Source organism: Paenibacillus sp. SAFN-117 (genome assembly GCF_051966115.1).
Classification (GTDB): domain Bacteria; phylum Bacillota; class Bacilli; order Paenibacillales; family NBRC-103111; genus Paenibacillus_L; species Paenibacillus_L residui.
The window spans coordinates 1-57671 of record NZ_JBQCLK010000024.1; the positions used below are offsets into that span (position 1 = coordinate 1).

The 57671-nt window shown below is 49.8% G+C and carries 52 protein-coding genes (1 of these 52 running past the window's edge); 4 read left to right on the forward strand and 48 right to left on the reverse strand.

What is annotated here, in order from left to right; all coding sequences use genetic code 11:
- Positions 1-832: 832 nt before the first annotated feature.
- The 10 genes from ACTHRH_RS16020 to ACTHRH_RS16065 all read right to left on the reverse strand — a co-directional run bounded on the left by ACTHRH_RS16020 (position 833) and on the right by ACTHRH_RS16065 (position 11307).
- On the reverse strand, positions 833-1846 hold the full coding sequence (locus ACTHRH_RS16020; RefSeq protein WP_150959650.1) for a helix-turn-helix domain-containing protein: 1014 nt from the start codon (positions 1844-1846) through the stop codon (positions 833-835).
- Between the two features lie 31 nt (positions 1847-1877).
- A complete protein-coding gene (locus ACTHRH_RS16025) occupies positions 1878-2648 on the reverse strand; it encodes a DUF3388 domain-containing protein (protein WP_144933037.1) in 771 nt (256 codons plus the stop codon).
- A gap of 280 nt (positions 2649-2928) precedes the next feature.
- Entirely contained in the window at positions 2929-3183 is a 255-nt protein-coding gene (locus ACTHRH_RS16030; protein WP_144933039.1) for a DUF3243 domain-containing protein, read from the reverse strand.
- Positions 3184-3269: 86 nt separating this feature from the next.
- On the reverse strand, positions 3270-4022 hold the full coding sequence (gene ymfI, locus ACTHRH_RS16035) for an elongation factor P 5-aminopentanone reductase (RefSeq protein ID WP_379287323.1): 753 nt from the start codon (positions 4020-4022) through the stop codon (positions 3270-3272).
- Positions 4019-5305 (reverse strand): EF-P 5-aminopentanol modification-associated protein YfmH, encoded by a 1287-nt coding sequence (gene yfmH / locus ACTHRH_RS16040; protein ID WP_379287325.1) that lies wholly within the window; start codon positions 5303-5305, stop codon positions 4019-4021. Before yfmH ends, ymfI begins: the two co-directional genes overlap by 4 nt.
- A gap of 1 nt (position 5306) precedes the next feature.
- The gene (gene yfmF / locus ACTHRH_RS16045) at positions 5307-6590 is read right to left on the reverse strand and encodes an EF-P 5-aminopentanol modification-associated protein YfmF (protein ID WP_379287327.1); all 1284 of its coding nucleotides are present in this window, start codon (positions 6588-6590) and stop codon (positions 5307-5309) included.
- Positions 6591-6742: 152 nt separating this feature from the next.
- Positions 6743-7510, reverse strand: a complete 768-nt coding sequence (gene sleB, locus ACTHRH_RS16050) for a spore cortex-lytic enzyme (RefSeq protein ID WP_379287329.1) — start codon at positions 7508-7510, stop codon at positions 6743-6745.
- Between the two features lie 245 nt (positions 7511-7755).
- Positions 7756-10212 carry an FtsK/SpoIIIE family DNA translocase gene (locus tag ACTHRH_RS16055; protein ID WP_379287331.1) on the reverse strand — a complete coding sequence of 819 codons (2457 nt, stop codon included), beginning with the start codon at positions 10210-10212 and terminating at the stop codon, positions 7756-7758.
- 124 nt (positions 10213-10336) lie between these two features.
- Entirely contained in the window at positions 10337-10570 is a 234-nt protein-coding gene (locus tag ACTHRH_RS16060) for a YlzJ-like family protein (RefSeq protein WP_144933049.1), read from the reverse strand.
- The gene (locus tag ACTHRH_RS16065; RefSeq protein ID WP_144933052.1) at positions 10567-11307 is read right to left on the reverse strand and encodes a ClpP family protease; all 741 of its coding nucleotides are present in this window, start codon (positions 11305-11307) and stop codon (positions 10567-10569) included. Before ACTHRH_RS16065 ends, ACTHRH_RS16060 begins: the two co-directional genes overlap by 4 nt.
- Positions 11308-11735: 428 nt before the next feature.
- Between ACTHRH_RS16065 and ACTHRH_RS16070 the strand changes: the two genes are divergently transcribed.
- The 4 genes from ACTHRH_RS16070 (at position 11736) to ACTHRH_RS16085 (ending at position 16763) form a co-directional block, all read left to right on the forward strand.
- Complete coding sequence (locus ACTHRH_RS16070; RefSeq protein WP_440416522.1) at positions 11736-12422, forward strand: response regulator transcription factor; 687 nt, start codon at positions 11736-11738, stop codon at positions 12420-12422.
- A complete protein-coding gene (locus tag ACTHRH_RS16075) occupies positions 12419-13450 on the forward strand; it encodes a sensor histidine kinase (RefSeq protein WP_379287334.1) in 1032 nt (343 codons plus the stop codon). The genes ACTHRH_RS16070 and ACTHRH_RS16075 overlap by 4 nt, the downstream gene beginning before the upstream one ends.
- Before the next feature lie 106 nt (positions 13451-13556).
- Positions 13557-14243 carry an ABC transporter ATP-binding protein gene (locus tag ACTHRH_RS16080; RefSeq protein ID WP_150959646.1) on the forward strand — a complete coding sequence of 229 codons (687 nt, stop codon included), beginning with the start codon at positions 13557-13559 and terminating at the stop codon, positions 14241-14243.
- A gap of 6 nt (positions 14244-14249) precedes the next feature.
- Positions 14250-16763 (forward strand): ABC transporter permease, encoded by a 2514-nt coding sequence (locus tag ACTHRH_RS16085; protein ID WP_379287336.1) that lies wholly within the window; start codon positions 14250-14252, stop codon positions 16761-16763.
- A gap of 156 nt (positions 16764-16919) precedes the next feature.
- Here the strand turns inward: ACTHRH_RS16085 and ACTHRH_RS16090 are convergent, their stop codons facing one another.
- The 38 genes from ACTHRH_RS16090 to ACTHRH_RS16275 all read right to left on the reverse strand — a co-directional run.
- A complete protein-coding gene (locus ACTHRH_RS16090) occupies positions 16920-18596 on the reverse strand; it encodes a ribonuclease J (RefSeq protein WP_144933062.1) in 1677 nt (558 codons plus the stop codon).
- A gap of 301 nt (positions 18597-18897) precedes the next feature.
- On the reverse strand, positions 18898-19776 hold the full coding sequence (gene dapA / locus ACTHRH_RS16095) for a 4-hydroxy-tetrahydrodipicolinate synthase (protein WP_144933064.1): 879 nt from the start codon (positions 19774-19776) through the stop codon (positions 18898-18900).
- A gap of 21 nt (positions 19777-19797) precedes the next feature.
- The gene (dapG, locus tag ACTHRH_RS16100; RefSeq protein ID WP_440416526.1) at positions 19798-21021 is read right to left on the reverse strand and encodes an aspartate kinase; all 1224 of its coding nucleotides are present in this window, start codon (positions 21019-21021) and stop codon (positions 19798-19800) included.
- Between the two features lie 45 nt (positions 21022-21066).
- Complete coding sequence (locus ACTHRH_RS16105; protein ID WP_440416528.1) at positions 21067-22107, reverse strand: aspartate-semialdehyde dehydrogenase; 1041 nt, start codon at positions 22105-22107, stop codon at positions 21067-21069.
- Between the two features lie 49 nt (positions 22108-22156).
- Positions 22157-22753 carry a dipicolinate synthase subunit B gene (locus ACTHRH_RS16110; protein WP_144933070.1) on the reverse strand — a complete coding sequence of 199 codons (597 nt, stop codon included), beginning with the start codon at positions 22751-22753 and terminating at the stop codon, positions 22157-22159.
- 3 nt (positions 22754-22756) lie between these two features.
- The gene (gene dpsA / locus ACTHRH_RS16115; protein ID WP_144933072.1) at positions 22757-23650 is read right to left on the reverse strand and encodes a dipicolinate synthase subunit DpsA; all 894 of its coding nucleotides are present in this window, start codon (positions 23648-23650) and stop codon (positions 22757-22759) included.
- A 387-nt stretch (positions 23651-24037) separates the two neighbouring features.
- Entirely contained in the window at positions 24038-24484 is a 447-nt protein-coding gene (gene dut / locus ACTHRH_RS16120; protein ID WP_379287344.1) for a dUTP diphosphatase, read from the reverse strand.
- Positions 24462-25727: a M16 family metallopeptidase gene (locus ACTHRH_RS16125; protein ID WP_144933074.1), complete on the reverse strand. Its 1266-nt coding sequence runs from the start codon at positions 25725-25727 to the stop codon at positions 24462-24464. The genes dut and ACTHRH_RS16125 overlap by 23 nt, the downstream gene beginning before the upstream one ends.
- Positions 25728-25769: 42 nt before the next feature.
- Positions 25770-26780: a polysaccharide deacetylase family protein gene (locus tag ACTHRH_RS16130; protein ID WP_144933076.1), complete on the reverse strand. Its 1011-nt coding sequence runs from the start codon at positions 26778-26780 to the stop codon at positions 25770-25772.
- Positions 26781-26947: 167 nt separating this feature from the next.
- The gene (pnp, locus tag ACTHRH_RS16135; protein WP_440416532.1) at positions 26948-29032 is read right to left on the reverse strand and encodes a polyribonucleotide nucleotidyltransferase; all 2085 of its coding nucleotides are present in this window, start codon (positions 29030-29032) and stop codon (positions 26948-26950) included.
- Positions 29033-29364: 332 nt separating this feature from the next.
- Positions 29365-29634, reverse strand: a complete 270-nt coding sequence (gene rpsO / locus ACTHRH_RS16140; protein ID WP_144933080.1) for a 30S ribosomal protein S15 — start codon at positions 29632-29634, stop codon at positions 29365-29367.
- 389 nt (positions 29635-30023) lie between these two features.
- On the reverse strand, positions 30024-30986 hold the full coding sequence (locus ACTHRH_RS16145; RefSeq protein WP_440416535.1) for a bifunctional riboflavin kinase/FAD synthetase: 963 nt from the start codon (positions 30984-30986) through the stop codon (positions 30024-30026).
- 34 nt (positions 30987-31020) lie between these two features.
- Positions 31021-31935, reverse strand: coding sequence for a tRNA pseudouridine(55) synthase TruB (truB, locus tag ACTHRH_RS16150; protein ID WP_440416537.1), 915 nt, complete (start codon positions 31933-31935; stop codon positions 31021-31023).
- The gene (locus ACTHRH_RS16155; RefSeq protein WP_440416539.1) at positions 31932-32924 is read right to left on the reverse strand and encodes a DHH family phosphoesterase; all 993 of its coding nucleotides are present in this window, start codon (positions 32922-32924) and stop codon (positions 31932-31934) included. The genes truB and ACTHRH_RS16155 overlap by 4 nt, the downstream gene beginning before the upstream one ends.
- A complete protein-coding gene (rbfA, locus tag ACTHRH_RS16160; protein ID WP_144933086.1) occupies positions 32921-33277 on the reverse strand; it encodes a 30S ribosome-binding factor RbfA in 357 nt (118 codons plus the stop codon). Before rbfA ends, ACTHRH_RS16155 begins: the two co-directional genes overlap by 4 nt.
- Positions 33278-33282: 5 nt before the next feature.
- Positions 33283-35751: a translation initiation factor IF-2 gene (gene infB, locus ACTHRH_RS16165; RefSeq protein ID WP_379287460.1), complete on the reverse strand. Its 2469-nt coding sequence runs from the start codon at positions 35749-35751 to the stop codon at positions 33283-33285.
- Between the two features lie 61 nt (positions 35752-35812).
- Positions 35813-36133, reverse strand: a complete 321-nt coding sequence (locus ACTHRH_RS16170) for a L7Ae/L30e/S12e/Gadd45 family ribosomal protein (protein ID WP_144933089.1) — start codon at positions 36131-36133, stop codon at positions 35813-35815.
- On the reverse strand, positions 36126-36434 hold the full coding sequence (gene rnpM / locus ACTHRH_RS16175; protein WP_144933256.1) for an RNase P modulator RnpM: 309 nt from the start codon (positions 36432-36434) through the stop codon (positions 36126-36128). The genes ACTHRH_RS16170 and rnpM overlap by 8 nt, the downstream gene beginning before the upstream one ends.
- Before the next feature lie 73 nt (positions 36435-36507).
- Entirely contained in the window at positions 36508-37605 is a 1098-nt protein-coding gene (gene nusA / locus ACTHRH_RS16180) for a transcription termination factor NusA (protein WP_144933090.1), read from the reverse strand.
- Positions 37606-37745: 140 nt separating this feature from the next.
- Entirely contained in the window at positions 37746-38204 is a 459-nt protein-coding gene (gene rimP / locus ACTHRH_RS16185; RefSeq protein ID WP_379287360.1) for a ribosome maturation factor RimP, read from the reverse strand.
- A 280-nt stretch (positions 38205-38484) separates the two neighbouring features.
- A complete protein-coding gene (locus tag ACTHRH_RS16190; RefSeq protein ID WP_440416542.1) occupies positions 38485-42813 on the reverse strand; it encodes a PolC-type DNA polymerase III in 4329 nt (1442 codons plus the stop codon).
- 165 nt (positions 42814-42978) lie between these two features.
- The gene (proS, locus tag ACTHRH_RS16195; RefSeq protein ID WP_379287364.1) at positions 42979-44427 is read right to left on the reverse strand and encodes a proline--tRNA ligase; all 1449 of its coding nucleotides are present in this window, start codon (positions 44425-44427) and stop codon (positions 42979-42981) included.
- A gap of 30 nt (positions 44428-44457) precedes the next feature.
- Positions 44458-45717: an RIP metalloprotease RseP gene (gene rseP, locus ACTHRH_RS16200; RefSeq protein WP_440416545.1), complete on the reverse strand. Its 1260-nt coding sequence runs from the start codon at positions 45715-45717 to the stop codon at positions 44458-44460.
- Between the two features lie 959 nt (positions 45718-46676).
- Complete coding sequence (locus ACTHRH_RS16205) at positions 46677-47822, reverse strand: 1-deoxy-D-xylulose-5-phosphate reductoisomerase (RefSeq protein WP_379287368.1); 1146 nt, start codon at positions 47820-47822, stop codon at positions 46677-46679.
- 15 nt (positions 47823-47837) lie between these two features.
- Positions 47838-48635 (reverse strand): phosphatidate cytidylyltransferase, encoded by a 798-nt coding sequence (locus ACTHRH_RS16210; RefSeq protein WP_379287370.1) that lies wholly within the window; start codon positions 48633-48635, stop codon positions 47838-47840.
- Positions 48636-48656: 21 nt separating this feature from the next.
- On the reverse strand, positions 48657-49421 hold the full coding sequence (locus ACTHRH_RS16215; RefSeq protein ID WP_379287372.1) for an isoprenyl transferase: 765 nt from the start codon (positions 49419-49421) through the stop codon (positions 48657-48659).
- Positions 49422-49596: 175 nt separating this feature from the next.
- Positions 49597-50151 carry a ribosome recycling factor gene (gene frr / locus ACTHRH_RS16220; protein ID WP_144933098.1) on the reverse strand — a complete coding sequence of 185 codons (555 nt, stop codon included), beginning with the start codon at positions 50149-50151 and terminating at the stop codon, positions 49597-49599.
- Complete coding sequence (gene pyrH / locus ACTHRH_RS16225) at positions 50151-50879, reverse strand: UMP kinase (RefSeq protein WP_440416548.1); 729 nt, start codon at positions 50877-50879, stop codon at positions 50151-50153. The genes frr and pyrH overlap by 1 nt, the downstream gene beginning before the upstream one ends.
- Positions 50880-50993: 114 nt before the next feature.
- On the reverse strand, positions 50994-51644 hold the full coding sequence (gene tsf, locus ACTHRH_RS16230) for a translation elongation factor Ts (protein ID WP_379287375.1): 651 nt from the start codon (positions 51642-51644) through the stop codon (positions 50994-50996).
- Positions 51645-51760: 116 nt separating this feature from the next.
- Positions 51761-52459 carry a 30S ribosomal protein S2 gene (gene rpsB / locus ACTHRH_RS16235; RefSeq protein WP_379287377.1) on the reverse strand — a complete coding sequence of 233 codons (699 nt, stop codon included), beginning with the start codon at positions 52457-52459 and terminating at the stop codon, positions 51761-51763.
- 280 nt (positions 52460-52739) lie between these two features.
- Positions 52740-53270: a hypothetical protein gene (locus ACTHRH_RS16240; RefSeq protein ID WP_379287379.1), complete on the reverse strand. Its 531-nt coding sequence runs from the start codon at positions 53268-53270 to the stop codon at positions 52740-52742.
- Positions 53251-53820 carry a DUF6115 domain-containing protein gene (locus ACTHRH_RS16245; protein WP_379287381.1) on the reverse strand — a complete coding sequence of 190 codons (570 nt, stop codon included), beginning with the start codon at positions 53818-53820 and terminating at the stop codon, positions 53251-53253. Before ACTHRH_RS16245 ends, ACTHRH_RS16240 begins: the two co-directional genes overlap by 20 nt.
- A 60-nt stretch (positions 53821-53880) precedes the next feature.
- Positions 53881-54204 (reverse strand): hypothetical protein, encoded by a 324-nt coding sequence (locus tag ACTHRH_RS16250; protein WP_440416551.1) that lies wholly within the window; start codon positions 54202-54204, stop codon positions 53881-53883.
- A 45-nt stretch (positions 54205-54249) separates the two neighbouring features.
- A complete protein-coding gene (locus ACTHRH_RS16255; RefSeq protein WP_440416553.1) occupies positions 54250-55662 on the reverse strand; it encodes a DUF342 domain-containing protein in 1413 nt (470 codons plus the stop codon).
- A gap of 14 nt (positions 55663-55676) precedes the next feature.
- A complete protein-coding gene (locus ACTHRH_RS16260) occupies positions 55677-56462 on the reverse strand; it encodes a FliA/WhiG family RNA polymerase sigma factor (RefSeq protein WP_144933112.1) in 786 nt (261 codons plus the stop codon).
- 15 nt (positions 56463-56477) lie between these two features.
- The gene (locus tag ACTHRH_RS16265) at positions 56478-56900 is read right to left on the reverse strand and encodes a hypothetical protein (RefSeq protein ID WP_144933114.1); all 423 of its coding nucleotides are present in this window, start codon (positions 56898-56900) and stop codon (positions 56478-56480) included.
- A complete protein-coding gene (locus tag ACTHRH_RS16270) occupies positions 56901-57395 on the reverse strand; it encodes a chemotaxis protein CheD (protein WP_150959640.1) in 495 nt (164 codons plus the stop codon).
- Positions 57392-57671: the end of a chemotaxis protein CheC gene (locus ACTHRH_RS16275; protein ID WP_440416556.1), read on the reverse strand. It continues 341 nt past the right edge of the window; only the last 280 of its 621 coding nucleotides appear in the window; its start codon lies off the right edge, out of view — the gene reads right to left on this strand; the stop codon is at positions 57392-57394. Before ACTHRH_RS16275 ends, ACTHRH_RS16270 begins: the two co-directional genes overlap by 4 nt.

Sequence of the window (57671 nt, forward strand, 5' to 3'; positions counted from 1 at the left end):
GAATGGGCGAAAATGATCAAACTAACTGGATAAACTACAGTTAAAATGGGCAACTTTGGGCGAAACGGCTGTTTTGGTGCAAACTAGCTGTAGGTTTTCCAGTTAGTTTCCATATTTCTTCCGAGCATAGAAATCTAACTGTATGAAATCCATTTAGTTTTCAATTTTCACACTATTGAAGCAATTCAACTCTATTCTGCCTTAAAAATCCATCCATTTTCATCATCTGATGGTGCCGCGGTCAGAGGCATGGGGGTCTAAATGGAACAACTACAGCTAGTTTGTAAAAATAGGCGTTATCAACAAAAAACCTTGATTCTAAATGTAATTCTTCCATTTACTTTGATCACTTTCCACCATTCCCTTCAATTTGCCCAAACCCATTAGAACCAACGGGTTTCTATTTGTGCAACATTTATATCCAAACTTATATTCCACCAGGCATATTAAACCTTTAAATCGATGGTTTCGCTCTGCGGAAGTTGAGTTAAAAAATTTCATGGCGGCAGGAAACTTAATTGAAGTGCAGCGCTTTGAAACATAGATTTCGAAAGAAAAATCCCTGCCTCCGCAGGGACATATTGTTCCTTTGCTAAAAAATATCTTCTTCCTATCGGCTTTAAATGGGTGGCGTACGAAATCCAAACATCCAAACACAAGATGGGCGATCCCGTATTCGATCGGGCGCAATCCCATGCCTCCGGCCGCATAAGGCTTGATCCCGTCCCCAACCTGATGAAAACCTAGCCGGTGTACACCCGCAATTCTCCCAACTCGTTCTATTGGGTTGAACTAACCGGCCTATCCTTTGGGAGAAGAAGAAATCCGTCAGCTAACGGGCATCATTCTTGTCAGTATTCTTGGCATCAGTCTTGGTACCATTCTTGTCAGTATTCTTGGCATCAGTCTTGGTACCATCTTTGTCGGCATTCTTGGTATCATTCTTGACTTCATCTTTGCCAGCATTCTTTGAATCGCCCTGGGCAGCTCCGCTTTCACTCTTCTCGGCGAATTCGAATTGAAATCGTTTAGGGTTCGGCTGGTCTCCAACATTAATGGACACTCCATTCACCTTAAGCTCTACGGCATTAGGCGCCCCTAAATTTAGATACACAGGCTCGGTAAGCTCCCAGGTTTTGCTGGCGCCGTTCTCCAAAATTCCCGAGTCTATCGATTTCTTCTCAGGCAAAGCATCGAGTCCGATCCAGCATCTCTTTCCGGTTACCGTCAATTCCAGGTTTATTTTGTCCGTTCCGTTTATTTGATAATAATCCACTCCGCCCTCACTCTTGACAAGCTCGACCACGGGCTGCGGTGTGGGGGTCGGTGATGGAGCGACCGATGGCTGCACAGAAGAACCGGGCGAAGGGGTGGCTGTTGCGTCCGGGTTATTGATTTCGGAGGTATGCCTATCGGTAATTTTATGCTTGTCAGGCTCCTCCAGATCATTTCCGGCAACGTGGTACTTGTTAACGAAGAACCATATCAGGAAAAGAATCAGAATCAGAAATGCCCACAGCATAATCCCGGTAACCCATTTCCCCCAACCGTCTCCCGTTTTGGCGCTGGCCCTGCTGCGGGTGACCGTCTCGATCGCCGTTTCCGGTTCCGTCGGCGGAAGGACATTGCTGTACAGCTTGAGCAATTCGTTAGGATCCAGTCCGACCGCTTCCGCATAGTTTTTGATAAAGGCGCGGACATAAAAATTACCGGGAAGCACCTTGTAATTCCCTTCCTCGATCGCTTCCAGATAACGCTTACGGATTTTCGTCGTTTCCTGCAAGTCTTCCAGTGATATTCCTTGTTCCAGTCTTTGCTTCTTCAGAATTTGGCCCAGCTCTTGCACACATTCACCTCCTGACTATTTCAGCCTTTAGTCAAAAATCCCCGTATCCGGAGTTAACTACGTCATAATTGATTTCTTCGCCGGGTTCATGTCTCAGTTCAATAATCACGTCAAAAAGATCATAGTCGAACGGAGAGTGCTTTATAAAAATGTCGGGATGCTCAATGACCTTCGTGGAGGGCATCGCCATAATTTCCTGCACGAGCATCCGATGCTCGTCCGAGGCCCGCATCGTAGACACAATTCCGTCCATAATATAAATATGATCGGGATTCAGCTCACCGGCCGACAAATGGCTGCGCATCGTCTGCTTGAGCAGCGTCGAAGACACGATAGTCCATCTCTTGTTTGAACAGACACTGCCGGCAATGATCGACTCCGTCTTGCCGACTCTGGGCATGCCTCTTAAACCGATGACCTGATTGCCGTCCCTCTTAAAAAGCTCTCCCAGAAAATCAACCAGAAGCCCCAGCTCGTCGCGGGTGAATCGGAAGGTCTTCTTATCATCCGAATCTCTCTCCGGGTACCGACCGTGTCTGACAGCCAGCAGGTCAACAAGCCTCGGAGTGCGAAGGGCATTGATCGTAATATTGTCCACCTTTTTTAACATTTTACCCATAACTTCTATTTTATCATCATCATCGTCATTCGTTTGCAGAAGCATTCCCCGGGTCCGGTCCTCGACCCCGTTGATTGTCAAAATATTGATATCAAGCATTCCCATTAAGGAAGCGATGTCCCCCAGCAAACCGGGGCGGTTTTTATGTATTTTGTATTCCATATACCACTGCTTCACTGCCAAACCGCGCCTCCCCCAATTTAGAAGTAAGGTGTTTTACCGGTTGCTTATATAAATTCTGGGATTGCCCCAATAGAAATTGACGAATATTCAATTGCCAATCCTCCAAAAGCAGCAAAAAAATAAGGCTTATTTCCTGCTTCGATATCCTAATTCTACAAATTTCGTCATTTTCCTTCTCTATCCCCTAATTTACTTTGTCAAAATTTAAAAACTTTACTATAAGTATACCATGGTTGCAAAAGAAAAACCTCCAAAAAAGGAGGCATTTTTTTTGCTTTTGTCAGGACTCTTTTACCCACTTGATCATCAGCTTTGCGATCATTTGCTGCTCGTTAGTGTCGGCCACATCCCACAGCTCCTTGAGCATGCGTTCTTCATTGTTCTTGGGGTCGATCTTATCCGCAAGAAATCCGCCAATCTGATAAGCAAGCTTGGAGATGGTTTCCTCGCTCATCCCTGCTTTTTCTGCTTCGCTGACACGATTCGACAGAAACTCTTTCCACTTTTCTATAGATTTCAATACAGTTGTTTCCACCTGGAATTCCTCCTTGGGGTAATGAAATGACAGTCCTAATATTTGCAGATTAAGCGACAAATATTCATTCCCCAATAGCGGTGTAATCAGGTGAACCAGCCTCCGTTAGGGCTGATGATCTGTCCGGTAATATAGCCTGACTCCGGAAGGGCCAGAAAATAGACCAGGGCGGCGATTTCATCCGGTTGGGCAAAGCGGCCGGCCGGAATTTCATTCTCTATTGCCGCCTTCTCCTCTTCATTGAACTGGTCCATCATCTCCGTTTGAACTACTCCTGGAGCTACCGCATTGACAGTTATCCCGGAAGGGCCCAATTCTTTGGCAAGCGCCTTGGTCATTGCATTGACCCCCCCTTTGGCCGTTGAGTAGACGACTTCGCAGGAAGCCCCGGTAATCCCCCAGACTGAAGAAACATTGATGATCCGCCCGTATTTGCGGCGAACCATCTCCTCCATAAACATCTGAGTGCAGAGAAAGGTCCCTTTCAAATTCACGCTCATGATATGGTCCCAATCGTCCTCAGAAACCTCGGAGAACAAACCGTAATGGGCTATTCCCGCATTATTGACCAATATTTCCGGCATCATCCCATGCTTCTCCAGCTTATCCCTCATTCTCATGAGCTGCTCCTTGGACCTGAGATCGGCCGTCGCGGTGACGACATTGGCCCCGAGTTCCAAACACCGTCTGGCCACCTCATTAGCCTCTTCATGGGAGTTTCGGTAATGAACGACAATGTTCATGCCTTCTCTTGCAAATCGCTCGGCGATGGCGGCGCCGATTCCCCTGCTGGCCCCGGTTACGAGAACCGTTTGTTGTGGAAAGGGCTTCATGCTCATCCTTGTGCATTCCTTACGACGGAAACAGCCATCCGCTCCCATTGGAAATGATCGCGCAGACGTTCATTAACCTCTTGCAATGTCATAGCCTCATATTTAGGCAGAATGGTGAAGAAGTCGCTTCCTTTGAACAGATAGCTGGTAAATTCGTTGGCCATCGCTTCCGGCGAATTAAGCATGCGCAAATATCCGCCCATTTTCTTTCTGCGGCATCTTTCAAAATCTTCTTCCGCTATTCCTTTCTCCAGAACGGGCGTCAAGAGCTGCTTCACTCTCGACAGAAGCTCCTCCGGATCGCGGGTATCCCCTCCGATCATGGAGAAGGAATATCCGGGAGTACAGTTATAACTGAATCCGAAGTTGTCGGAGATCAGGTTCTCCTCGTACAACGTTTGGTAAATTGCCGAGCTTTGGCTGAACAGGCAGTCCATCATGACGGCTGTGACCAGTTCCTTACGCAGCAAAGCATCCCCTTCGAGCTTACCGGATACTTCCTTGAAGCCAAACAAGCACTTCGGCTCGGAGACGGGAAGCACCGTCGTCTTCATCTCCTGCTTCACTTCGGCAGGCTCCGCCGGAAATAGCCGGTTAATGCTTCCCTGGGGAGAGAAAGTCTTGGCTTGCTGGTTGCCGCGAACCCATTGCATAACCTCTTCCGGGTCTACTCCGCCCACGACAAACAAGCACATATTGCTCGGATGATAGAAGGTGTGATAACACTCATACAGCGTTTCCTTCGTAATTTCCGCAATGGATTCGACTGTTCCCGCAATATCGATCCGCACCGGATGATTATGGTACATCGCCTCGATCAGGCCGAAATAAACTCTCCAGTCCGGCTGATCCTGATACATTTTGATTTCCTGGCCGATAATTCCTTTCTCCTTCTCTACGTTCTCATCCGTAAAATAAGGATGCTGCACGAAATCCAGAAGTGTGGTCAGGTTTTCCTTAATATGACCCGTAGCGGAGAAAAGATAGACGGTCCGGTCAAAGCTGGTAAAAGCATTAGCGGAAGCCCCGTGCGATGCAAAGGTAGCGAAGATATCTCCGGTTGGCTCTTCGAACATCTTATGCTCCAGGAAGTGGGCGATCCCGTCGGGCACCTTCACTTCTTCCTTCCCTTCGACGCGAAAATGATTATCGACCGAGCCATATTTTGTAGAAAACGTGGCGTAAGTTTTTTGAAAACCCTTTTTGGGCAGAACATACACGGTCAATCCATTGTCCAGACGGTCAACGTATAAGGTTTCATTCAAAGATTCGTAGCGGATGGTCTCCATCTTACTCACCCTCCTTATCGCGCAAGAAGTAAATCGTATCGAGGCAAACATCGTCGGCCACTTCACGGATTTGCTGAGGGGTTACGGCTTCCACCGCCGCAATCAATTCGGGAATGGACCTTTCCTTGCCCGACAGCACGCTGTTGAAATCAAAGCCGATCATCTCGTATGCGGAGTCCTGGATCTCTTTAAGCTGATTGACGATCATGGCTTTCGTTTGGGACAGTTCCAGATCGCTGATCTCCCCTCTGACCATCGCGTCGAGCTGTTCCCGGATAATCGATACCGCTTTCTCATAATTATTGATTTCAATCCCCGATTGAATCGTAATAATTCCCTTATGTCCATCCAAGCGGGAGGAGGCGTAATAAGCAAGGCTTTCTTTCTCTCGTACGTTCATAAAGAGTTTGGAATGAGGATATCCTCCCAACACCCCGTTATACATCAAGGCGGCGGCATAGCGTTCGTCCCCATAAGTAATGCTGCTTCTCAGCCCCATGTTCAGCTTGCCCTGCCCGACCTCCAGCCTCTCGATTACCGTATTGACATCCCGCTTGTCCCCGCAAGCCGCCGGCTTGGTAACATATGCAGGATTTTCCGAACGTTCGGAAGCCAGCAATTCCCTTAAGATAGATTGAACTTCCTCGCTCGTCGTATTTCCGACCACATACAGATCGATCGGAGAGCTTTGCAGCCACTGCCGGTAAGCCGAGTACAGAGATTGTTTATCCAGCTTCTCCAACTTGTCCAGTTGCCCGAGAGGATGAAGGCGGTAAGGCTCGTTCTTACACATTTCCTCCAGGCATCTTTCCGCGGCATAACGGATTTTATCATTGATTATGGATTGTATTCTTTTGCGAAGGGTCTGTTTTTCCGATTCTACATACTTGCTGACGAAATGATCGTTCTCCAGTGCCGGACGAGTAATGGCTTCGGTCAAAAATTTAAGTGCCTGTTTTAATAAAGGCTCTGTCCCGGAAACGTATTGATCCTCGATCATGTCCATTCGAAACTGAACGATTTGGTAATCTCCCCGTTTATAAATATCAAAGCCGAACCCGGCCCCATACAATTCATCCAGCCGCTCACGAAAGCGTTTGGTCTCAGGCAAGGCTTGCGTCCCCCGCCGCAGCACAAACGGCGTAAGTGCCGTCGGGGTTACGGTCTCCTCTGCAAGCGGTGTTCCGATATATGCGCTGATCGCATAGGTTTTAAAGCGGTCGGTCGGCAGGACGTGCAGGCGGATCGAATGAATTTCGCTTCGTTCAAACTTGGATGGTCTCATGCCAACATTGCTCCCTTCTGCTCCGTAGTCGTAACCATATTCTTAGGTATACTGAGTCTATTCCATTATATTCCTACAGAATGAGAAGAAGCAACCGAAGCCGGCTGCTTCCAACCATTCCGTTATGCTGATCAGGTGAGGTTCCGATATAGTTACTTACAGAAAATATGCTTGCCTATAGTTTTCACCTGCGGTCTTGTCCAAATCCAGGCAGAGGTCGCCGTCTCCGGGTTGAAATAATATTCGCAGCCCCCGGAAGGGTCCCAGCCGTTAATGGCATCCAATACGGCTTTCTTGGCCGTTTCGTTAGGCTGCAGCCATATTTGTCCGTCTGCTACCGCCGTGAAGGCCCCGGGCTGGAAAATAACTCCGGAAATCGTATTCGGGAAGCTCGCCGATTTCAGGCGGTTAAGAATAACCGCAGCTACAGCAACCTGCCCAACATACGGCTCGCCGCGGGCCTCTCCATATACGGCATTGGCCATCAGCTTCAAATCATTGTCGGATAGCCCGCCATGAGACGAAGCCGGCAGGTTGGCATTGGCCGGCGGTGCCGCGCCTCCACCACCTCCACCTCCGCCTGTCGGTGCCTGAGGAGCTGTCGGCCTCCAGCTTTTGGTCGCTTTCCAAAGCGCCAGTTTCGTCTTCGGTCCCACCAGCCCGTCAACTTTTAATCCGAAATCGCCTTGGAACCACTTGACCGCTTTGAGAGTCAGATACCCGTAATCCCCATCGATGTTGCCGTGATAAAAACCTAGAAATTTCAATCTTCCCTGCAGCTCATAAACGTCGTCTCCGGTACTGCCGTAACGGATCAGGTTCTCGCTGAACACTTCAGTGGACTTGTTCTCTTTGAATTGCATCGTTAAGAAAAAGGCCACAAGAATACAGCAAGTAATAACGATAAGCCGTTTATTCATTCGCATACTCAACCTTTCTTCATGATGTTGAAGTCCAAGTTGAAGTTATTATTTGAAAGGTTTCCCGCTTCTATACAGACGCCCTAGAACCTGTCGGGCCCGAAAACAACGAGTAGGGAACAGCAGCGAATACGGACGAAAGTGCGGATTCCTTGTTTTTAAAAAAATAAGCTGCCGGTCATCCGGCAGCTTCAGTTAACTTATTTTATTATGCAAGGAATGGCATAGTTAAAGGGACGCACGGTTTACGAACTGATCCGGGTCTGCTGGAATTGCTCCAAGGTAAGCAGAACTTCTCTCGGTTTGCTGCCCTCGTAAGGGCCCACAATCCCCTTGGCTTCCATCGTATCGATTAACCTTGCGGCACGGGTATATCCGATGCGCATTCTGCGTTGGAGCAATGAAACGGAAGCCTGCTTGGCCTCAACAATAATTTGTACAGCCTGATCGAACAGCTCGTCCTCGAACACTTCCTCCTGTTCCGTCTGCTCCTCCACCTCCGGCACCATCTCCTCCTGATAGTTGGCCTGCTCTTGGCTGCGGCAGAATGTGACGACGGCTTCGACTTCCTGGTCGGACAGGAACGCGCCTTGTACACGCAGAGGCTTGCTTGCTCCGACCGGCATGAACAGCATGTCGCCCCGGCCGAGCAGCTTCTCGGCACCGGCCATATCTAGAATGGTCCTGGAATCAACCTGCGAGGAGACTCCGAAAGCGATCCGGGACGGAATATTGGCTTTAATCAACCCGGTAATAACGTCTACCGATGGTCTCTGGGTCGCGATGATCAGGTGAATTCCGGCCGCTCTGGCCATCTGCGCCAGCCGGCAGATGGAGTCCTCTACATCGTTGGCGGCTACCATCATCAAATCGGCAAGCTCGTCAACAATGACCACGATCAGCGGCAGCGGTTCTCCGGGATTCGGATTATCCTTATTGGTAATCAAGGCATTATAACCCTCGATATTGCGGGTTCCGGTCTTGGAGAACAGCTCATAGCGCTTCTCCATCTCCACGACAACCTTCTTCAGAGCCAGGGAGGCTCTTCGGGGATCGGTGACGACGGGTGCCAGCAAATGGGGAATTCCGTTGTATACATTCAATTCCACCATTTTAGGGTCGATCATCAGAAACTTCACTTCATCCGGCTTCGCTTTAAATAGAATGCTTGTAATAATACCGTTAATACATACGGATTTACCCGACCCTGTGGCCCCCGCTACGAGCAAGTGCGGCATCTTGGCGAGATTGGCTACAATCGGCTGGCCGGTAATATCTCTTCCCAGAGATATAGATAGCTTGGCGTCCGCTTCATAGAAGGCGGTGCTCTCCATGACTTCACGCAGGGTAACCATAGAAACTTCCGTATTCGGGACTTCAATCCCTATAGCCGACTTCCCGGGAATCGGCGCTTCCATGCGGATATCCTTGGCGGCCAGAGCCAAAGCGATATCATCGGTCAACCCGACAATCCGGCTGACCTTGACCCCCACGTCCGGCTGAATCTCATATCTTGTTACCGATGGCCCCCGGACAACGTCCAGCACTTTGGCCCGAACTCCGAAGCTTTCCAGAGTCGCTTCCAATTTGCGGGCGTTTGCTTTATAGTCCATATGATCGGAGCCTTTGCCGATTCCGACAGGCTTCGAGAGAAGGCCGAAGTCCGGAAGCTGATACGGCTTGCCCGGTGTTTTATCGGGATCATTGCCGAACGCCAGCTCTTCATCCGCTTGCTCTTCTTCGTTCTTCCCGGCCTCCACGGGCTTGCGGGATTCGCTCTTCTCAATTTCATCGCGGAAATCCCGGATGATCGGAATGGCCGGTTCATCCTTCTGGCTTTCCTCGAGCAAATGCTCGGTCATTTTCACCGGTTTCTGCTCTTCCTTCTTATCCTTCTTGGAAGTCAGCAGTTGTACGAAAACCGGCTTCTTCTTCTCTTCCTGCTCGTAATCCGGGTCCGGCAAAGTTTCCTCATCGGGTTCGTCCTCGTCCGGATCATAAATCTCAGCAGCAGGCTGCTTCTTGAGCTTCTTGGAGGTCGGTACTTGCTTATGTACCAGCTTTCGCTTCGTGAATAAGGAGGCAATGCTCTTCAACATTCGCTCTCCAATGTTTCTAAACCGCTTGTTGAAGCTCTTGAACAGATCGACCATGGAGATACCGGTCACCAATAGAATCCCCGCCGCAAACAACGCATAGACGATAAGCTTGGAGCCCCAGAGTCCGAACAGCAAATAGAGGGCGGCATACAAGAAAGCCCCGATCATCCCTCCGCCGACTTCCCTGTGGAGAATGTTGGGCGAATCCTCGGCCCCTCTGAGCCCGTCCGCCATGCGCTCCCAGGTTTCGCTTATGATATAGGAGGATTTTAACGTATCCCCCAACGGATCGATGATAGTCATCATGGACATGTGGTTAAGGATAATCAGTCCAGCCAGAATGAGGCTAAGCCCCGTCTTCTTGGAGGACCACTTTCTCGGCCATGCCCGATTGATCATGACGTATACGGCAATATAAATAAAGATCAGGGGGATAACGAAATCAAGCACCCCGATCAGAAACCTGAATAAATAGGTTAGTGCACGCGCTACCGATCCTTGACGAGAAAGGGCGATGACGGACAGAATAAGGATCGCTATTCCGTACAGCTCGTACTTGATGGCTAACTTCGTGCCGGCATTTTTCTTTCTTTTTTTTGCCAATTAAGCCACCTCCGTTCCCTATTATATCATAATGGGCAAGAATGACATATAGTTGTCCGGTCGCAAGAATGCAAAGAAAACAACACCCGGGACAGGTCGCCGGGTGCGGTTAAAACAGACTGTTTCAGTTCTGTTCATACGCGGAAGGGGTGAAGGTAATGATTGTCCCCGGAGCATAAGCCGGGTTCAGATAATCGTTCACATTGGGGCTCAATAGACGGATAATCTTGGCCTGATTCGCACTCAGGCGCTGCACCTGCATTTCCACACCTTGAACTTGAATTTGCTCGAATGAATAATCCGCCTCTTCACTGCCTTCCATAACCAGATCCAGAGGAACAATGGAATGGATGGTCATTGGAACGTCACCTCTTGTCTGGGCGCTTTGCGCTCGGCAATCATTTGGTTAAGGCGCTGCAGCGCCTCTCCGATACCGCCGATAGAATCAATCAGCCCGTACCGAACTGCATCCTGACCGATGACCGTTGTCCCGATGTCGCGGGTAAGCTCCCCTGTTTTGAACATTAATTCCTTGATTTTCTCTTCACTGATTCGCGAATGCCTTGTGATGAATTGAATGATCCGCTCCTGCATCTTGTCCAAATACTCGAAGGTTTGAGGAACTCCGATCACCATTCCTGTCAAGCGGATCGGATGGATCGTCATCGTCGCGGTTTCCGCTATGACGCTGTAATCCGAGGAGACGGCAATCGGTACCCCGATACTGTGCCCCCCTCCGAGAACGAGAGTGACAGTCGGCTTAGATATTGTGGCTATCATCTCGGCGATCGCCAATCCCGCTTCTACGTCGCCTCCGACTGTGTTAAGGATAACAAGAATACCTTCAATTTTAGCATTCTGTTCGGCGGCCACCAGTTGAGGTATGAGATGCTCATACTTCGTCGTTTTGTTTTGCGGCGGGAGGATCATATGACCTTCTACTTGACCTATGATCGTTAAACAATAAATGTTGCTCTCGACCGTTGGAGTTGTTGTTTGACCAAGCTGTTGTATATTTTCCAGTGCCGCGTTCTTCTTCGGATCCTCAGTCACGGGTGCAGCCGGTGTCGGTTCCTGATTTACGAATGGTTCCACTGTATATTTCCCTCCAGATGTTTAGTCCTTCATACTTCCAGTAATGGCGGCGGTATTGAACGATTCCAAGAAAGGCCTCCCTTCTGCTTGCCCACTGCAAAAAAGGACCGGCCATAGCTCTTTACTTAGTATGAGTGTATAACGTCGCAATCATGCATCTTGGGACAGCTTGCAGACGAGAGCTTGTTGTAATTCAGTAGCTGACGGCCCGTGCTTCTTCACATACAGCCTGCTATTTAAAGACCGCGGCATTTCAGGCCATAATGACTGATTTTTCCATTGGGAAGGTTGATTCTTCATCACGGTTTGCTCTATCATTTGAAGGAAACCTCTTCAGAGTGGTGGTGCAGCCAAGCTTTCTGACCTTACTGTATGAAGCGGTGTTTTTCTTTCTTTGCAACCTATCTAAGAAGGAGGTTGACTTCCCTATGAAAACAATCCTAATCGTAGAAGACGATATCAGTTTAAATAAAGGAATCATGCTTACGCTCGCCCGGGACGGAATTGCGATCCGCCAAGCTTATGATCTGGCGGCAGCGAACAAATTGCTGTTGGAGGAACCTATCGATTTAATTATTCTCGACGTAAATCTCCCGGACGGCAGCGGCCTGGATTTCTGTGAACAAGTACGCCGGAGATCACGGGTTCCGATTATCTTTCTGACCGCAAACGATCTCGAGGCGGATATCGTAACCGGCTTTGAACTCGGCGGGGACGACTATATTACGAAACCGTTCAGTTTGATGGTGCTGCGCGCAAGGGTTATGGCGGTGCTCAGAAGAATGGAGCCGCAGAATGAGGATCAATGGACGATAGATCATCTTTCGTTCGATTTCGGGAAAATGGATTTCCGGAAACACGGGCAGCCCTTACTATTGAGCCGTACCGAACAGAAGCTGTTAAAAGTGCTTGTGGCGAATCGGGGAATTATTCTGACCAGGGAGCAGATCATGGACAAAGTATGGACTCATGAGGCGGAATTTGTGGATGAGAACGCATTAACGGTCACGGTTAAAAGATTGCTCGCGAAAATTGAAGAAGAACCTTCATCGCCAAAATACATTAAGACGGTGTATGGGTTAGGATACATATGGTCTGAGGGGAACCGGACATGAACCATTATCGGGAACTCAAGTTTAAACGAATTTATATCTTTTTCTTGTCTTCTTTTCTCATCTTGACTATCGGATATTCGCTCGGGATGCTGTATATGACCGAATTTGAAGGAATGACGGGATGGCTGACCATCGGCTTCGGCGCTGCTCTGCTCTTAATGGCAGGTGCCCTCGTTTGGGTTCTTCGATCACAGGTGAAGGCCGTGATCCGGACGGTTGATGATATCGTGGACGGGGCCATAAGCGGCCGGAGGCGGATAACGGGCTATGCGGAGACGAATCTGTCATCGCTGGAAAACAAATTGACCCGCTATATTGATATGTCCAGGGCCCATGAGCAGAATAAAGAAGCTGAGAAAAATAAAATCCAGGGACTGATTTCGGACATTTCCCATCAAACGAAAACCCCCCTCTCCAACATCCATTTGTATACCCAATTACTGGAGGAACAACCATTGCCCGATGAGAGCAGCCGTTACTTGGTAGCCCAAATCAAGACGCAGTCGGAAAAGCTGAATTGGCTGATCCAGTCTCTGATCAAAATGTCGCGGCTGGAGACAGGCGTTATTGCCATCCGGGCAGGAGCTCATCCGGTGCTGCCAACGGTCATGGCTGCCGTATCACAGGTTTATGCCGAGGCGGAGGCCAGGAAGATAAGGATCGGGGTATCCTGCGATCCGACAACGGCGGCCAGCCATGATCCGAAGTGGACTGGTGAAGCCCTGTTTAACATTCTGGATAACGCAGTCAAGTACAGCAACAATGGGGAACAAATTTTAATCTCGGTCAAAGCCGGTGAAATGTTCACCCGTATTAATATCGCCGACCACGGGATCGGAATCGCGGAAAGCGAGCTGAACCTGGTTTTTCAACGATTTTATAGATGCGCAAAGACGCCTGTAAATGAAGGCGTAGGAATCGGCTTATACTTGGCCAGGGAAATCGTCACATCCCAGGGCGGATATATCAAAGCCTCCTCCAAGCCGGGAGAGGGATCGGTTTTTTCCGTGTTTTTACCCGTAAATTAAGAGATTGTGTCTAATGTGTTATTTTTCAGACACCGGAATGTCAGATTGATCTGTTATAAATAGTCTGTACTCTTCGTACAGACTATTTTTGGGGGAGATGAAAGCTTTGTCGGTCCTGCGAGTTGATCATTTGAAAAAATATTACGGTAAAGGACATCCGGTCGTAAAGGCTCTCGACGGCGTTTCCCTGACCGTTGAGAAGGGGGAATTTGTCGCCATCGTCGGTACCAGCGGCAGCGGCAAGAGTACTCTGCTTCATTTGCTGGGCGGGCTGGATCGGGCCACGGAAGGCAAGGTTTACGTGGACGGGAACGATATTTTCAGCATGAACGACGAGAATCTGACCATTTTCCGGCGAAGATCGGTCGGGTTTGTTTTTCAGAGCTATAATTTGATTCCCATTCTGAATGTATACGAAAACATTGTGCTTCCTATTGAACTGGACGGCGCCAGAGTGGATGAACCGTATATCGATCATATCATTGGAGCGCTCGGGCTTAGGGAGAAGATCCACAGCCTCCCTTCCAGCCTGTCCGGCGGGCAGCAGCAAAGAGTGGCTATCGCGCGAGCATTGGCAACGAAACCGTCCATTCTGTTGGCCGATGAACCTACCGGGAATTTGGACAGCAAAACAAGCCAGGAAGTTCTTATCCTCATGAAACAGATGAGCGACAAGTTTAATCAGACGATGGTGATGATTACCCACAATGAAGAGATCGCACAAACGGCGGACAGGGTAATCCGGATCGAGGACGGCAGAATCGTTAGCCGATCCGACACCAGCGGGGGGTGAGCCGGTATGCTTCGAACCAATAATGGGAGAACGGTATTCCATATCGCCAAGCAAAGCTTGCGGGCGAACCGGCTGCGAAACCTCGTCGTCATATGTGCGATAGTGCTGACGACGCTGCTGATTACGTCAGTTTTTACAATGGGCTTCAGCATTAATAAATCGATGGAACGCGCGCTTATGAAAACGGTGGGAAGCGATTTCCATGGGGTATTTAAATATCTTACGCCGGATGAAGCAGAGAAGCTGATTCGGCATCCTTCCATCAAGCAATACGGCAGATCCGTCGTCGTTGGTCATGCCATAGACGATCAGCTCAAAGGAGCAAATGTGGAAATTCATCATATCGATGAAAGTACGGCCAAACATAGCTTTATAGAATTTTTGGAAGGCGGCCTTCCATCGGGTGAAAATGAAATTGCCCTGAATACTTGGACCTTGGATTTGCTTGGGGTCCCTCCTCAGGTAGGGGTAAACATCCGGCTCGATCTCGACATCCACGGTCAGAAAATGTCCAAGGACTTCGTATTATCCGGTTACTACGAGGCGGAACAGTATGTGGCGATGGCGGGACTGGCCCTCGTATCGGAGCTCTTCGTGCAGAAGAATCTCTCCCATATCGACCCCGAAGAATCCAGACGAACGGGAACTTATAGTCATACGATCAGCCTTAATGTCATGTTTAACAACGCTTGGGACATAGAGAAGAAGATCAAGGAAGTGTTGTCCGATTCCAAAGTGAACGCGTCTTATGGCGTAAACTGGGCCTATTCCAGCGTTTCTCTATCTGAAAATATTATGAATGGGCTGCCGTTGGCCGGCCTGGTTCTGATTATTATGCTGAGCGGTTATTTGCTGATCTATAATATATTCCACATCTCGGTTGTCCGCGACATAAAGTTTTACGGTCTCTTGAAAACGATTGGAACTACTCCCCGGCAGCTAAAAAGAATAATCTCGCTCCAAGCAAACCTGTTGTATGCGGCGGGCCTGCCTATTGGACTTGCCATTGGCTACGGAATTGGGCTCTGGTTGACGCCGATGATGACCTCCTTCTCATCTGTGGAAGCTTCTTATTCGGTTAGCCCGTTTATTTTCCTGGGCGCAGCATTGTTTTCCTATATAACGGTCCGGATGGCGGCCGGCAAGCCCGGCAGAACCGCGGCGAGAATATCGCCTGTGGAGGCTGTCAAGTTCTCCGGTATGAACGAGGGAATCCGCCGAAAGCGAAGCAAGCGCTCCCGGAACGGGGTGAAGCTGTCCAAAATGTCGATGAGCAATCTGCTGCGGCATAAGAAAAAGCTATTCCTTATGCTGTCCTCCCTGTCGCTCGGTATCATACTTTTCAGCATAATCTACACCGTAGTTTCATCGCTGAACGTCAACAAATACTTGAATACGTTCATAACGGGGGATTTCGTGGTAAAAGAAGCTTCTCCGGGCGACAGAAGGCTCCCACTGGCTAACTTAACGCTTACGGAGGATGTCAGCAATGCGCTAAGGGCAATCCATGGAGTGGAAAGATTAGATAAAGTTTATTACAAAGATGATGCTTTAAAGCTAAATGAATCGATTCTGTCGGTATTGAAGCCTTTAGCGGCTTCGGAGGATCCGGACATCCCTGTCTTTACCTCAATTTTGAATCAGGGTGCTGTAGGTCTGCAAGTTCACGGAATCGACAGCGGATGGTATGAAGTTGTTCAGCATGGGGATATCGTGTCCGGTACGTTCGACCGGGATAAGTTCGAATCCGGAGACTATGTTCTGATCTCGGAAGCACTGCTTGGGGAGGATCAGTATATCAGCTACTTCAATCCGGGTGACCTGATCAAGCTGGATAGTATGGAAAAAAGCTATCAGGTGATGGCCGTTCTGAAGACGGATGCGCTTTACGCAGCGGGTACCCAAATTTTCAGAAGCGGAGGCTTCAACGTATATTTACCGGCAGAAGAGTTTGCCAAATCCGTAGCCGATCCTCAAATACTTTCCGTTACTCTTCACGCGGATCCCGCCGTTCTGGAGCAAGTGGAACACGCTGTACAGACCATTACGGACCCGTTGGATTTGATTATGAAATCCAGGGAGGATTATAGGGAAGAAATGGAGGGGTTCATCCGCATCTTTCAGACCGTCGGTTACGGCTTGAGTATCATTATCGCATTGATTGGCCTGCTTAACTTTGTCAATACGGTTATAACCGGAGTATTCTCCCGCAGGAATGAATTTGCCGTGCTGGAAAGCATCGGCATGTCCAAGAAACAGCTAAAGAAAATGCTGGCTTATGAAGGACTTTACATCGTTTTGTTTACAAGCGCGATAGTGGGAACCGCAGGAATGTATTTAACCTACCGGATTGCCAAGGAGATATCGGAAAACATGGCTTATACGGAATTTCAAATGAATATCATGCCCATCGCCGCCGTACTTCCTCTGTTTGCCGTAATCTCATTGATCGTTACTTTGGCTGCTTACCAATGGCTGTCGAGGTCTACAATCGTGGAAAGATTGCGGGAGGCGGAGTAAAAAATATTCAGGTCGCACGGCCTCTCCCCATTCTCGTCCCCTATATACGAATGTCCGCACCACGTGGAAAACGCTGCGGCATAATCAATAAAAGCCTTTCGGCGCATTGTCCGAAAGGCTTATTATAGCTTGGGTTAAGTGACTTAATGCTTAGCCTCACACTTCCATAATGATTGGAAGGATCATAGGTCTTCTTCTTGTTTGTTCATATAAAAATCGTCCTAGTGCGTCTTTGACATGTGTTTTTAATGAGGCCCACTCATTAACATTCTCATTCATCAGCTTGTTTAAGGTGCCGGTTACAATCCGGTTTGCTTCGTCCAACAAGCCCTCCGATTCCCTGACGTATACGAAGCCGCGGGAAATAATGTCCGGGCCGGACAAGATGTTGCCCTCTTGCTTGCTAAGCGTGACGACAACCACCAATATTCCATCCTGGGACAGCAGTTTCCGGTCGCGCAGGACGATATTTCCGACATCGCCTACTCCCAATCCGTCAATGAGAACATTGCCGGATTGTACCTTGGCCCCTCTGCGGGCCACACCGTTCTGAACTTCCACCGTATCACCGATATCCACGATAAAGATGTCTTCCTTATCAACGCCTACCGATTCGGCCAGCAAACCGTGCTGACGCAGCATACGATATTCTCCGTGAATTGGCATGAAATATTTAGGCTTCATCAGATTCAGCATGAGCTTGAGCTCTTCCTGACTTCCGTGTCCCGATACGTGAACACCCGAAACCGAGCCGGGACCATAAATTACGTTGGCTCCCAGTCGGAACAGTTCATCGACAGTGCGTCCTACGAACTTCTCGTTACCTGGAATCGGGGTCGCTGCAATAATTACCGTATCACCGGGAAGAATATCGACCTTCCGGTGGGTAGAACGCGCCATCCTTGTTAAAGCGGACATAGGCTCGCCTTGACTTCCCGTAGACAGAATGACCACCCGGTCGGCAGCCATCCGATTGACTTCCTCGGGCTCGATCAGCATTCCTTCCGGAATATTCAAGTAGCCCAGCTCCGAAGCAATCGTCACTACATTAACCATGCTGCGTCCAATAACGGTAACTTTGCGGTGGGTTGATTCCGCAGCATCTATTACCTGCTGAATCCGGTGAATGTTGGAGGCGAAGGTAGCCACAACGACTCTTTGCCGCGCTTTGCGGAACACTTCCTCCAACTCGGCTCCTACGCTTCTCTCCGAACCTGTGAAGCCGGGACGTTCAGCGTTGGTGCTGTCGGAAAGCAGCATGAGTACTCCTTTTCTCCCAATCTCCGCCATTCGATGCAAGTCCGCATACTGTCCGTTAACCGGTGTTTGGTCAAATTTGAAATCCCCAGTATGCACAACTGTTCCTTCGGGGGTATCCAGACATACTCCTACAGAATCAGGAATGCTGTGATTGGTCTTGAAGAAGCTGGCTTTAATCGTTCCCAATTGCAGCTCAGAATCAGCATTAATCAGAATGCGCTTCGTTTCCCCCAACATATTGGCTTCCTTCAGCTTGGCCTCGACCAACCCGAGGGTTAACTTTGTTCCATATACTGGGACTTTCAACTGCTTAAGTATATAGGGCAATCCTCCGATATGGTCTTCATGTCCGTGAGTGAGAAGAATTCCTCTTACCTTATCCTGATTCTCCACCAGGTAAGATATATCCGGAATGACAATATCGATTCCTAACATGTCCTCCTCCGGAAACTTCAGCCCCGCATCCACCACAACGATATCGTTGGCATATTGCACCACATACATATTCTTACCGATTTCGCCCACGCCGCCAAGAGCGAAAACCGATAGCTTCTCGTTATTCTTTTTTGACAAGTTTATTCCTCCTTGATATATTGACGACGATTTTATAACTCACAATCAAAAAGAAACCGCACAAGTCACTTGCCATCATTATACATGAAAGAAAACACTAATTACAAGCTAAATCATTTACGACCTATTGTCTCCAAAAATAAAAAACCGATGCCTGCCGGCATCGATTTTTTTACCACATGAGAATCTTCAAATTTTTTACCGTGTTAATACGGCGTAATAAGATTCTTATTGAATAAAAAGCTTCCTTCTAATACGGCATTATTCTTCTTCGAAAACAGTATGGAGAGCTATTTGTATACTAGGACAGCAGTCCTTCGATATACTTGCCTTCTTCTTCAGTTACGGGAACAAGCGGCAAACGAACTCCTCCGACATTGAGGCCTTTCAGATTCAGAGCATGCTTGACGGGGGCCGGGTTCGGCACTTTATGCGGGCATTCGAACATGCCTCTGAAGATCGGGAACAATTCAGCATGTTTGGAAACCGCCTTATGCACCTCTCCCTGGTTGTACCATTCGATCATTTCCTTCATGTCTCTTCCGACAATATGGCTGGACACCGAAACGATACCGTAGGCACCGACTGAAAGGAACGGAAGTGTATACGAATCGTCCCCGCTGTATATTCTGAATGATTCGGGGGCGGAACGAACTAATTTGGATACATGGTCCATATCGGAATGAGCTTCTTTAGAGGCTACAATGTTAGGAATCTGAGCGAGCCGGAGCATCGTGTCCGGTTCAATATTAACCCCGGTTCTTCCAGGTATGTTATAGAGCATGATAGGAAGTTGGGTTGATTCCGCAATCGTTTTGAAATGCTGATACAGCCCTTCCTGCGATGGCTTGCTGTAGTACGGCGCAACGAGCAGAATCCCGTCAACACCCGCATCGGCTGCCAATTGGGTCATACGAATGCTGTCCGCCGTATCGTAGCTTCCGGTACCTGCAATAATTTTGCAGCGGCCATTGGCATGACGCACCGCAGCCTCAAAGAGTTTCACTTTCTCTTCATCCGTTAATGTAGGCGACTCTCCGGTCGTTCCGCAGACTACTAGGCTGTCGCTTTTTTGCTCCTCGATCAAATAATCGATTAATTTCTCGAGCTGCGTCCAGTTGACCTGTAACTGATCATCGAATGGTGTCACCATCGCCGTAATTAATGTCCCGAATTCCACTGCTATTCCCCCTACACCTTTTCATTCGCCATTCATTTTATGAAGATCAAACTTGTTGTGAAGCATGCGAATCGCTCTCTGCAATTCATCCCCTGGAACGAGCACCCAAATCGTCGTATTGGAATCTGCAGACTGCAATATCGTAACGTCCGCCTCCGTTAAAGCCTCTACGATCCGGGCCATAACCCCGGGAACTCCATTCATCCCTCCTCCAATGACGGCCACCTTGGCGCAATTGGAGCGGATTTTCGGCTCATAGCCGAGCTCCCTGACTATTTGAACAGCCAGTTCTGCAACATCGTCAAAAACGGTGTACACGACACCGGATGGATTGACATTGATAAAATCAACGCTTATTTGATTATGGGCCATTGCTTGAAAAACGGACCTGTGAAAATCATAGCGCCCTTCTTGAAATGCGATTTGAATCTGCGTGACATTGGGCACATGTGTAATTCCAGTAACATAACGATCCACTACATGCTGGCGGACCGCTTCCGGACGCGTAACGAGCGTTCCTGCCTCATCACTGAAGGTGGAACGGACGCGAATCGGTAAATTTGCCTGCATGGCGACCTCAACCGCGCGGGGGTGGATCACCTTGGCTCCGTGATGAGCCAGATTGCATATTTCCGCGAACGTAACGACCGGAAGAAGCTTGGCTTCTTCAACAATTCTAGGATCTGCGGTCAGAATGCCGGTTACATCGGTGAAGATATCGACCCTTTCGGCATTCAGCGCAACTCCCAGCGCAGTGGCCGATGTATCACTGCCGCCACGCCCGAGTGTAGCCACCTCGTCCTGAACAGCCGCTCTGCCTTGAAAACCGGTCACAATGACCACTTTCCCCTGCTTCAGCTCCTCAACAATTCTTGCCGGACGGATGGTTACAATTCTTGCGTCTCCGTAATTCCCGTCCGTCTCGATTCCGGCCTGCACCCCGTTAAGTACAGTGGCCGGAACCGATTCGGCGTTAAGCAAGCTGCAAAGAGTAACTGCGGATATCACCTCACCGCAGCTAAGAAGCATATCCTTCTCACGCCGGGAAACGCGGTTGCCGTGCTCAAAAATTAAATTCAACAACGTATCGGTGGCGTAAGGTTCGCCTTTCCTCCCCATCGCTGAGACGACGACGACTACTTGATATTGTTGGGCAAGTGCTTGTTTAATGTGCTTTATGACGTGCTTTCTGGCTTCCGCGGTGGAGAGGGAAGTTCCTCCGAATTTCTGCACAAGGATGGACACATCTTCACCCCCAACCAAATGGGACCTCAAGCCGCAATAAGCTGATCAGTTCTTCTCGGCAATCAGATATTCACCGATTTGTACTGAATTCCATGCCGCCCCTTTAAGCAGATTATCGGACACAATCCACATATTCAGAGCCCTTGGATTCGATAAATCTCTGCGCAGTCGCCCTACGTAAGTATCCAGCTTTCCTGTCGCCTCCGTCGCCAACGGATATTGCTGGGCTTCCGGATTGTCGACCAGAAAGAGTCCCGGTGCATCCGCCAGCAATTTCCTGACTTCCTCCATTTCAAAGTCGGAGTTCAGTTCGATATAAACCGACTCGGAATGTCCGAATGCGACCGGAATTCTGACACAGGTCGCAGTCACTTCAATCGACTCGTCACCCATAATTTTTTTCGTTTCCAAAATCATTTTCATTTCTTCATTGGTAAAGCCATTCTCCCAGAACTTGTCAATTTGCGGAATGGCGTTAAAAGCAATCTGATGCTTGACAGGCAGGGAGCCTACCGGAAGAATATCAGGTTGAACGGATTTGCCCTCCAGCACCTCTCTTGACTGCTTATACATTTCATCGATCGCCCGATTTCCTGCCCCGGACACAGCCTGGTAAGTAGACACAATCACGCGGGAGATTCCGTAACGATCATGAAGCGGCTTCAGAGCCACGACCATCTGGGTCGTAGAACAGTTCGGATTCGCGATCACGCCTTTATGTTCTTGAATCTTGTGCGCATTGACTTCCGGAACGACCAGAGGGGTTCCCGGGTCCATCCGGTATGCGCTGGTGTTATCGATGCACACGGCTCCGCTCTTGACAGCATGAGGCACGAGTTCTTTACTTACATCGCCTCCGGCGCTGAAAAAAGCAATGTCCACTCCTTCGAAGCTGTTCGGAGTGGCTTCTTCAATGGTCACTTCCCGATCTTTAAACTGGACCTTGGTACCCGCCGACCTCTTGGAAGCCAGCAGCTTTAATTCTTTTACGGGAAAGTTCCTTTCATCCAATAGACGAATAATTTGTTGACCTACCGCTCCGGTAGTTCCCACGATAGCTACATTGTACAGTTTTTGATTCGACATGTCCTGACTCTCCCTTATCTATCATTCTATGAAAATTGCTAAATGCAGTTTAGGTATAATTAAAACGTTCGATCAATAGAGGCTGTAGCTGCCTGCCTTGCAAAGCTTGTTCACAGGTTTCCATAATGAGATCCATTCTAGATACGAGAGAATTTGCTTTGACATTGGGGGCATCCTGCCCGAAGGGAACGAAGTAAATGTTCTTTGCTACAAGCAGTTTGGCTATGTTGGCTGCGTTCAAGCCGAGGCCGTCATTCGTGGAAATGGCGAGAACTACCGGTCTCTGATTTCTCATCTGAGCCTTCGCGGCCATCAGCACCGGACTTTCCGTCAAGGCGTTGGCCAGCTTGCTCGTCGTGTTCCCGGTACAGGGGGCGATAACCAGCACATCCAACAGCTTGGATGGTCCAAGCGGTTCAGCATCTACAATTGTAGAAATAATATCATTCCCCGTAATTTCTTTCAACTGTTTTTGCCAATCTTCTGACGTCCCAAAGCGGGTGTCCGTAGTCATTAGCGTATAAGACGCAATAGGAATGACTCTTGCACCCGCCTTCACGAATCTTTCTATTTGCGGCATCACTTCGGCATAAGTGCAGTGCGAACCGGTGAGCGCAAATCCAACCGTTTTACCATGCCAATTCATTCCTCAATTCCTCCCTTTTCCTGCATCTTCCATCAACAAACTGCTGAGGGCACGGGCAATGATTCGGCCAGCGGTCTTCGGCGCGACAATTCCCGGAAGGCCAGGAGCAAGCAGCGCTTTGATCCCTCTCTTCTCCGCGAAGCGAAAATCGGTTCCGCCAGGCTTCGAAGCAAGGTCAATAATCAAGGCGCGGTGAGGAATTTTGGCAATGATCTGTGCTGTGATAATCATAGTCGGTATCGTATTAAAAATCAAGTCGATCTCCTTGACATGTTCGGCTAAATCACGGATATAGAAAGGCTCGAAGCCCATTTCCCATGCCCGGGCATAATGCTCCGGCTTCCTTATTCCTACTTTTACCTTAGCCCCCAATCCCTGCAGCGTCCTGGCCATCGTCAGCCCAGTTCTTCCCATTCCCAGAACCATGCTTCTGGAGCCGTGAATAGTTATGTCCGTATTTTGGATAGCCATCATAAGCGCGCCTTCGGCCGTAGGTATGGAATTGAAAATAGCTACATCATCACGTTCAAACAGCTCAACAAGCCCGACGGAATTTTTGCCGCACAGCATTTTCAGATTAGGCTTGGCTATCCCCGTATAGATCTTGCAGTGGCCGGGGAGTGCTTTCATATGGGCATCGTCAAGAATGAGCTCCTCTGAAGAGAAGATCGACATCACTTGACCATCGTCTTCCATCCCCGAAGCAGGCAGAACGACTGCATCGCTCTTGCTCAAGGACTCGGGCAGAAGCTTCGCCCGGGTAACTCCGTTATATGAGGATTGAAGATTGTCAAAGCCGATCAATTGCACCGAAGCGTCCAATTCCGATAATTGCTCTATGACTTCCAACTGCCGGGCATCTCCGCCTATGAATGTAACTTGGATTCCGGTAAGCAATGTCAACACCCTTTTCTCAAATGCCGTTCTCGATAAAATAGTTTATGCCGAGGCCCAGTAAGGGGTGACAGCGTCAATGGCCCGCGTTTTGTTGCCGGACCGTCATCTCCCCGGCAACAACCAGTCTTCCCAAAAGTGACGAATAGCTTTCGAAGCCTATGCGGGATTCACGGTTCTTGAAAAGCCTGCCAGGAATTTCTGCGCTTTAACGGCGGCTAAACTCTTCCGCTGTTCCCGATCGCCTTCCTGCCTGCTTCAATTAAGATTTATACAGTACTTTTCACATAAAAATAAAAAAGACCGCCGAATTCCAAATCGGCAGTCTTCATTGAAAATATGGTTACGGCGGCATCATCAACGATCTCCGCTCGTATTAGGAACGTGAGTTTATTTGCCGGTATGTCCGAATCCCCCGGCGCCCCTCCCGGTCTCTGACAATTCCTCCACTTCTTCCAAGCGAACAGTGGGAACGTACTGAAACACCATCTGCGCAATTCGCTCATTTCGGGATATCACGAACGGTTCCTGACCATGATTGATCAGCAGAACCTTGACCTCCCCCCGATAATCGGCATCCACTGTTCCGGGGGAATTAAGAGCCGTAATCCCGTGCTTAAGGGCCAATCCGCTTCGCGGCCGGATTTGGGCCTCCAGCTCACCCGGCATGGCCAGACTAAATCCGGTCGGGATCAGGCCCCTTTCTCCCGGCTGAAGCGTGACCGGCTCCGATACAGCGGCATATAGGTCGAATCCGCTGGCCAGCTCGGACATTTTCTGCGGAAGCTGAATATCTTCATTTCCCGGAAGCCTCTTAATTTGAACCAAATGCTGCAAGTTGATCCCTCCTGAATCCTTGTATGACTTTATCTGATTGTCCAACCATAGCTAAAGCGAAAGGCCGGGAAAACAATTCCTTCGTCACCTGCCGAATTTCTTCCTGCGTAACCGCCTCAATCCTGCCGATAATATCATCGATGGTCAAATGGCGACCGAGCATAAGCTCGTTCTTGCCCATCCGGTTCATCCGGCTGCTCGTGCTCTCCAAGCTCAGGAGGAGACTGCCCTTCAACTGCTCCTTCCCCTTCTTCAATTCCGCGTCTGTCAGCCCCTGGACGATCATTTCTTCAATGATCTCCATTGAAACCTTGAGAACCTCTTCCGTCTGTTTGGGAGCCGTGCCCGTATAAATTACGAACATTCCGTTATCGACGTGCGAAGAGTGATAGGAATAGACAGAGTAAGCCAGCCCTCTCTTCTCCCTGATCTCCTGGAACAGCCTGGAGCTCATTCCGCCGCCTATCGTATTGTTTAGAAGAATCATTGCGTAGTAGCGAGGATCCGTCAGCGATAGCCCCGGCAAAGCCAAACAAATATGATTTTGCTCGGTTTTCTTCTCGTGATAGATCAGGTCTCCGACAAATCCGGGAGCTTCGTAAACGACCGGGGAGCCCGAACGGTGAGCCCCGCCAAAGTGTTTCTCCAGCAGCTTAACCGCATTCTCATCTATATTCCCGGCTACACTGATCACCGTATTATCGACTGTATAATGTTGGTTCATATATTCGCGCAGAGTATCCGAATTCATCCGGTTCAGATTGTCTTCGACGCCCAGAATAGTATAGCCTAAGGAATGATCGCCGTAAACGGCTTTGGCCAGCAGATCATGGACCAGATCATCCGGAGTGTCCTCATACATGGAGATTTCCTCCAGAATGACATTCCGTTCTTTCTCCAGTTCGCTCTCATCCAAACGGGAATGAAAGTACATATCCGCCAGTACATCCACCGCAATAGGCAAATGTTCATCCAATACTTTAGCATAGTAACAAGTATATTCCTTCGTCGTAAACGCATTGACGTTGCCCCCGATACCGTCGAACACCTCAGCGATATCCCGCGCAGAATAGCGGTCCGTTCCTTTAAAGAGCATGTGCTCTATAAAATGCGAAATGCCATTCTGCTCCGGTGTTTCGTTCCTCGACCCGGTCTTCACCCATATTCCGATCGCCACGGATCGGATGGACGGGATCGGCTCGAGAACAACCCTTAAGCCATTCGATAATTGATGTTTGATCACTATTTTCCTCCTATACAGGTTTCGCAAGGCTCCCCTGCTAACTCATTCTCCCGGATCGGGTACCCGATCGGAAGATAACAATTCGCTAACCGTGCCGAGAACAAGTCCTCTTCCTTTAATTTCCTTGATCATCCCTTCCAGCGACAGCGAAGCAGATTCCGTCGGGTGCATTAGAATCATCGCCCCCGGCTCGAGGCGATTGGCTATTCTGGTAAGAATGGTCTGCGGGGAAGGCTTCCTCCAATCCACCGTATCAATAGTCCATAGCACCGTCTTCAAGTTTAATTCAGCGGCAATTTTTACTGTTTGCTGGTTAAAATCCCCCGAGGGCGGCGCAAACAGCTTATTCTCTACCCCGAGATGCTCCTTGAGCAGCTTTTCCGTCTTGCTGATTTCCTGAACGGCCTGCTCTCGGCCAAGCTGGCTCATATTTTTATGAGAATAGGCGTGGTTGGACATTTCATGCCCCTTGGAAGCAATTTGCTTGGCGATTTCCACATTTTTGCTTAACCAAGACCCGTCCAGGAAAAAGGTTGCCTTGACATTTTCTTGCTCTAACGTCTCCAGCATGCCGGGTATAAACTCATTCCCCCAAGCGACATTGATCATAAGAGCAACCATCGGCTTATTCGGATTTCCCTTGTAGATAGGCTGCGCGCCTAAATCGTCCAATGAAACCTTGGGCGGAATTTCGCGAAAGACCAGCGGCAGCTTCTGACCGGGAATCCAGTCCTTGGACAGCTGCAGGGTTCTTTCCATATCCACTTCCCGCCCGTTATAACCGGGAATCGCTTTCCACACCCGGTCGAGCTTAGCATCAATCGGAGGGATATAAAGCCTCGCCGCCTCTCTTCGAATCGCTTCGAGCCTCTCCTCGGGCGTTGCCCTGTCCTTGGGCTTGGCATTGAGCTGGCCAAAGACAGGTATCGCCTCCGGCCCCGCCTTGCCCTTGACATGGTCAAAGTAGTCCTGCATGAACGGCATCTGGAACAAAGCAAAGATGACAGCCCCTATTCCGGCTATGACCGAAGCCAAACGTTTATTAGCGCTCATCTTCTATTCTCCCCGGATCAATATTGGGTACCCGGCTGAAAATACGGCCGAGTTCCTTGTTTGTCCCATCTTATGCTGGGCAGGGAAGGATTAGAATGAGGTTCAAATAAAAAAGAGACAGACTGATCTGACTCTTTATCTTATCGTATTTATTGTAAAGGAACAAATTATTGGGTCAAAGTAGCCTTCCGCGAAAGATTGATTCTTCCTTGGGAGTCGATCTCGGTCACTTTGACGGTAATCGAATCGCCGACAGAAACTACATCCTCAACCTTGGCCACCCGTTCGGTTGACAATTGCGAGATATGAACAAGCCCTTCCTTATTGGGAAGAATCTCGACGAAAGCACCGAATTTCTCAACCCGTTTGACCGTACCGAGGTAGGTTTCACCTACTACAACCTCCCGGACAATGCCTTCGATGATGTTCTTGGCCTTCTCGTTCATTTCAGCATCGGAGGAGGCAATATAGACGGTTCCATCCTGCTCGATATCGATTTTAACACCTGTCTCATCAATGATCTTATTGATGATCTTGCCGCCGGAACCGATGACGTCTCTAATTTTATCCGGGTTAATATGCAGGGTAATAATCTTGGGTGCATATGGCGAGAGCTCTTTCCTCGGCTCTTTGATCGTCTGGAGCATTTTATCCAGAATGAACATCCGTCCCTCTCTCGCTTGGCTTAACGCTTCTGACAAAATCTTGCGGTCGATCCCGTCGATTTTGATATCCATTTGGATGGCCGTCACCCCTGCGGACGTTCCCGCCACTTTAAAGTCCATATCTCCAAGGTGATCTTCCATTCCTTGAATATCCGTCAGGATAGATACATTCTCCCCATCCTTAATCAAACCCATCGCAATTCCGGCTACCGGAGCTTTAATCGGCACTCCAGCATCCATTAAAGCCATTGTGCTTGCGCATATACTTGCTTGCGAAGTCGAGCCGTTGGATTCCAGCACTTCGGAAACAAGACGAATGGTATAGGGGAACTCGCTCTCGGACGGAATAACCATCTCCAAGGCTCTTTCTCCCAAAGCTCCGTGTCCGATTTCCCGTCTACCCGGCGCACGCAGCGGTCTGGCTTCCCCTACGCTGAACGGCGGGAAATTGTAATGGTGCATGAACCGCTTGGTCTCTTCCAGATCCAGTCCGTCCAAGATTTGAACATCGCCCAAGGCGCCCAGCGTACAAATACTGAGGGCTTGAGTTTGTCCGCGCGTGAACAGGGCGGAGCCGTGAGTCCTCGGCAGCAGGCCGGTATCGCATTCAATCGGACGGATTTCGTCCAAAGCCCTGCCATCGGGTCGAACCTTATCATGGGTTATCAGACGGCGGACTTCTTCTTTCACAATGTTGTAAAGCACCTCGTTGACGTCGCTCATCCGTTCGGGAGTCTCTTCATAAACGGCGGTAAAATGCTCGACAGCTTCCGCATTGATGGCGTCAATCGCATCCTGGCGGGCTTGCTTCTCCGGAATGCGTACCGCTTCCACCAGACGTTCATGGGCATAAGCGCGTACTGCAGCATCTACTTCTTCATCGATTTGATGCAGCTTTACTTCCATTTTGGGCTTGCCGTTTTCCGCGGTAAACTGCTCGATTTTCTCCACGATTTTCTTAATTTCATCATGCCCGAACATGATCGCTTCCAGCATAATTTCCTCGGGAACCTCGTGAGCCTCAGCTTCCACCATCATGATGGCATCCTTCGTACCGGCAACAACGAGGTAAAGCTCGCTTACCTTGCTCTGCTCCACGGTCGGATTAATGACAAACTGGCCGTCGACCCGTCCGACAATGACTCCACCGATCGGTCCGTTGAACGGGACATCAGAGATGCTGAGTGCAGCCGATGTACCGATCATGGCAACTATATCCGGTGAGCAATCCTGCTCAACGCTCATTACTATATTGACGATTTGCACATCGTTGCGGAAGCCTTCAGGAAACAACGGACGGATCGGCCGGTCTGTGAGACGGCTGGCCAGAATAGCTTTCTGCGTCGGTCTTCCTTCTCTCTTAGGATAGCCCCCGGGAATCTTGCCAACGGAATACAATCTTTCTTCATAGTTGACCGTCAATGGGAAAAAATCGAGATCCTTAGGATCTGACGATGCGGTTACGGTACATAGAACAGCCGTATCCCCGTAACGGACCATAACCGCTCCGTTGGCCTGCTTGGCCAATCTTCCCGTTTCGAGAGTGAGCGGTCTGCCGCCTAGTTCCATATGTATTTTCTTCTCCATACTTACCTCCTGCTATGTGGGACTTGGTTCTAAATTATTCTGCATCAGTACTAGCATTTCCTTCTTGACAGCAAATCATAATCGACTTGCTTCCTAACAGGAACTATAAAAGACCCACGGAAACCATTTCCGTATCTTAATGGGGAAGACGCATGTGCATTGCCGGGAAAGATCAGGGAAGCAGAATAAAAGTCTGATGTTCCAAGGACAATCCTTCGTCTTTCTTCCATAAGAGGGGGTGTCTTGCAAAAAGAAAGTATGCGAAAAAGCAACCTTGCCGTCTATGCAGAAGTACTGCATGATTAAACAAAGTTGCTTTTCTACAATTGAACCTATCTGCGAAGACCCAATTTCTCGATTAACGCGCTGTAACGTTTAACATCGTTATTCTTCAAATAGGCCAACAGCTTACGGCGTTGTCCGACCATCTTCAAAAGACCGCGGCGAGAATGGTGGTCTTTCTTGTGCGTACGCAAATGATTGGTCAAGTTTACGATGTTTTCCGTAAGGATAGCAATTTGTACTTCAGGAGAACCGGTATCCGTCTCGTGAACCTTATGCTCCTGAATCAGTTGTTGCTTACGTTCTTGGGTAAGTGCCATCCTGTTCACCTCCTCATAATCTAAAGAATCGCCTGCAGCCCAGAAACCGCCGGAGCAGCGGATGTCCGCGCTGAGGTTCAGTCTTCGTCCCGGAGAGATTACCCTCCATAAGACGAACACAATTCAGTATAACATAATAAGGTAAGCCAAGTAAATGGCCCTTATGATAAAAAAAGCTCTTAACGGAGCCTCTTCGAAGACGAATAACCCGGTTTTAAAGGTAGCTTTTTATGCCAATTAGAAAGTTGTTCCATTTTAATGCTTTAATGAACTTAAGCTTTCTAATGTGGTAAAAAAGCTCGTAGCGCAGACACTGCTCAACCCGGATTTAGAAGGCAGCTTTTATGCCGATTTGAATCTTTCTCACACCGTCTTAAACGCTGTAAAAACTACAGATTCTTATGCGGCAATATAGACAGCTTGGTCCTGATGTCTTTCACATCGGTCCCGATTTGCATTATCAGTTCATCGACAGAGGAAAACTTCCGCTCACTCCGGATGAAATATAAAAACTCCACTTCCAGGCTTCTCCCGTAAAGATCTCCTTCATAGTCCAGCAAATGGACCTCGAGCACAGGAAGTTTCCGGTCACCTGAAAAGGTCGGTTTTACCCCGATATTAGCCGCCCCGTAATACACATTGCCTTCCCAGATTACTCTGACCGCATAGACTCCGTTCGCCGGCATGACATAAGCTTCGGATTCGGCAGGATCTATGTTCGCTGTAGGGAAGCCGATGGTCCGCCCCCTCTTGTCCCCCTCTACCACAAGCCCGCGTACCGTATATCGGCGCCCTAGCAGAGTCCTTGCTTCCTCCATTTGCCCAGCCTTGAGATGTTCCCGGATCCTTGTGCTGCTTACCTTCTCGCCGTCCATAAGAAACGGCCGGACCACTTCGACAGCAAACCGGCCCCGGCTTAATTCACACAGTGTGTCGGGAGTGCCCGAGCCCCGGTGCCCAAATCTGAAGTCAAACCCGACAATGACCGAACTGACACCGAGCGGCATTAAAAATTGCTCCACAAATTCAGCCGGTGTCAGCTTCGCAAACTCGGGATGAAATTCTACGATATAAGTGCAATGGACTCCCATTTGTTCAAATAGTTCTAATTTTTTGGCTAACGGTGTCAAGCTCTGAGTATAATTATCATGTCCAAGCACCGCTCGCGGATGAGGATCGAAAGTCATGACGGAAGCGGGCAGATCGAGCGATGCCCCCGTCTGCACAGCCCTCGATATCACTTCCCGGTGACCTAGATGAACTCCGTCGAATTCTCCAATCGCCATCACCTGGGAAGAAGGCATTCCTTCAAGAGGCAATCGGGTCGGATATTGAATATGGAAAACCTGCACTTGGATTCACCTGCAATTCTTACGAGATGTCAGCTTAATTGAAAATCTTCTCCGGAATCAGAAGAGCGCGCTCTGCGTCCCATCGGAAAATTCCAAGAAATGGATGATTTGCGGCTGCCGAATAAACCCGCATGACTCGTCCGTTCCATTCTTCGGCTAGAGGTTCCTCCGGGCGGACCATTCGGCCTTGCAGAGCTCTGACAGCATGCGCTTCCGACACGTATGCCTTGGGAATATGGGGGATTGCTTGATCAGTCGGTATCAGCCGTTCGGAAAGCCTGCCTTCCTTCATCAGCTCTTCGATTTCCGGAATGGACAGGCATCGATCAAGCGTAATTGCCCCGGTCGATGAGCGGACCAGGTCAGACATAACCGCAGGATATCCTAATTGCCTCCCCATATCCGTGCACAAGGTTCGAATATAGGTTCCTTTGGAGCAGCGCACCCTAAACTTTATTTCAGGATGAGGACGGTCCAGCTTCATTTCCAGAAGGTCGATTCCATAGATGGTTACCTGTCTTTTCTTCCTTTCGACTTCCTGCCCCATTCTGGCCAGTTCGTATAAACGCCGTCCTTCCACTTTCACCGCGGAGTACATGGGCGGTATTTGCTCGATCGTACCGATGAACGACTGCACAGCTGCACGAATTTGATCCTCGCTGACCTGTACAGTTTCCACTTCCTCCACTATCCTGCCGCTTAGATCCTCCGTATCGGTTGCCAAACCCAGCGTAAGGGTCGCTTCATATTCTTTCGGCATGTCCTGAATATACTCAACCACCCGGGTAGCCCTTCCGATACAGAGAGGAAGTACGCCCGTTACTTTAGGATCCAGCGTTCCGGTATGGCCGATCCTTTTCATCCCGGTGATCCGCCTAACCTTGGCCACCACATCATGAGATGTATAATCCGCCGGCTTCAATACCGGCAACACGCCTTCCAACGTCATTCGAGAGCCAAACCTACTTCCTTTACTAATTGTGAGGTTACCTGATCCAATGTTCCCGTCAGCGTACATCCTGCCGCTAACGTATGTCCGCCCCCGCCGAATGATTTGGCAATTCGTGCCACGTCCACTTTACCGTTGGAGCGCAAGCTGACCTTGAAAGTATCTTCCCCTGTTTCCTTAAACAACAGGCCCACTTCCACCCCTTCGATATTGCGCGGATAATTGACCAGTCCCTCTATATCTTCGTTCGCCGCTTGCGCTTCGGCCATATCCCGGGCGGTCACGCTGACCCAGGCTACCCTGCGTTCATAGGCGAAAGAAAGCCGGGCGAGCGACTTCTGCAGCAGAACAAGCTGAGGGTAAGTCATCTGCTCCAGCAGAACGTTGGCCAGCTCGCTGGCCCGCACCCCGTAATCCAGCATCTCGGAGGCAATGCGCAGTACTTGGGGGCCTGTATTCGCATAACGAAAACCGCCGGTATCGGTCAACAACCCGGTATAGATGCACTTCGCCAAATCTTCAGTCCATGGAATGCCCAATCCGTTCACCAAAGCGTACAGCATTTCCGCGGTTGCGGCAGCCTCGGCTTCAATCCAGACGCAGGTGCCAAACCCTTCATTTGTGGCATGATGATCGATATTGAGCAGTGGAGTTTCCGGTTGAACTCGCTTATGCAGCTCTCCCATTCGCCGAAAATCCGCACAATCGAGACTGATAACGGCGTCATACGGCTCATCTTCCGACAGCTCGGAAGCAAGCAGCACCCGGTCGCTGCCCCTCAGAAGATTGAATTTGGAGGGAAGCGGGTCCTCATTAACCATCTTGTAGGTCTTGTTCAAATACTCCAGCATTAAACCGACCGCCAAGGTGGAGCCGATGGCATCCCCGTCCGGATTAAGATGCGACACGACCAGAAACCGGTCATGGCGGCGAATAAATTCAACGGCCGCCATCACCTGCTTCTCGGAATCATTCCCTTTGCCTGTCATGGCTTCGGCTTCTCCTCGTTAATTTGTCCCAGCAATTTCTCGATGCGGGTTCCGTAATCGATCGAAGTGTCGAATTTAAAGATCAGCTCGGGAGTAACCCTAAGCCGGATTCGTTTGGACAATTCCGACCGCAGAAACCCCATCCCGCGATTCAGCGCCTTTAAAGTCTCTTCCTTCTCTTCATCGGAACCTAAGACGCTCAGATAAACCTTGGCTTGGGAGAGATCATTCGTCACATCCACGCCGGTAATCGTTACAAAACCAATTCTCGGATCCTTGAATTCGTTCTGAATGATTTGGCTTAGCTCTTTCTTGATTTGTTCTCCCACTCTGCCCGTACGGATTCTGGACATTGCAATCACCTCTCAACGGCTTCCATTACGAACGCCTCAATGATATCTCCTTCTTTGATATCGTTAAACCGTTCCAATGTAATTCCGCATTCATATCCTTGAGCTACTTCTTTGGCATCATCCTTAAACCTCTTCAGGGAGTCAAGATGGCCTTCGTAGATGACGATTCCGTCGCGAATCAGGCGAGCTTCCGCCGAGCGAATGATTTTACCTTGAGTAACCATGCAGCCGGCAATCGTACCGATCCTGGATATACGGAAGGTTTCTCTGACTTCCGCGTGTCCGATGACATTTTCCTTATATTCCGGATCGAGCATTCCCTTCATCGCCGATTCAATTTCCTCTATGGCGCTGTAAATTACGCGATGGAGTCGAATATCCACCTTCTCCTGATCCGCGGTCACTTTCGCCGCCGGTTCCGGACGAACGTTAAAGCCGATAATAATCGCGTTGGAGGCCGAGGCAAGGATAATATCCGATTCGGTAATCGCTCCTACGCCAGTGTGGATAATTTTAACCCGCACGCCCTCTACATCGATTTTTTCCAGCGAGCCTCTCAGAGCTTCCACGGTACCTTGAACGTCCGCTTTAATAATGATGTTGAGCTCCTTGATTTCGCCTTCCTTGATATGCTTATACAAATCATCCAGCGTAACGCGGGAGCTCGCACCCATCTCGGACTGCCTCAGCGTAGAGGCCCGCTTCTCGGCGATCGCTCTCGCCTTGCGCTCATCCTCATAAGCCAGGAACGGATCACCGGCTTGAGGCACCTCCGTCAGTCCGGTAATCTCTACCGGAGTGGACGGCCCGGCTTCCTTCAGCTTCTTGCCTCTATCATTGACCATTGCACGCACGCGGCCAAAGCAAACCCCGGCAATAAAGCTGTCTCCAACCTTCAACGTACCATGCTGAATCAGAATGCGGGCAACCGGTCCCCTTCCTTTATCCAGCTCGGCCTCAATCACCGTTCCTCTGGCGCGTTTGTTCGGGTTGGCCTTCAACTCCTGCACCTCGGCGACAAGGAGAACCATCTCGAGCAGATTCTCAAGGCCGATCTTCTGCTTGGCTGAGACATTGACGAAGATCGTATCTCCGCCCCATTCCTCAGGGACAAGCTCATATTCGGTCAATTCCTGCTTGATCCGGTCCGGATTCGCTTCAGGCTTGTCGATTTTGTTAACCGCAACGATAATAGGCACATTTGCCGCTTTGGCATGGCTGATCGCCTCTACGGTTTGCGGCATGACGCCGTCATCGGCAGCAACGACAAGAATGGTAATATCCGTAACCTGTGCTCCTCTGGCACGCATCGTGGTGAAGGCTTCGTGGCCCGGAGTATCCAGGAATGTAATTTTCTTGCCCTGTGCTTCCACCTGATAGGCCCCGATATGCTGAGTGATTCCGCCCGCTTCCCCTTCCGTTACGCTTGTAGAACGGATGGCATCCAGCAGGGTCGTTTTACCATGGTCAACATGACCCATAATGGTAACAACCGGAGGACGTTCCATCAGATCGGCTTCATCGTCCACTTCTTCAATCAGCTCGAAGTTCTCTTCATCTACCGGAATTTTCAATTCGACTTCCACACCATATTCCGATGCAATTAATTGAATCGTATCAAGATCAAGCTCTTGGTTAATGGTCGCCATAACTCCCAGGAAGAGCAGCTTCTTAATGACTTCGGATACATCCTTATGCAGCAGCTTGGCCAGCTCGCCTACGGTCATCGTTCCGCGAACGATAATCTTCTTCGGAGTGTTGTCCACCTTTTCTTTACGCACGGGAGACTGCTGTCTGCCTCCTTTGCCTGAACGGTTGTTCCGGAAATTACCTTTGGAAGAGCCTGCTTTATTGTCATCGAAGCGTCTTTGATTCGGCTTCGTCTTTTTGTTGGTGACTCCTTCGTTAGCTTTAATATCCAGATCATCTACGCCGCCCAGCGGACTGCGCGGAACTTTCCCGTTTGTCTTGGGCTGCGGTCCGCGATTATTGTTCCGATTCGCATTCCCGGAAGCGGAATCCGCCGCTGCTACAGTTTCGGGCTTGCGATTCCGGTTGCCGTCCTGCCGTTGTCCCCCTTGCGGGCGTGCATCACGGCCTGCGGCAGGCTTGTTACTTCCTTGCTGATTCTGACCTCCGCCATTGCCCTGCTTTTTCTTATTAGGTGTATTCGATGAACCTTGCTGAGATTGATTGCGCGGCGATGACTGTTTCGTTTGCTGTCCTGTTCCTTGGTTTTTCTTCATGTCTTCCCCTCCAGCGGCCGATTGTGACGGCTGCTTCTTGGGGGCGGACGCTGCTGAACTCACTGCGGCACTATCCTCCGAAGCAGCCCGTTTCGCGGCGGCATTAGCCTTGACGTCGCGGAAAAATTTCTCCACGGCCTCCACCGCCTCCCTCTCCATCACGCTCATATGATTGTTGACCGAAATATTTAGACGCTTTAATATGGTAATGATTTCTTTGCTGCTCATGTTTAAAGACTTGGCATATTCATAAACCCTCAATTTATCTTTGTTTTCGTTTTTACTCAAATTACTCCACCTCCGCTAGATTTGCCTTCGCCCTTGCTATCACCTGTGCAAATCCGGGATCGGTAACCGCCATTATGACCCGTTCCGCTTTACCGACACTAGATCCCAGTTGTTCCCGAGTACCGTATTCGATTAAAGGGACTTGATAAGTCAGGCATTTGTCCCTGAACTTTTTGCTTGTATTCTCGGAAGCGTCAACTGCGAGAAGGACCAGCTTTGCTTTCCCGGTGCGGATGGCGTCCAGCACCCCTTCGTCACCGGTGACAAGCTTCCCCGCCCGCATGGCTAGACCAAGACCGGATAACAATTTATTGCTATTCATCGTCCGACTCTTCCTTAGCAGCTAAAAATTCATCTTCCACTCGAATAAAATCCTGCTCCAGCTGATCATAAATCTGATCGCCGACGCTGTGTTTGAGAGCCCTGTCCAAAGCTCTGCTTTTTTTGGCGAGCTTGAAACAGGACAATTTGCCGCAGAGATAAGCTCCTCTTCCCGACTTCTTGCCGGTCAGATCAATCAAGATTTCATCGTCTGGCGTTTTGACCACGCGAATCAATTCTTTCTTGGCCATCATTTGCTGGCAAGCTACACATTTTCTTAAGGGTACTTTTCTCTGCCTCAATTCCATCACCCGCTCCCAAGAACTGCCTTGTATTATACGAGCCTCACAAATTAGTCATGCATCAGCGAACGCTTTAATCAAAGCTTGCCGAATCCTGAGGCATCTCTTCTGTAAAAGTTTTCTCCCGGCCGAATTCCTGCTCGGCCTGCGTTTCACTCTTAATATCAATCTTCCAGCCGGTCAGCTTGGCGGCCAGACGGGCGTTCTGCCCTTTGATTCCGATGGCCAGCGACAGCTGATAGTCCGGAACGATGACCCTGGACATCTTCTCGCTTTCAAATACGTTAACCTCAAGCACCTTGGACGGGCTGAGCGCATTGGCTACGTATTCCTCCACATTTTCGGACCAGCGGACGATATCGATCTTCTCCCCTTTAAGCTCGGTGACGATCGCCTGTACACGCACGCCTTTCGGCCCAACACAGGAACCAACCGCGTCCACTTCCGCATCGCGGGAATAGACGGCAATTTTGGAACGGAAGCCCGCTTCCCGGGCCACCGACCGAATCTCCACTACGCCTTGGAAAATTTCCGGAACCTCCAGCTCAAACAATCTTTTCAGGAGGCCCGGGTGAGTACGGGACAGAAAAATTTGCGGCCCCTTCGTCGTATTCTCGACTTTGGTAATATACGCCTTAATGCGATCTCCATGCTTGAATTTATCGGTCGGCATCAATTCGTTGAGAGGAAGCACCGCTTCAACCTTGCCCAGATCCACATAAATATTTCTGGTATCCTGCCGTTGAACGATTCCAGTAACGATATCTTCTTCCTTCTCAATAAAAGCGTTATAGATAAGGCCTCTTTCCGCTTCGCGGATTCTTTGGGTCACGACCTGCTTAGCCGTCTGAGCCGCAATCCTTCCAAAATCCTTAGGAGTTACCTCAATCTCGACGATGTCGTCCAACTGATAGTTCGGGTTAATCTCTCTGGCCGCATCCAGAGAGATTTCGAGACGCGGATCAAGCACCTCATCCGCAACCGTTTTACGGGCATATACCTTAATCAAGCCGGTCTGCCGGTTAATGTCGACCCGTACATTCTGGGCCGTGTTGAAATTTCGTTTGTAGCTGGAAATCAATGCCGCCTCGATCGCCTCAATCAGGATATCTTTGCTGATACCCTTTTGAGTTTCAATCTCGTGCAGCGCTTCAATAAAATCGGTGTTCATTGAACTTCTTTCCCCCTTTCAATAATTAACAGCCGAAAACTTCGGAAATTTTACCACATAGGAACCGTCCTTGGGACAGGCTCGTTTAACCGATGAAATATAAGACAGGTATAAGGTGAAACTTATACTTTCTTATATTTTTAAAAAACGATGGCAAGCCTAGCGCTAGCCATTTTCTCAGTTGGAATCGTATGCTGTTTCTTGCCCACCTCGATAACCAGCTCGCTGCCGTCATAAGACTTCAGCCTGCCTTCAAACTCCTTCAATCCATCCACCGGCTCATATGTAGTTACGAACACATGCTTGTCAACCGCCTTCACGAAATCTTCCGGCTTCTTGAGCGGTCGCTCCGCTCCGGGGGAGGATACTTCTAAGAAGTAGGCGTTCGGAATCGGATCCTTCTCATCCAGCTTAGCGCTCAAATATTCGCTCAGCCTTCCGCAGTCGTCAATGTCGATTCCGCCTTCCTTGTCAACATAAACACGGAGGAACCAGTTGCTGCCTTCCTTCAAATATTCGATATCGACCAGTTCCATTGCGTGTTCTTCCAAATAGGGTTGGATCATCTTCTCCACGGTTGTTTTGATGTGCGAACTCAATAGTACTGCCCCCTTACGCTGCATTATCTGCTTGGTTGGACTTCCTGCATGGCTATATCAAAATGTAAAGAGTGGGTTTCCCCACTCTCCGAAAGCGATCGCATATCATCATTATTACCAAAAGAAATTATAACATAACAGAGTTTTCCTTACAATAGGCTGTTAAAAATAAGCCCGCTTAGCGGCTTATCCTTCGAAGCTTATTCCGTCCACACCCCGGCAGGATCAGTGTCTAAACCTTGCTCTTATCGGACGCCTCTTCGCAGGTGTCGTCGAATGCCTAGAAAAGTGAGAGCTGGTTGGATTCCGGCATTCCTCTGAAGCAGCCCATTCCATTCAAGATTTCGAGGACGGTCTTGGAAACTTTGGCCCGGTTCTGGAAGTCCTCCATCGAAAGAAACTCCCCATCCTCCTTGGCAGCCGCTATATGCTTGGCCGCCGTCTCCCCGATCCCCTGAACGGCGGAGAAAGGCGGAATCAGGGAATCCCCGCGAATGATGAAACGGGTGGCATCGGACAGCATCAAATCAATCGGCTTGAAAGTGAAGCCCCGTGCCGTCATCTCCAGCCCCATTTCGAGAACGGATACCATGCTCTTTTCCTTCGCAGTCGCCTGGAAGCCCTTCTCCTCAATCTCATTCAGCTTTCTCATAATCGCGTCATAGCCTTGACAGAATAATTCCACATCGAAATCTTCCGCGCGAACCGAGAAGTATGTAGCGTAGAACTCAATCGGATGGTACACCTTGAAATATGCGGTCCGCACTGCGGAAATAACATAAGCGGCGGCATGCGCTTTGGGAAACATATATTCAATTTTCTCACAGGAATCGATATACCAGGCCGGAACATTGTGCTTTCGCATCTCTTCCTTCCATTCTTCCGTCAGCCCGCGCCCTTTCCGTACGCTTTCAGTAATTTTGAAGGCGAGGCCGGCTTCCATCCCTGCTTTATAGATGAGATACAGCATAATATCGTCGCGGCAGCCGATCACTGTCTTGATGTTGCAGGTCCCGTTGCGAATCAATTCCTGGGCATTCCCTAACCATACGCCGGTTCCGTGGGACAGACCCGAAATCTGCAGCAAATCCGCAAAAGAGGAAGGCTGCGTCTCCTGCAGCATCTGCCGGACGAATTTGGTCCCCATCTCGGGCACTCCGTAGGTGGCCACCGGCGAACGGATTTGCTCAGGCGTCACTCCCAGGGCTTCCGTAGAGTTAAAGATGCTCATCACCTTGGGATCATTCATCGGTATCGTTGTCGGATCGACCCCGGTCAGATCCTGGAGCATTCTCATCATCGTCGGATCATCGTGCCCGAGAATATCGAGCTTAAGCAGATTCTCGTCGAAAGCATGGTAGTCGAAGTGAGTCGTCTTCCACTCGGATTTCGTATCGTCAGCCGGATATTGAACCGGAGTAATGTCCTCTACCTCGATATAATCGGGAACGACAACGATCCCGCCCGGGTGCTGGCCCGTGCTTCGTTTAACGCCGGTACATCCCATAGCCAGACGCCTCAGCTCTGCATTCCGCCAGCTTTCCCCCTTCAGCTCCTCATACTTCTTGACGAAGCCGAACGCTGTTTTGTCCGCAACGGTACCTATCGTTCCGGCGCGGAAGACACTCTTCTCCCCGAACATCACCTTCGTAAAGTTATGGGCTTCCGGCTGGTATTCCCCGGAGAAGTTCAAGTCGATATCCGGCACCTTGTCCCCTTTGAACCCCAGGAAGGTTTCGAACGGAATATCCTGCCCTTCCCCCTTCAGCCGGCCTCCGCATTGCTCACATTCCTTATCCGGGAGGTCGAATCCGCTCGGAATGCTTCCATCCGTAAAAAATTCGCTATGCTTGCATTGGGCGCATATATAATGAGGAGGCAGCGGATTTACCTCTGAAATTCCGAGCATGGTGGCTACGAAAGAGGAACCGACCGATCCCCGGGAGCCGACCAAATACCCGTCGGCGTTCGATTTTTTGACCAATCGTTCGGAAATCAGATAGTTCGCAGAGAACCCGTATTGAATAATCGGCTTCAATTCTTTCTCCAGCCGGTCAATAACAATTTGCGGCAGCGGATCGCCATAGATGCTCTTGGCCGTCTCATAGCAGGTAGTTCGAATCTCCTCGTCTGCCCCTTCAATGATAGGGGAGAACAAGCCGTTGTCCGTCGGCCCCCCCTTGCGCGGGAAGAGCTCTATCTCCTCGAACCGGTCCGCCAGCGAGTCGGTATTCGTTACCACCACTTCATAAGCTTTCTTCTCGCCCAGGAAAGAGAAAGCCTGCAGCATTTCGTCCGTAGTACGCAAATGCGCATCCGGCTTGCGCAAGTCTTTCAGCGGGCTGAATCCGGTGATGCCATTGATCGTAATATCGCGGCAAATTTTATCTTTAGGATCCAGATAATGGACATTCCCCGTCGCAATGACCGGTTTGCCCAGCTTTTCTCCAATTTGGACGATTCTACGGAGCGCATTCTCCAACTGTTCCCGGCTGCCTACCAATCCTTTGTCTACCAAATGCATATAAAAATCAATAGGCTGAATTTCGAGCACATCATAATATTGGGCTACCTCTTCGGCTTCCTCCTGCGATTTATTCAGCACGGTTTCGAAAAATTCGCCCTTCTCGCAGCCGGATATGACGAGGAGTCCTTCTCTATGCTCCGTCAGCTTGCTCTTAGGGATGCACGGAACTCTATTATAGTAATCGGTATGTGACAGGGAGACCAGCTTGTACAAATTTTTCTTGCCCAAGGAGTTAAGTGCATAGACACAGCAGTGAAAAGGCCGCGTATTGGACAAATCTTGCCCGACAAATCGATTTAGCGAAGACAAATCTTCTATTTCCTGCTCAAGAGCATCCTTGATCATGTGGAATAGAATACTTCCCAAGGCTTCGGCATCGTCAATCGCGCGGTGATGATTCTCCAGGCTGACCTTGAATTTGTCGGCAAGGGTGTTCAGACGGTGATTCTTTAGAGTAGGATAGAGCATTCTTGCCATTTCCAGCGTATCCAGCGACGGATTGGACAATTCCCCTAACCCCAGCTGCTTGCAATAATGCTGAATGAATCCCATGTCGAAAGTCGCGTTATGGGCTACCAGCACACTGTCTCCGACAAATTCGACAAATTTGGGCAGCACATCCTCGAGATCCGGCGCCCCCACCACCATCTCATCCGTAATATTCGTCAATTGAGTAATATGGTAGGGTATTCTCTCATGCGGATTGACGAAGCTGGAGAAACGGTCTATCACCTGCGAATCTTTCATTTTCGTCCCGGCAATCTCGATAATTTTGTTATCCAGCACAGAGAGACCGGTCGTTTCTATATCAAATACGACATAAGTCGCATCGGCCAATTTACGCGAATCCGGACGAGTGACGATCGGAATCGAATCATTGACGACGTTGGCCTCCAGGCCATAAATGACTTTGATCCCATGCTTATGAGCAGCATGATTAGCTTCGGGGAAGGATTGGACGCCGCTATGATCGGTAATGGCAATCGCCTTGTGTCCCCATTTCGCCGCCCGCTTAATATATTGGTCTACAGGAGTAACGGCATCCATGGCGCTCATTGTCGTGTGCAGATGGAACTCCACCCGCTTCGTTTCCGCATCATCGGAGCGGTCGTCGGGCGGGCTCACTTCATTGACATCCTGCGGAACGAACATCAGCTCGGGAGGATTGGTAAACCGGTCGTATTCTACCTTTCCTCTCATTTTGAGCCATTTGCCATTAGAGATAAGACTGTACAGCTTGACATCCTCTTTGGTTCGGGCAAACGCCTTGACAGCGATCGAATCCGTAAAATCAGTCAAATTAAATAAAAATAAAGTGCTGCCGTTCTTCAATTCCTTACGATCAAAGTCAAACACTAGCCCCTGCACCGTGACCTTCTTTTCCTCTTCCTTGATGGACATCAGAGGAACCGGGACATCCCTGATCTCAAAACCGATCATCAACGAGGCGGGGTCATCGGATTTACGTGCCTCCGCCGCTTCCTTCTCTACAGAAACCATCATTTCCTGGGTGACGGTTCTTTCCTCTTCCTCGATCATCTTGGCGAACGCCAGGTATTCTTCCTCGGCCGATTCCCCGATTTGCATAACGACGTCATATTGCATAGAGAAGAATTCCGCATAATAGCGCTGAATCCAGCGGTCCAGCTGCTTCTTCCTCGCCAGCTCAAGACCGATCTGATCAAGCAGCAGCAGACTGATCCTCTGTCCCTCCACCTTGATCTTGGCTTTGGTCAGCCATCCGTTAATCGATATGACCTTATGCTTAATCCATTCAATCATTAAAGGCCAATATTCTTCCACCAACAGGGCGCGGACCGCTTCGTCCGAATATTCAAACACGAAGCGGATCTCTGAGATATGGGCGAACTTCGCCTTTATTTTGGCACAAAATTCGCGATATACGTCACAGGGGATCAGGCTGTTCTTATGAATGAAGAAAGTCCATTCCGAGTTGCTCTCGCTTACCTCCACCCGGTCAATGTAACCATCCCGAAAGTGCGTCTCTATGATCTCCGGCGCAATATCCGCCTGTCTCATCAGCAGCTCGAAACGGGTTCTTCCGTCCGGCATCCCGCTCATTTCTCCACCTCCCCATAATATTGGCAAAGAGAAAGGGCAGAGGCCATATATACGGTTCTTTAGGCCGGATATAAAGTTCTCATGCCCTTTTGTCTTTTTACTTCGTTTATCTAAAATGACGGGCTCAGCGATTTAAGCATATCCCTTTCGCACCGACCTGAGTTCCTAGTAGGAACGGCCGAAAACTACCGTATGCTGAGCCTTCTCCCCACAGGCGATACAATGAGTTTTAACCACTTCGGGTTCAAAAGGAATGTTGCGGCTGGTTGCCCCGGTCTCTTCCTTCACCTGAGCTTCACAGGCATCCGATCCGCACCATCCGGCCCAGACGAAGCCGCGCTTCTCCTCCAAAAATGCTTTCAGCTCGTCCAGTCGGTCGACGGAGCCGAAATGCTCCTTGGAGAATGCCTTGGCCCGCTCGAACATTTCCTTATGAATATCTTCCAGCATCTGCTTGACTTCTTCCACGATTCGTTCCTGGCTGACCATGCGCTTCTCCCCGCTGACCCGGGAAACCAAGACGACCTGTCCTTTCTCCATATCCCTCGGTCCCAATTCAATCCGGATGGGAATTCCGCGCATCTCGTATTCGTTAAACTTCCAGCCCGGACTTTGGTCGGGACGGTCATCCACCTTCACGCGAATGCCCGCCTGTTTAAGCTCGGCAAACAATTCATTCGTCCGCGCAATGACCGGCCCTCTTGTTTTAGGAGGACCGATCGGAATCATCACCACTTGGGTAGGCGCCACTTTCGGCGGCAGGACGAGCCCGCGATCGTCCCCGTGAACCATGATCATGGCTCCAATGAGCCGGGTACTGACTCCCCAGGAGGTCGTATGTACATATTGCTGCTGATTGTCCCGATCCAAGTACTGGATATCGAAGGCAACGGCAAAATTCGTTCCCATGTAATGAGAAGTTCCCGCCTGCACCGCCTTGCCGTCCTTCATCATCGCCTCGATCGAGTAAGTATCTACCGCCCCGGCGAACTTCTCGGACGGAGTCTTCTTGCCGGCAATGACCGGAATGGCCAAAATATTCTCAACAAATTCGCGGTAAATCTCCAGCATTTGCATCGTTTCCCGGCGGGCGTCCGCTTCGTCCTCGTGGGCGGTATGCCCCTCCTGCCATAGAAACTCGCTCGTTCTGAGGAATGGCTGGGTTCTCTTTTCCCAGCGAACCACATTCGCCCATTGATTGATTAAAAGGGGAAGATCGCGGTACGAATGGATCCACTCCGCATACATATGTCCAATCATCGTCTCAGAGGTTGGGCGGATCGCCAATCTTTCCTCCAGCTTCTCTCCACCGGCTTCCGTTACCCAGGGCAGCTCGGGGTTAAAGCCTTCTACGTGCTCCTTCTCCTTCTGGAAGAAGCTCTCCGGTATAAAGAGCGGAAAATAGGCATTCCGATGCCCGGTTTCCTTGAAGCGGGCATCCAATTCCTTCTGGCAAAGCTCCCAGATTTCATAGCTGTCCGGTTTGAACACAATGCAGCCTCTCACCGGCGAATAGCTCATTAAATCGGCTTTGCGTATGACATCCAGATACCATCTGGAAAAGTCTTCGCTTTGCGGCGTAATTTCCTTAACAAATTGCTTCTCCTTAGACATAAACGACCTCAGCCCTTCTTTCCACGAACATTATCCTTTAATCAACCGCAGAATATCGTTGTATGTTACAGCGATCATCAGCAGCATCAGCATGGCGAACCCGATAAAATGAACCAGGCTCTCCCGGTTGGGATCCACCGGTTTGCCGCGCACCGCTTCGATTCCCAAGAACACCAGACGGCTTCCATCCAGGGCCGGAATCGGCAGCAGGTTGAAAATACCCAGGTACAAGCTTAGAAGCGCGGACCAGTATATCATCGGCGCAGCCCCGGCCGCAGCGTATTCCCCTGTGACCTCAACGATCCTAACGGGCCCTCCCAAATCATCCAATGTAAATTGGCCGAACACCAGCATCTTGAAGCCGATCATGATTTGTTTGGTAACGAGCACCATATTGTTCCAGGCGCCGGTGAAAGCTTCGCCGATCTGCACCGAACGGGTGCCGAAAGCCAGAGAAACCCCTACTAGCGGCTCCGTTGATTCCTTGTTCCTCGGAACGACTTCCTTGCTCAATTGCTCCTGATCCCGTTCAATCACCCAGGTCATCGGCTGTCCGGCCGATTCGTTGATAAGCTCCATCAGCTTGTTGCGGTCCGTGCCGATCGTCTCACCGTTCACTTCCCGGATGATATCACCGGCAGCCAATCCGGCCTTCTCTGCTGGAGAACCGGGTTCAATTCCGCCCAGAGTGACATTGACCGGCACCCCGTTCATAAACATAAAAATAAGGAACAACACAAAGGCAAGTATAAAGTTCATTAGTGGCCCGGCAAAAATAGACAAAGCCCGCTGCCCAACCGTCTTGCTACCGAATTGGCGGTCCCAGGGGGCGATCTGCGTTTCTTTGCCCCGGACTACCATCATCGCCTGCGGATGAATGGCGTATCGAACCGTCTCTCCATCGGTAACCAGCTCGACAAACAATTCCTTCTCCAGATCGATACGCACGACTTCTCCAAGGAGAACATCCGAGCGCTGATCCAGCTTATCCAAAAACAGATGTGTCGCTTTATCCTGATCGATACGAATTCCTATCGTCTGACCGGGAGTAATCTCCACAATTTCCGGGTCCTCCCCGGCCATTCGAACGAAACCTCCGATGGGCAGCAAGCGGAGCGTATACTTCGTCTCGCCTTTCTTAAAGGTAAACAATTTCGGTCCGAAGCCAATGGCAAATTCTCTAACAAGAATACCTGCCCGCTTCGCAAAATAGAAGTGTCCCCATTCATGAAGAGTTACCAACACGAAAAACATGAGGATAATTTGCAAGCCGATTTGTACATACTCCAATCTTGGTTCCTCCCAGCTAAACGGTAATGTATTGCCGAACAGTATTATCCTGCCGCCCGCATCCGTTAGTCCACCCTGTCTCCCGGATGTAAAGAAAATGCCCCCAGGCTTTCCACGGACAACAGCTTTTATGCCTGATAAAGGCAGCGTATCATTAGTTTTTACTGTTCTAAGATTAACATGTTTTCCATTTCCAATACAAGCCGGGTCGACTATATCCCATTTATATGTACAACGCAGCAGCAACTATTCATGTCCGCTTGCTACATTAACCCCTACCTTGAAATCCGTCTATTTTCATTTTCTGCCTGTGCCGTGCACACGGTATGGCGCGTCTAACTGGAAAATCCATTTAATTTCATTTTCTGCTGGTGCCGCACAAGCGGATAGCGCGTCTACCTAAAAAATCCATTTATTCCCATTTCCTGCTGGTGCCGTACAAGCGGATGGCGCGTCTAACTGGATTTTATACAGCTATTTTGCTCCTCCGAAGTGAAAGACGGAAACTAAGTGGAAAAACTACAGCTATTTTGTGCAAAAAAGGCGCCTTCAGCAAAAAACCTCAATTCTAAATGCAGTTTTTTCCATTTACTTTAATCACTTTCTACTAATTACTTGAATTTATCTACATAAAATACAGTTAAATCATATTTTATCCAATAGAAAACGATGGGTTTCCTTTACTTATTCAATATCTAAATAAACCTTATATTTCACCGGTCAAATCAAGCCGTTAAATCAATTCGCTCTGCGATGTCAAAGAAAAAGCCGGGCAGAACCCAGCCGCAGCTTGCAAGGATAAACGGCTTTCGCCGTCCTTTGGACAGGCGCGTTTACCGATGAAATATTAGAACAGGTGAAACTTATACTAATCGAAAATCGGGGTGACCAGGCGACCGCGAACGGTTATCCTATCGCATTCGAGCATTATTCCCTGCGACTTTATTCACCGGAAAAACTTAGAAAACGATCCGGCCAGCGGCTTCCCTCGCCCATTCGTCCGTCTGCAGCACCTGATCCAAATCCGGGGAAGGGATAAGCTGATGCTTGTTCAATACCCGTTCAATGATCTCTTCGATCTGCAGGAAAGTAATTTCCCCCTTCATAAACCGGGAGACGGCTATCTCGTTAGCCGCATTGTAGACAGCGGGTGCTGTCCCGCCCAAGCGGCCGCTCTCATAAGCCATAGCCAAGCAAGGAAAACGTTCCATATCCATCGGCTTGAAATGAAGCTTGCCGAGTTCAGCCAGACGAAGCGGTGCGGTGGGAGTTTTCTTACGATTTGGATAGGTCAATGCATACTGGATAGGCACCCGCATATCGGGATTGCCGAGCTGCGCAATGACACTGTAATCTGCGAATTCGACCATCGAGTGGATCGTGCTTTCCTGGTGAAGAATAACTTCAATCTGATCATAAGACACCTGGAACAGCCAATGAGCTTCAATCACTTCCAGCCCTTTGTTAGCCATTGTGGCGGAATCGATCGTGATCTTGGCCCCCATCGACCAGTTCGGATGCTTCAGAGCATCCTCCAAGGTCACCCCGTACAATTCCTCACGCGTTCTGTCCCGGAATGCTCCTCCCGATGCAGTCAGCGTTAATTTCGAAATTGTCGAAGGCGACTCCCCGTTTAAGCATTGGAAAATGGCGGAATGCTCACTGTCTACAGGAAGGAGAGCGACTCCATGCTTGGCTGCAAGCTCCGTGACCAAATGCCCTGCGCTGACCAGCGTCTCTTTGTTGGCGATGGCTATCTGCTTGCCCGCCTCAATGGCCGCCAGCGTAGGCTTGAGCCCCTGGCTGCCCACAACCGCCGTAACGACCAGGTCGGCTTCGGTTCCTGCCGCCACCTCCATCATCCCTTCCTCACCGTAGAAAACGGCCGTCGTGGAAGGAACATGCGGCTTTAATTGTGCGGCCAACTCTTTGGTGGCAACCGAAACCTTGCTCGGCTTGAATTGTCGGACCTGTTCTATTAACAAGGGAAGATTGGTGCCTGCAGCCAGGCCTTCCACCCTATAGCTGTCCGGATCATGGGCAATTACGTCCAAAGTTTGCGTCCCGACCGATCCGGTGGAGCCTAATATCGAAATTTTCTTCATTGCCAGCAATCCCTCCTAATTTGGGATAAGCGAGAGGATATGAACGAGCGGAAACACAATGAGCCAGCTGTCCACACGATCAAGCACACCGCCATGACCCGGCAGGATGTTCCCGGTATCCTTAATGCCTTTGACCCGCTTGTACGCCGATTGGATCAAATCGCCCATTTGGCCGGCAACCGCGGCTACGGCCCCGATCAGGACGGCATTCCATACCGGAAGCAAATCGGGCTTGGACCAGGCGAAGCAAAGCGCTGCAATTATCGATATAACGATTCCGCCAAGCGCCCCTTCGATTGTTTTGTTCGGGCTGATATCCGGCCAGAGCTTCCTCTTCCCGAACATTCTGCCGGCGAAATAAGCACCGGAATCCGACGCCCATATGGTGACGAAAAGGAGCAAAGTCCAGAACAACCCGTTCGGCTCCAGGTTGCGGGAATAAATCATATAATGGAAGCCGAGGCCGATGTAGACGGCCCCTGCGAATACCGTCGATATATCATCGATCGTCATCTTGTTTTTGGTAATTACCGTCGCTGCAAGGAGGACAAACAGCAGCAGCCAAATAAGACTGGTCAGCGGAAGCTTATCGGCAAGCACGCCGAAATTCGCCATAAATACAAAAACAAGCATGAAAACAAGTCCAATGACGAACATCGGAAAATGATACTTAAGCTTGTACATACGCAAAAATTCGCCGAATCCGACAAAGGCCAGCCCGAGCACCAGCCCGGCGAACCAATAGCCGCCCAATAGCAAAAAAGTTATAAACAGAGCCCCGGCCACTACGCCGGTCACGATTCTCGTCTTCATGTCCATCCTCCAAAGAAAGGGCTACAATCCCCCATAACGGCGAATACGGCTCTGGTATTCCCGAATGGCTTCGTAAAAATCGTTCTCCGAAAATTCCGGCCAATATAAATCGGTGAACAACAATTCCGTATAGGCAAGCTGCCACAGCATAAAATTGCTGATTCGCAGTTCTCCGCTTGTCCTAATAAGAAGGTCCGGATCGGGCAAACCTGCCGTCTGCAATCGTTTAGAATATTCTTCTTCGGTGATGTCTTCCAACTTTAGGCTTCCTGATTGAACGTCACGCACCAGTTCTCTCATCGCTTCAGTCAATTCTTTACGGCTGCCGTAATTAAAAGCGAAATTAAGAATCAAACCGGTATTATGCTTCGTCCGCTCAATTGCATTTTCTACCGCTTCCAAAGTGTGCACCGGAACACCCTCTTTCCAGCCGGTCATCCGAATCCGCACATTTTTTTGGACCAATTCATCTATTTCCAAAGGAAAAAACTCCTGGGGAAGGCTCATCAAGTAATCCACTTCATCCTGCGGCCTCGTCCAGTTTTCGGTGGAAAACGCGTACAGCGTTAATATTTCGATGCCAATGTCATCTGCCGCAATAGTGATTTTCTTGACATTCTTCATCCCTGAATGATGGCCTGCGATTCGCGGCAGTCCTCTCCGCCTGGCCCATCTCCCGTTGCCATCCATGATAATGGCAACATGGCGGGGAATATTATTGTCGGAGAGTATGCTTTGGCTATCGACTTTCTTATTTTTGCCAAACCAAGATTTCTTTTGAGACATTGTTGTATCCCCCATATAGGTTTAGAAAAACGGTCAGCAAAACCGGGCTGTCGAGGCTTGGTCGAGTTGCTGCCGAATTCGTAGGCTTGCTGCGGCAGTAGTACTGAATATCTGACTTTGTTGCCAAAAACTAAAACCCCCCCTCCACGAAGGGGGTTATTGACGGGTGAGGGGGTTATACCTCTGTAATTTCCTTTTCTTTCGCTTCCAGGATTTTATCCACTTCCGCTACGAATTTATCCGTCATTTTCTGAATGTCGTCCTGATGACGTCTGGATTCATCCTCAGAGATATCCGTCTTCTCCAGCTTCTTGATGTCGTCATTGGCATCTCTGCGGATGTTGCGGATAGCCACCTTGGCTTCCTCGCCGGATTTGCGGGTTAATTTGACCAGCTCCGCCCGTCTTTCGGCCGTTAGAGCCGGAATGACAATGCGGATGGAGGAACCGTCGTTAGCGGGGGTCAATCCCAAATCCGATTTCATAATGGCCTTCTCAATGGCCGGAATGGAAGACTTATCCCAAGGCTGGATCATTAATGTGCGGGAATCGGGTGTAGTTATGTTCGCAAGTTGATTAACGGGCGTCATTGTCCCGTAGTATTCTACCTGTATCCGGTCCAGAAGGCCCGGCGTCGCACGTCCGGCTCTCAAGGATGCCAGTTCCTTGCGAAGCGAGTCTATCGCTTTATTCATTCGTTCTTCAGCGTTCTTCTTCACCGACTGCGGCATTATGATACACTCCCTTTTACAATCGTTCCGATTTTTTCACCTAGAACTACTCTTTTGATATTACCTTCATCTGTAATAGAGAATACAATGAGCGGGATATTGTTGTCCATACATAAGGAGGAAGCAGTGGAATCCATAACTCCCAGGTTGTTGCTGATCACTTCCATATAGGTCAGTTCTTCAAACTTGACCGCGTCTTTGTTAATAAAAGGATCTGCACTGTACACACCGTCCACCTTATTCTTGGCCATCAGGATCACTTCCGCTTCGATTTCGGCGGCGCGCAGAGCTGCTGTCGTATCTGTGGAGAAATACGGATTTCCCGTACCCGCCGCGAGGATAACGACGCGTCCTTTCTCCAGATGGCGGATAGCGCGTCTTCGTATGTACGGTTCCGCTACCTGCTGCATTTCAATAGATGTCTGAACGCGGGTAGGAACGCCCACGTCTTCTAAAGCGTCCTGGAGGGCGAGCGAATTCATGACGGTTGCCAGCATCCCCATATAGTCCGCAGTGGCGCGGTCTATCCCTTTGGCGCTTCCGGCTATTCCCCGCCAAATGTTTCCTCCGCCCACGACAATGGCGATCTCGATCTTCAAATCATGGATCGTCTTAACCTGCTCTGCAATGGAAGTAATCATCGCGGAGTCGATCCCGTATCCCTGCTGCCCGGCAAGTGCCTCGCCGCTTAATTTCAATACAATTCGCTTAAAAATGGGTTGTTCCAACGTAGGTACCTCCAGTTGAAGATAGATTTGGACCGTTGCCAACTTTGTGCAGGCTGACGCGGCTAAAAAAGAAGGAACACGGGTGGGTGTTCCATCATAAATGGCCGTTCTCTATTACATTTTCGCTTGAGACATAACCTCTTCGGCAAAGTTTTCCTGTTTTTTCTCCAAGCCTTCTCCCAACTCGAAACGAGCAAAACGGCGGATGGTGATATTTTCACCGATTTTGCTGATTTTCTCGTTCAACAAGGTCGAGATGGTTTTGTCCGGATCTTTGATGAAGGCTTGCTCCATGAGGCAGAATTCTTCATAGTATTTCCCGATGCGGCCTTCGACCATCTTATCTACAATATGCTCCGGCTTTCCTTCGTTCAGAGCCTGGGATCTTAAAATTTCTTTCTCCTTGTCCAGCTCTTCCTGAGGAACTTCTTCGCGTCTTACATAACGAGGGCTGGTCGCAGCGATTTGCATAGCGATATCTTTCACGAAATCTTGGAAATCATCCGTCTTGGCCACGAAGTCCGTTTCGCAGTTGACTTCAACCAGCACACCGATTTTACCGCCGGCATGAATGTAAGATTGAACGGCACCTTCCGTAGCAATCCGTCCAGCTTTGTTGGCAGCGGCCGCCAAGCCTTTCTCCCGAAGCACTTCAACCGCTTTAGTCAGATCACCGTTTGCTTCTTCCAGAGCTTTCTTACAATCCAACATTCCTGCACCTGTTTTTTCGCGCAGTTCTTTAACCATTGCAGCTGTTACTGCCATTTGTTTTCCTCCTCGGCAAATTTCTCATAGTAGTATTATATTTCTTCATTCTAAAAAAAGGGCGGCGATAGGTTATTACACCTTCAACCCACCCTTTTTCAATTTATCCTATTAGATTACGCAGTCGTCTGTTCGCCTTGATTGGCCTCGATGATCGCTTCGGCCATCTTGGAAGTCAGAAGCTTCACTGCGCGGATAGCATCATCGTTACCCGGAATCACATAATCGATTTCATCCGGATCACAGTTCGTATCCACAATCCCGACAATCGGGATTCCCAGCTTGCGGGCTTCTGCTACGGCAATGCGCTCTTTGCGCGGATCGATAACGAACAATGCGCTAGGAAGACCCTTCATGTTCTTGATTCCGCCCAAAAACTTCTCGAGACGTTCCTTCTCCTTGCGGAGAATGATAACTTCTTTCTTAGGCAGAACATCGAACGTGCCGTCCTCTTCCCACCTCTCCAGCTCATGGAGACGGTCAATCCGCTTCTGAATCGTAGCGAAGTTCGTCAACGTGCCTCCCAGCCAACGCTGGTTGATGTAGAACATTCCGCAGCGCTCTGCTTCTTCCTTGACGGAATCTTGAGCCTGCTTCTTCGTACCGACGAACAGGAAGGTTCCTCCTTCACCGGCGACAGACTTAACGAAATTGTAAGCCTCTTCTACTTTCTTGACCGTCTTCTGCAGGTCAATGATGTAAATACCGTTTCTTTCCGTGAAGATGTATTTGTCCATTTTCGGGTTCCAGCGACGGGTCTGGTGACCAAAGTGAACCCCAGCCTCCAGCAGCTGTTTCATGGAGATAACTGCCATCTTCACACACCTCCTCTATTGGTTTTATTATCCTCCGCCATTCTCATTTTGGAATCAGACTTTCCGATAAAGAAAAGCACCCTCATTCCAATTAAACGGCGTGTGTTCTTGACACCGTCAATAAATATACCATATTCATTTTGCCGTTGCAACAAAATCCGCCTTTAATTTCATGGGCCGGAATGACCTCTGCCTGTTCATGTTGTAAACCGTTATCGGAAACAATGATAGCCCGGGAAAAGACCAAAAAGAGACTTCAGCACGCGGCCAAGGTCTCTTGTCAGTCGAACGTAATCTTTTCAATCACTGAATCCATGTCTTCTCCAAGGGCGAAGGAATAAACTCCGCTCCTTATCTTGGGTGTCCGCCTCTGCTCCTTAAGCCTTAATTCGAATGCATCCTTGTCTGCGATAACTCCGGCCTCCGATAACAATTCTGCGACGTCTGAGGCCAGCATTCCGGCTTTAATCTGCACATCGACATTCGCGGCATTCCCGTTCACCGCATCAATATCCGTCACGCCGGCTTCCTCCGACGCGGTCCCCTCTTGTTCCGCCGCAGCCAATGCAAGCCTGAGCCGTTCGTCAAGCTCCTCCTGTGTATACAGCTTAACATCGGACGGATACAAGGTATAACCCGCTTCCTCAGCCAGCTTCCGCCAATCCTGCTCCGCCTCTGTCTGCTGCGTTTCCGCATCCATCGGGGGCAGGTCTCGCTGGACGGCGATATTCATGACCTGCAGCAGAATGGCTCCTATGACGAGGCCGCTTCCTATACCCGTCCAGAACGATCTACGCCCGGACACGCTCATGACTGTTCTCCTCCTGTTTGCCCAGCTGCACGATCAGATTAACTTCCCCTTTGTTCATCCCCAGCTTGCGGGCGATCGCTTCTATCGATTTCCCCTGCTCATATAATGAAAAAAGCTCGGCGTACCTTGCCTTGATGTTCATTATCCCGCTATCCTCTGCGGCCGGCGCCTCTTTAACCCCGGACGCTGCCTCAAGCGTCTCCGATGCCCGGGCTTCCACGGTCGATTGAAGTCCTGCCGTAACGGATTGAGAGGACACGGCCTCTTGCTTGAGCCGCTCCATCTGCCTGCCCAAAATTTCATTCTGCTTCTCCAGTTCGGCCATTCTGCGGCTTAGCTGCTCCACCTGGCCGTTATGCTCGTCTTTCATTCTGGAGATGGTCTGGAGAAGCTTCTCATTGTCTTGCTCCAAATCCGCCGCAAACTGTTCGATTGCCCCTTCCATTTCCTTAACTATCTCGGACGACGGTCCGGAGGGCTTAGGCAGAAGGCGCGCGATCACGATGATAACTGCTCCTGCCAGTACGATATATACCCAAGGGTCATTCATTTAAACTTCACCTTTTCGTCAAATCGGTTTCTTGGTGCATCAGCATATTGCAGGACAGCACTAAAGCTGCATATCTATAATTTTTCCCTTGTATGGGTGCTGTGGCCTCTTCTCCTCGACAGGACCGGATTGGCCCGAGGTCTTCTTCCTTCCGTTTCCGCTTCCCCTGCTGCGTTCACGGCGTTCCTCCCCGTCCCGGATCCCTGCCTGTTCGGGCGCTTCCGATTTCGAGGTGACGTGCCGTTCCCGGTCTGTTTGTTTGGAAGTTTGCTCTGTGAGATGATTTTGATCATGGACCGGCTTCTGCTGAATTTCATTTTGCTTGATCCCGGCTTCGGGACTTTTGTGAACAGCCAGCTGCATATCGATCGATTTCAGACTCATATGCTCGATCCCTCCAACTTATCGCGCGAAATTCAAGGTCTCTCCTTAAGGATAAAGCGGAAACATGCCGATATCCCCTTCGTCAATTCGGAAGTATACCCGCTGCACCGGGTCTTTAATCACTTTGATATGACGGCCCATGACAAGCTTGGTTCCGCCGTAAATCGTTGAGGTCGCCACAATTCTTGCTTTCCCCGTATCCTCCAGCATGGTCTCCAACTGAAGGACCCTGTCCTTGATCGTTTCCGTTGTTTCCACCGTTTGCTTTCGGGTGTTTGCCAGTTTAACCCGCATGGCCGCTTTATCAGGTGAAAGCTGTCCGGCCGCTGCCAACTGGTCAAGAATTGTCAACGCTTTCTCCGTCTTCTGCAGGTTCTCGGCATTCATCTTCAGCTGCTCCTTGAGCTGATGCAGCTCACTACGCACCTCCGGCAGGACGCCTACTTCAATAACGGTGGCCGTCGACATGGAATTGCCGATCGTTCGGGCGACGACCTGTTCGCCCGCCTGGAGTTTCCCGCCGACAATCAGTCCCTTGGCGCCTTCACACCGGATGCTTCTTCCCGCCCGGATATTGGAGTGCATTATACTCTGGGAGATCAGAACGTCTTCCCCCGCTTCCACATTGCCATCCTGGATGAACGCACTCCTAATCGTCTTGCCGGCACGAATCCATCCTTTATTCTGGGCTAATATTCCCGCGCTGATCAGTATGGACCCGCCGGCCTCCATCTCGGCTCCCTCGACGGTTCCGGTGACGCGTATATCTCCCTCCGCCTTGATTTTGAAGCCGGTCAGCACATTCCCGCGGATAACAACCGTGCCTACAAAGTCGATATTGCCAATGGCGTAGTCGACATCCCCATTCACCTCGTAAACGGGAAAAACGTTGATCTGTCCCTTGCCCGTATAACTGATCACCCCATCAATGGCCGAATACAGCTGAGTGTTGTTGGCATCCGTTACTACATTCTTGCCTACCTTGAACCGGGCTTCCTTGCCGTTTCTGGCCATGAGGACCTCACCGGTAACGGCTTTGCCGGGAACTCCTTTCGTTGGGGGAGTTCTGCTGGCGAGAAGCTCCCCTTTTTTTACATTTAAAATGCTCGTAACTTCCCGGTAATCTACGGTGCCGTCTTCCAGCACGGCGGGCTTCTTGGCCGATGCTTTCATATCGAACCAATATTTGATTTCGCCGTCCTTGCCCGGTTTGGGCGGGTCTCCTGTGGCAATAACGATTTTGCGCTTAATGAAAGGACCCGGGTCCTTGGCGATCTGGACAAGCCGGGCGTAATCAATGCCGTAACTGATGGAATGTTTTTTCAGCAGCGTTTCTAACTGCTCGACGGTGCATACCATATCTTCCCCGCAATGCGAGAAATCGAGGAAGGCTTCCAGCTTGTCGTCGGAGAGCAGCACATCAATGAAGAATTCAGTAGAGGCTGAATGAGGGTTCATTGTATCCATCCCTTCTATTCATGCAACAATTGCACTTTAAATCGTCCAAGCGATCCTCTCAATCTGAGAATAGCCTTGGAGTGAAGCTGAGAAATCCGAGAAGGCGACAGCGACATTACCTCAGCAATTTCACTGAGCGACAGATCTTCATAATAAAACAGCGAGATGACCGTTCTCTCCTTTTCCGTCAGCCGGTCAATAGCTTTTGCCAACGTTTCCTTCAGAAAAAACTCGTTAACCTTATATTCCGGGTTTTTCGACGTCTCGTCAACCAAAACGGACAATCTCGTTTCCGATTCTTCCTCTTTAATAGGCTCATCAATGGAGCAGAGTGTCGTCAAAGTAATTTCTTGCAGCATCGATTGAAATTCCTTCTCCGAAACCTGCAGATAGCTGCTGATTTCCGCGTCGGTTACGGAACGCAAATGCTCCTGCTCCAGCTTCTGATAGGCTTCCTCTATTCTCTTGGCCTTCTCGCGCACGGAACGGGGCACCCAGTCTCCCTGGCGCAAACCGTCAATGATGGCTCCGCGAATTCTCCAGGAGGCATAAGTCTCAAATTGAAGTCCCCGCAAATGATCGAATTTCTCGATGGCGTCTATCAAACCCATTACTCCGTGACTGGCCAGATCCTCTTTCGATACCGAGCCCGGCATCCCGCTCGCCAGCCGGTTGGAAACGAAGTCCACGAGAGGAAGATAACATTCCATCAACCTTTTCTTCGCCTCCAGCGAGCGTTCTTCCTTCCACTGCTTCCATATTTCCATATTGGACAAATGTGACTGCTTATGAATTGCCATACAAGTTCACCTTCCTTAATCTTCTGAAAGATGACGAAGGGCTTTGACCATCTCTTCCGAATCGACCTTGTTTCTGGTCGCCAGCTTAGGCGGGTTCAAAGGGGAGAAGCCGGTCTCATCCTGTTCCCTGTCGTCCTGGGCGGACGGGACGGGCTCTCCGGACAATCCGGACGGCTCGTCTGGCGTCGTAAAGTCGATCCTCTGTCCCCTGACGGAGTCCTCCGGCTGCGAGTCTGCAGAATCCCGCTCAGGATTCGTTCCTCCCATTACCGTTCCAAGGACCCATCGGAAAACAAATACGAGCGCGAATAAAATAACGAAGCTGTATAGAGTGCGGAGCAGAGTCGTCGTCAATATATTATTGGAAAAAGAGGATATAAAAGTGGCTGCGGCCCCCAATCCACCGATGATCGCATTCCAGCGAATGGTTCCTATCATTTACAGATCCCGGCTTCCATGCTGGACGCTCCGGATATGCAGAATGCCGGTAGCACAGTCCAATTCAATAGTTCGTCCATAATTTCCTCCCGTATCTTCCGCTTTAACGGGTATTCCGTATCGGTTCAGAACCGCTTTGCAAGATTCCACGTTGCGGGGGCCGATCCGCATCGTATCTTTCCTGGTATCAAAGGCAAACATCTGCGCTCCCCCTGCCATCTTGGCCTCCATCCGGCGGGTAGACGCGCCTTCCTGCTCCATCCTGCGGATCATCTCCGGCAAGGCTGTATCCGCGAATTTAGCCAGATGGATTGGCCCTCTGGCAATGTCGGATGACGGAAGCATGACATGGGCCATGCCGGCGATTTTGGCGACGGAATCATACAAGGTGACCCCGACGCAGGAACCGAGACCAGTCGTCCTTAATACGCCTTCTCCAACGACTATATTCATATCCGCCATCCCGACCTTGACTACATTATTTTGCTGAATCATGAAGGGGGCACTCCCAATGCGGAAAACAGATTATCGAACGAATCGGGATCGGGGATAAAAAAGAAATGTCCCTCAATCGCTTCACTGCCTTCCAGGAAATTGGTGTCTATAAACAGGGCCTGCTCCCCCATCTGCCCGTATTCCAGCAGGCCGTAGCTCAGAATCGCGCCGGCCATATCGATAGCCAGCGACGGAACGGAAGGAACCATGTCCAATTGGGTCAGCTCGGCCAACGAGGTCAGGTACGACCCGGCCAGAATATTGCCGATCTCCTGA

Coding starts and splice junctions, on each gene's coding strand:
- ymfI (WP_379287323.1), bottom strand. CDS start 4,022: ATGAGCATGAAGCCCTTTCCACAACAAACGGTTCTCGTAACCGGGGCC.
- yfmH (WP_379287325.1), bottom strand. CDS start 5,305: ATGGAGACCATCCGCTACGAATCTTTGAATGAAACCTTATACGTTGAC.
- yfmF (WP_379287327.1), bottom strand. CDS start 6,590: ATGAGACCATCCAAGTTTGAACGAAGCGAAATTCATTCGATCCGCCTG.
- sleB (WP_379287329.1), bottom strand. CDS start 7,510: ATGAATAAACGGCTTATCGTTATTACTTGCTGTATTCTTGTGGCCTTT.
- ACTHRH_RS16060 (WP_144933049.1), bottom strand. CDS start 10,570: ATGACCATCCATTCCATTGTTCCTCTGGATCTGGTTATGGAAGGCAGT.
- ACTHRH_RS16070 (WP_440416522.1), top strand. CDS start 11,736: ATGAAAACAATCCTAATCGTAGAAGACGATATCAGTTTAAATAAAGGA.
- ACTHRH_RS16075 (WP_379287334.1), top strand. CDS start 12,419: ATGAACCATTATCGGGAACTCAAGTTTAAACGAATTTATATCTTTTTC.
- ACTHRH_RS16085 (WP_379287336.1), top strand. CDS start 14,250: ATGCTTCGAACCAATAATGGGAGAACGGTATTCCATATCGCCAAGCAA.
- ACTHRH_RS16105 (WP_440416528.1), bottom strand. CDS start 22,107: ATGTCGAATCAAAAACTGTACAATGTAGCTATCGTGGGAACTACCGGA.
- ACTHRH_RS16110 (WP_144933070.1), bottom strand. CDS start 22,753: ATGAATTGGCATGGTAAAACGGTTGGATTTGCGCTCACCGGTTCGCAC.
- ACTHRH_RS16130 (WP_144933076.1), bottom strand. CDS start 26,780: ATGAGCGCTAATAAACGTTTGGCTTCGGTCATAGCCGGAATAGGGGCT.
- pnp (WP_440416532.1), bottom strand. CDS start 29,032: ATGGAGAAGAAAATACATATGGAACTAGGCGGCAGACCGCTCACTCTC.
- rpsO (WP_144933080.1), bottom strand. CDS start 29,634: ATGGCACTTACCCAAGAACGTAAGCAACAACTGATTCAGGAGCATAAG.
- truB (WP_440416537.1), bottom strand. CDS start 31,935: ATGACGTTGGAAGGCGTGTTGCCGGTATTGAAGCCGGCGGATTATACA.
- ACTHRH_RS16155 (WP_440416539.1), bottom strand. CDS start 32,924: ATGACAGGCAAAGGGAATGATTCCGAGAAGCAGGTGATGGCGGCCGTT.
- rbfA (WP_144933086.1), bottom strand. CDS start 33,277: ATGTCCAGAATCCGTACGGGCAGAGTGGGAGAACAAATCAAGAAAGAG.
- infB (WP_379287460.1), bottom strand. CDS start 35,751: ATGAGCAGCAAAGAAATCATTACCATATTAAAGCGTCTAAATATTTCG.
- ACTHRH_RS16170 (WP_144933089.1), bottom strand. CDS start 36,133: ATGAATAGCAATAAATTGTTATCCGGTCTTGGTCTAGCCATGCGGGCG.
- nusA (WP_144933090.1), bottom strand. CDS start 37,605: ATGAACACCGATTTTATTGAAGCGCTGCACGAGATTGAAACTCAAAAG.
- ACTHRH_RS16190 (WP_440416542.1), bottom strand. CDS start 42,813: ATGAGCGGGATGCCGGACGGAAGAACCCGTTTCGAGCTGCTGATGAGA.
- proS (WP_379287364.1), bottom strand. CDS start 44,427: ATGTCTAAGGAGAAGCAATTTGTTAAGGAAATTACGCCGCAAAGCGAA.
- ACTHRH_RS16205 (WP_379287368.1), bottom strand. CDS start 47,822: ATGAAGAAAATTTCGATATTAGGCTCCACCGGATCGGTCGGGACGCAA.
- ACTHRH_RS16210 (WP_379287370.1), bottom strand. CDS start 48,635: ATGAAGACGAGAATCGTGACCGGCGTAGTGGCCGGGGCTCTGTTTATA.
- ACTHRH_RS16215 (WP_379287372.1), bottom strand. CDS start 49,421: ATGTCTCAAAAGAAATCTTGGTTTGGCAAAAATAAGAAAGTCGATAGC.
- frr (WP_144933098.1), bottom strand. CDS start 50,151: ATGCCGCAGTCGGTGAAGAAGAACGCTGAAGAACGAATGAATAAAGCG.
- tsf (WP_379287375.1), bottom strand. CDS start 51,644: ATGGCAGTAACAGCTGCAATGGTTAAAGAACTGCGCGAAAAAACAGGT.
- rpsB (WP_379287377.1), bottom strand. CDS start 52,459: ATGGCAGTTATCTCCATGAAACAGCTGCTGGAGGCTGGGGTTCACTTT.
- ACTHRH_RS16240 (WP_379287379.1), bottom strand. CDS start 53,270: ATGAGCGTGTCCGGGCGTAGATCGTTCTGGACGGGTATAGGAAGCGGC.
- ACTHRH_RS16245 (WP_379287381.1), bottom strand. CDS start 53,820: ATGAATGACCCTTGGGTATATATCGTACTGGCAGGAGCAGTTATCATC.
- ACTHRH_RS16250 (WP_440416551.1), bottom strand. CDS start 54,204: ATGAGTCTGAAATCGATCGATATGCAGCTGGCTGTTCACAAAAGTCCC.
- ACTHRH_RS16255 (WP_440416553.1), bottom strand. CDS start 55,662: ATGAACCCTCATTCAGCCTCTACTGAATTCTTCATTGATGTGCTGCTC.
- ACTHRH_RS16260 (WP_144933112.1), bottom strand. CDS start 56,462: ATGGCAATTCATAAGCAGTCACATTTGTCCAATATGGAAATATGGAAG.
- ACTHRH_RS16265 (WP_144933114.1), bottom strand. CDS start 56,900: ATGATAGGAACCATTCGCTGGAATGCGATCATCGGTGGATTGGGGGCC.
- ACTHRH_RS16270 (WP_150959640.1), bottom strand. CDS start 57,395: ATGATTCAGCAAAATAATGTAGTCAAGGTCGGGATGGCGGATATGAAT.